The organism is Paludisphaera rhizosphaerae (genome assembly GCF_011065895.1).
Classification (GTDB): domain Bacteria; phylum Planctomycetota; class Planctomycetia; order Isosphaerales; family Isosphaeraceae; genus Paludisphaera; species Paludisphaera rhizosphaerae.
The window spans coordinates 1-56,382 of sequence record NZ_JAALCR010000033.1 but is presented as its reverse complement, the minus strand read 5'-3'; the positions used below and the strand labels follow the sequence as shown (position 1 = coordinate 56,382).

Genomic DNA, 56,382 nt, shown 5'->3' with positions numbered 1-56,382 from the left:
ACGATGAAAGACCTTACCTGTCCTTCGGCGGTCTTCCCCATCTCCTGAAGTGCGGCCAGTTCCTTCTCATCAATGCCGCAAAGCAGGGTCGCCGAGAACGACGCGATCAACGCGTCGGCCTCGACCTTCGCGGCCAGATACAGCCTGCGACCCTCCACCTTTCTATGGAGGTCGCGGCTTCCGGCCAGGACGAGTTGTACGATGCTGCAGCGGCCTTCCGCCTCGGATCTGGCGCGTTCGAGGCGCGTGATCGTCTCTCGCGTGCCCAGCGCGATGGGGCTGAGGCCCCCGAAGAACGTCGAGAGGAACGGAGTCCGGACGCTGAAGTATCCGCCCAGGACGAAGGCGACGGCGAACCCTAGGAGGATTTTCAGCCCGCCGGATCTCGCTGACTCCGACTCAGGCATCGCGGTGCCCCTTCGACCCATTCGCCCGGTTGCAGCGACCCTGGAGCCAAAGTCGGCTCGTCGGGAAGTTTACAACCAATTTCGTGCTAGGGCGTGAAATTCGGCGGTCCCATCCATGCGGCTCCCCGCCCTCTTGAGCGTCCTCGCCAGGAGTCGAACCTGGTCTACAGCCTTCGCAGGGCTGGGTGCGGATCCCTCACACTCCGAGGACGACGATGCCCCCACCAGGAGTCGAACCTGGTCCTCGGCCTTCGGAGGGCCGCGCGCATCCGGCACGCTCTGGGGGCTCCTAGGACGATTGTCCGTGTTCCTGAATTTGTTCCTGAATCCCCGTCGAGGGGGGTGATTTAGGAACAAAATCCGGGAATTCAGGAACATTGTCGATTTCTCATAATCTCCACAAGGACCTAAATAGTAACGACTTATGCGCCACGAACTCCACACAGAGAACGGCGGATTTGACCTTCGGAGGGTCGCGTGCGAATCCGGCACACCCCGAGGGCTCTGCCTGCTCTTGATCCAGCCGAGGCGGAAGGGGCGGGAGTCGAACCCGCAAGGCTCGTCGCTCGCCCGCCGTCCAAGCGGGTCCCGTCGCCGATCGGGTGGCCCTTCCGTCGTGTGATCGCTCTCCTCGACGTCCCGGCCGGGATTCGAACCCGGAACGCCTCGTTAGAAGCGAGGTGTGATCGTCCGTTTCACCACCAGGACCAATACAGCGGAAGGCGAGGGATTCGAACCCTCACGCCCATCTGAGCGCACTCTTTAGCAAAGAGGCCCGGCCAACCGTATCCGGCTGCCTTCCGTCGTTCCTCGAATCGAACCAGTGGACCGGCCGGGGAATCGAACCCCGATCTCCTGGGTGCAAACCAGGCGTCTTCCCGTTGGACCAGCCGCCCATCTCGGCGAAGGTCTCAATCCATGAGGAGCCTCGCCAGTCGTCCCGGAGGGAATCGAACCCCCGTTTCCTGTTTGTAAGACAGGAGTCGTAGCCGTTGGACCACGGGACGGTCGCTTGAAACGGAGTAGCACGGGTGGGAGTCGAACCCACAGGCACCAGATTCTCGACCTGGCGGCTTTGCCGGTTTGCCTACCGTGCCGTATCACGAACGAGCATTGCGGGCATGGGAGTCGAACCCATCGCTCCCGGCTTATGAGACCGGGGAGGACGCCGGTCCGCCCGCGAGTCCCAGGCCCCGGTGTCGATCCGGGAGGTCCGTCCTCATGAGGGACGGCCGGGCGCCGGCCGCGCCTGGGTCTTGCATGAAAGCTCTCCGATACACCGAACCGATCAAGCCAGCGCCCCCGGCGGGATTTGAACCCGCGGCCTCCGCTTCGACAGAGCGGCGAGCACTCCGGGCTGCTCCACAAGGGCGTACTTCGCGATGGCTCAGGAGGGATTCGAACCCTCAGCATCTCTCGGTCTGAACGAGAGTGGTCTTCCAGTTGCCTACCGAGCCGTACGATCCGATCAGAGTCCGTCCCAACAGGGCTTCGGGGAGAGGGGGACAGTCCCATTTTGCTTCGCAAACTTCGCAAAATTGGGACAGTCCCCGGCCCTCGTGGGACGGACTCTCAGTTCCGGGGGCTGGAATCGAACCAACGCCTCCAGGTTCAGAGCCTGGCGTCGCGACCAGCCGCGACCGCCCCGGATTCGGGAAGAAGGATTCGAACCTCCATTGCCTGAGCCAAAATCAGGGGGCCTGCCGTTGGCCGATTCCCGAGAGCGCCCCGCGGGAGTCGAACCCGCCTGTCCGGCGTGGGAAGCCGGGGCCTGACCGCTCGGCCAGGGACGCAATCATCCAGCGGAAGGGGAGGGAGTCGAACCCCCAAGGCTCATCGCTCACCCGAGTTCGAGTCGGACGCCGTCGCCGGTCGGCTTGCCCTTCCGTATCGCTCGCTCAGCTCCAGGGGAGGGATTTGAACCCCCACGCCCGAGGGCGCTCCATTAACAGTGGAGTGCGGCTACCGTTTCGCCACCCTGGATCTGCATATTTCGTTCGCGACGATCTGAGGAAAGGAGAGCGCCCAGCGGGAGTCGAACCCGCGCGTCCGCCATGGCAAGACGGTAGGCTTCCGTTACATCATGGGCGCGTCTTTCGGTCGATCGATCGTGACATCATTCGTTCATTCGTTCGCCGACGCCGGGTTGTCAAAGAGCCGAGAGCACCGGGCGGGAGTCGAACCCGCTCCTCCGCCTTACGAGGGCGGCGTCCGTCCGGTCGGACCCCCAGTGCGTTTCGTTTTCGCCGAGTGGGACCAGAGGGGCTCGAACCCTCACCCGCCTGGTTAAGAGCCAGGGATGCTGCCGCTAGCACTTTGGTCCCGTCGTTTCGATCGGCCCGGGAGGACTCGAACCTCCCCCTCCCGGTTATCGGCCGGGGGCTCCGCCTCGGAGCTGCGGGCCGGACTTGCTTCGTCATGGGGCCGGAGGGATTTGAACCCCCACCTCCCGGCTTAAAAGGCCGATGTGCGACCGTTACACCACGACCCCGTTTCGGCCGAATTGCGGGAGTCGGCGTTTCCAGCGGTCGCGGTCGCGGCGTTGAGTCATGCTCATCCTCCGTTCATCAAGATTTCATCCAGTCGGGACGGTCGGATTTGAACCGACGCTCTCCTGCTCCCAAGAGGGTCTATCTGTACACGTACAACGGTATAAGCCATTGAAATCAAACACCTTGCGTATTCACTGCCATAACGAAAACACGCGGTATTCTCGTGATTCGGTCGAGTATCGAGTGTTCAACCAGTAGACTACCGACGCTGTTTCGAGGTTCGTGCCGCGCATGAAAAAACCCCGCTGGCGAAGCGGGGTTGGTGGCGTCGGAAGCGGGATGCCCCATCGATTCCGTCAGCCTTCTCGATGACCTCGCTGGCGGCTCTTGAATCAACTCCAGTCGAGCCGGGTTGCCATGTCGATGGACGCCTGAGCCTTCGACGCCTCACGCTCTTGTTTCGTCGCGATCTTCTCGACGGCGACGGCCGTACGCCGCGTGTTGTTGGCGACGTCGTTCTTACCGCCGCCGTAGCGTAGGCGTGTCTCAGCCGACGCGGCTTCGGCCGATCCACGGCGATAGGCCGCGCTGAACATCGGGGAGTTGGACAGGGGGTTGGTCAGCCCGATCGCGCCGCCCATGCCCGCGTTGATGAGGTTGTTCGCCCCCATCGCCATGGCACCCATACCGCCGATCGCTCCCAGGCCTCCCATACCCATCTGGCCAGGGAATCCAGTGGCGAGTTGAGCCATGCCCATGCCCAGCGGCATCGGCTGCATCTTCGTCATGATGCGCTGCGGCAGCATCGGAATCAGGATCGGCTTGCTCGCGAGGGCCTGGCGAGTTCGCTCGGCTTCAGCCCGAATCTCGTCGAACGAATTCTTGATCCGCTCCGAGAAGGCCGGTCCGATCAGTGCCTCTCCAAGCTTGCCGGATTGTTCGTCGGATAGTCGATCGAGATCCTCGCCGAACACCTTCAAGAAATCGCCGACTCCGAACTTGTTGAGGAAGCCGCCGTCAGCCAGCGTTCTGTCGTTCTCACCAATGATCCAGCCCAGCAATCCGGCCCCCTTGCCGATTCCCCATGTCGTCTTCGCCTGCATGTCCTTGACCATGACGCCGACGCCTTCGATCGAGTCGCCGACGAGGCCGACTGATTCGGCTAACGCCCCCATACCCGTCGTCGCCACCCCCAGATTCGCCGTCAGGCCGGTCAACCACGTCGTCGCTGAAGCCTCATTGTCCTTCCACAGCTTGTCGACGGTCATCAAGCCCGTTGACAGGTCTCCCAGGAAATTCCCCAGAGCCGGAGCGAACGTCTCGCCAATAGTGACGGACAGATTTTCCCAGGCCCCGCCCAGCGACTCGAATTGGGCCGCAGCCCCCGTCGCCTCGCGAGCCGCCGTGCCCATTGCGAACTTGGTCTTGTCGACGAAGATGGCGTATCGCGCTAGAACCTTCTCCTGAGCCGTCAACTCGTGACCCAGGCCCCCGAGCCCCATCTCGAGGCCCTTGGCCTTCACCGTAGCCTCGTCGAAGACGATGCCGAACGCCTTCAGCGGCTCCTGTTCTCCAGACAGCCCCGACAGGAATTTATCCTTGCTCAATTCGAACGATGTATCCTTGAGACGCGCCATGTCCATGGCGATCTTCGTCAGGCCCTCGGTCATATCCTTGACGTCGCCACCCTTGAACCCCGCCCCCTGGAAGATGCTCCCGATTTGGTTCTGAGCATCCAGCATCGAGTTCACGCCGACGTTGAAGCTCTTCGCCATGTCGCTGGCGAACATCTGCATCTTGCCGGCCTCGTCGCCGAAGACGATGCTGAGCGAATTGATCGCCTCTTGCGCGTGAGCCGCTTGCTTCGCTGCGTCGAACAGGAACGTTCCAACCTTCAGCGCGCCGAATCCAACGGCGAGTCCCCTGAGCGTCGACCCCAGGCCAACCACGTTTCCCTGGAACCCTTTGACCTCAGCGCCCGCCTCGCCGAGCCCCCGGGCGAACCCGGACGCGTCTAGCACCATACCGACGTTGATATTGCCGATCGTCGCCATCAGCCACCCCCTTGCACTTGATCCACCTCAGTTCAGGACCGAACTCACACCCGCCAGTCGAGCGACTCCAGCTCGATCCGTTTTGCCGGAGGCATCGCCTGAAGCGTCCGACAGACCGTCGACGGAGAGATCCCAAGAACCTGGCCGATGGCTCGATAGGTGAGGCCCTGGTTCGTCATGCGGACCAACAGCGAGAGCCTCGCGTTCTCGATCCGCTCCGGCGTCCATTTCGCTGCCTGGTTCATACGGCACCGCCTTTCATCGCTGCCCGACGCTCGCGCCGAGTCCCCGCCCTCTTGTGATTGGTTCGTACTTCCGACGTCGGATCCTTCGCAGCCGCATGCCGTGGCACCGTCCTGCGGCTGATCTTTAGCTCCGGCCTGTCGTCGAGCCCCGACGCATGGCAGACCATGCAGCAGACTCGCCACCCAGAAGCTATCGGCCCATGGTGAGGACACGTGCTCTGAGGCGTGAACGAGTCGATCGGGAACAACGGCTCCGCATCCGGAACCCACTGTCGGACGTCGCCCAGGTCCACGCCCCGGGCGCGAGCGGCGGCAACGCCCCGCTTCACACGGTCGATGGTCACGCCAGCGGCGTCGGCGACGTCCGCGAGCGTCATGCCGTACTTGAAGACGTCCCGAACCCACCCACGTTCCTCAGACGGGCTCACGCCGTCGTCGACAGCGGCCGGCTCCGGCCTCGTGAGCCGCAGCCGGGTCGGGGCCGGAGCCCTGGTCTCGACCTGGCTCGCACGCTCGACGGCCGCACGGCAGAACGCCAGCGTCACGCCCACGGCCCTCGCCGCCTTCGCAAACGACTGGTGCCGCTGGTAGGCGTTCAGGCACCGGACGTCCAGAGCCGCAGTCGATGCGGCGTGTCGATTCTCGATCGCTTCCAGGCCCATGGCGCGTTGCTCCGCGATGTCAACGGGACTCGAAACGCCGTGGATCGACGACCGCCGTGCGAGGCGTCTCGGCCGATCGCAGCGTCCTGGCACCCAGCCATTCGGCGAGGCGTTCAGAGCAGTCGTCGCAGAGCGTCGACGACGCCAAGAGGCGTGGATCGCGGCCGATGACGCTCACGACGCATCCGCTCTCGCGTTCGACGATGCACGAGCCGCAGCGGCCGCAGACCGGCCGACGTCGGATAACGGTTGGGGTCATCGTCCACCCCCCAACGCCCGACGCTTGGAATCCCACGCGCGAGCCTCCAGAGCCTTCAGACGCTTGCCAGCGTCTGCCATCCACGCCTGGAACTCGGGACTGGATTTCTTGAACGGCCGCTTCGGGTCGAACCTGGACCCGGCCTTGCCCCCTGCCTGGCTCGTCGCCAGCCAGCGGCGGGCTTCTTCCAGGCTCAGGATTCCGCCGCGAACGCCGATCGACGTTCCCTCGTAAGCCGGGTAAGTCACGATCGAGACGTCGAATAGGTCTGCGTCCCTGATCGAGTCTTCGACGATCGTGCGACCGCCTTCATCGCGGACAACCCTATCCCAACCGCCCTTGCGCGGCAGGAACGCGAACGACATTTGAGAGACGTCGCCGCGATTCAGGCTCACGGCGATGTCCCTTCCCGCCTGCGTGTCGGGAGGATCGATCTCCACGGCGAGCCCGCGAAGATCCTCACGGAGCCGGAGAGTTCCCGCCTTCGTGCGGCCGAGCACGAGCGTTGGGTTGTGGTCGATGAGCGCTCGAACGTCCTGTTTCGCCGCCAACGCGTTGCGGAACGCCCCCGGTCGGATGACCTCGCGTTGGACGATCCGATCGTCCTCCGACAGCGTCGTCCATTCGTTGAAGACGACCGCGTATCCTCGGAACGCCTGACGTCCGCCGGCGCCGCTCCGAAGCGCCAGAGTCCCTCCGCAAACCCGCCGATATTGATCCACGTCCCTCGTCCTCCCACCCGACGCCCCGGATTCCGAGCCCAGACGCTGGCGGTCGTCAGACCGTAGCGACGTCTTTGAAGACTGCGAATGACTCCAGGTGCCGGAACGTGATCTTCACGTCCAGGAACGCCGATATCCGCGCCCCGCCGTTGGCGGCGACGCTGTAGGTGTCGACGATCATCCTGATGGAGGGACTGAGGTTGACGACGACGTCTGCCCAATTCCCGTAGACGAGGCCGCTGAGCCCCGTTCCCGAGCCCTTGGCGTAGCCGCTTGGAACGCTCGTGGTCGCGATTGCGGGTCTGCCAACGATGCGGTCAGAGTCCGACCACAGCCACGCGCCGGAGTTCCCGGTGGAAGCGTCCGTGTTCCGAAGCTTCTCCTCCACCGCCGGATTCGTCACCCAGCCCATCCGCGCCGCAACCGGGGCGTCGCCGTTGGCCGCGTGCACCGTCCTCATCGCCTCAACAGCCTTCGCCCGGGTCAAGGCTCCGCCGTTTGGCCCGATCGCCACGGTGGGGACGGCACCCAGGTTGAACAGGCCAGTCGGCTCCAGACCGCCAGCGCCTACCAGCGACGCCCGATCGACCTCGACGGCCAGAGCCTCAGCCAACTCGCCGACGAAGTAGCTGACGAGATCGTCGTCCATCGCCTGCCACGCCAGACGCGAGATGTTCACGCGAGCGCCGACAGTCTGCAACGCCTTGGCGCTGGGGTCGCTGGCGAACTCAATGTCACTGTCGGGAATGGTTCCGCCGTCGCCGACCCAAGCCGCCGTGGCTCCGCTCGTCTTCTTCGGAATGGCCGTGGGCTGACCGCCGCCGTACAAGCTGACGAACCGAGCGCCCATCGCCCCGAGAACGGATTTCGATCGGAGCACGTCCGTGAACTCGGCCGGCGGCGCGACGACCAGGGGAATCGCCGAGTCGAAAGACGTCGCGTCCAGGTTGCGACGGCTCACCTGCATCATGCTGATCGGCACGCTGAAGCCGCCGCGCCGTCGCCTCGCTTCGCCCGTCGTCTCGTCGATCGCCCTGGCGACGTCGCCCTCGAATCCCGGGGGATCAACCCCAACGGCGAATTCGGCAGCCCGAAACGCCCTCGCGAACGAGTAGGTTCGCGGTGTGTACTCGATCGCCTTGCCGCTGGCCATTCGCAGAACCGCCATGCTCGCCCCCTTTCGCCTCACCTGGAACGCGTCGTCCTCGCCCCGCCCCCGCCCTTAGCTCACAGCGCCTGCCGGCAGTTCCGCGAACTCAACGCAGCCGGCGATGACCATGTCGACGGCAATGTCAGCCCGAATAACCTTGGTCTCGCCGGCCGTGATCTCTTGATTGACCCCCAACCGCGCCGTCCTCAGGCCGCGAACCGCCGTCTCGTATTCAAGCCGGCCGTCGTCGTCGGAGGTGGTCTCGGCGACGTCGCCGACGTCACACCACCGCCGAAGGATGGTCCCAGCCTCCTTCACGCGACAGCGGAGAAAAGGCCGAGCGACGCCGAACCTCGCCAGCTTGTGGCCAAGCTCTTCGTTGACGACCACGATGTTTCCATCTGATACCGGCTGACCGTCAGGAAGAACGTAATCCCGGAGCATCTTGACCTGCATCGCTCAACTCCCGTTGTCTCGTGAAAGCGTCTAGACGTCGGCAGATGCCGTTTCATATCTCGTATATAATATCCATCCGTACACCGACTGTCTAGTAGATATGCGCTTGGCGTTGCGTTGCACGAATCAGCGCGCGTGGAATCGCCGATTATTCAGCGGAACGGGAGGATCGGGAGCGAGCGGAGTCAGACCAGCCCCCGCGCCTCAGCGGCCCTGATGCGGTCGCCAGCGGTCGACTTGGGCAATCCGAAGAACTGGCCGACGACCCGCAACGGCACGCCCTGGCGGTGCATGGCAACCATTGCGACGTCCCTGGCGCGTTCGACCGACTCGCGGTCGAACTTCATGAGGCCGTACGTCGCCACGCCTTCGCCGTCTCGGTCGATGAACATCGCTGCGTTCTCCAGGGAGGTTGGAGCGTCAATCACACGTAGGCTCTCGACTTGGCAAATTTGCCGAATCGAGAGCCGGTCGCTTTTTGGGCGGGAACCAATGGTGCAATTGGTCTCGCGTCGCAATTAGGGGTGCCAATACGACGCAAAAACATGGTCGCCGTGAGTGTGGCGGTCTGGAGTCGTTTGCCCCAAACATATTTTGCTCGCGATCGCGGCTTGTGGTTTTCGCCATGGGGTCGCCTTCCCCGTCCCGCCGCTGGCTCGCCTCACTTGGGTTGCCCTGCAAGGCCCCTGGCATCCGCTCTATCGCGTCGTCGTCGCTCGACGTCGGGAGCATCGTCACAGGGTCGCTCGGCCTGCCACGTAAGCACGTGCCATCTCACCGGCCATGGCTTTCACCTCACGCGCGAGCCACTCCACGTAGCCTGAGTCTCGCTCGAACACCTGGGCGAGGCTGTAGCCCTTCCACTTGCCGAACGGCAGTTCGTACAACTCGGCAGCGGCCAACGCCGCCAGCGAGGGGATAGCGGCCTTCCCGCGTGCGTTGGGCTTCCGTCGCCCGGCTCGACGCTTCCGCTTGGCCCGCGACTTCACGAGGCAACCGATATCGGACACGGTGATTCCTCCGAGGGAACGGCCGCATCCGTCGGCCTGGGATCAAGCAACTCCAGCAGCCCGGTCAACTCGAACTCACACGTCTTGCCTGAACTGTCGCCGGTCGCAACCTGAACCGCCGCTTCCCAACGTTCAGCCGGCTTCCCAGGTCGCGTGATGTATCTACGCTTCAGACGCTCCATCTGGTTCGGATTCAGCACGACACTGTGCCGGTCGCGGATGATGTTCCGAAGCTGACCGTTGGTGGCCTTCAGCCGGTCGCCTTCGCTCCTCCCGCGCTCATAGGTGAAGTGGACTCCCAACGCCTCGAGGAACCAACGATCGTTCTCGGACCGGAGGGGATGTAACTCCTTAGGTATTGGCTTCTCTCCCCCCATACCTATAGGAGTTACATTGGGTGTTGAACTGACGATCTGAGCCAGCGCAGGCGTCAGTTCAACCGCCCTGATTGCGGCCTCGTGGTCGACGCCGGCGCTGGCTAAGCGGATATTCCCAGCCTTGACCATGGACTCGATCGTCTGGCCGATCATCCCTGGAGCTTCGCGCGGGTCCGTGCCAATGGTTCCCCCGACGTAGAAGTGAAGCCACCAGCGTTCAAGGGCCGCTGCCACGACGTCGAGCCGGTAGTTCTGGCCGATCAGGAACGCCGTCGCCCTCAGCATCCTCGCGTTCCTGCTATGGAGCCGCTGCACGGGGAATCGGTCGATGACCTTGGCCGCAAGCGCGTCGACGTCCTCGCACGGCCGGTCATGAGTCGGCATCGCCGGCGGTCGCACAAGATCTGATGTCACCGCCTCCCGATCGTGGATCCGGTCCAGCAGCCATCCGGGAGCGAGAGCGATGGCGACGTCGCCCGGGTGGTAGACCCAACGATAGGCGTTGCCGGTCTCTGGGTGGATGCTAGGGGCGACGACGATGATCGAGCCGTCGCCCCGGATGTCGACGCCAGTCTCAACGCCCACGCGCGGAGCGATCTTCTGTGTGGTCCGGAACAAGTAGTGCCAGCCGCCTCCGCCCGTCGCCGCCGTCGCCGTGCACGGAACCTTCCGGCCGTGAACGAGCCGCCCCCAGGACTCAACACCTTCGTCGCCGTCCAGGTCCACGGCGAAGACTCCGCCCCCCATCAGCAGCGCGACGTTCCGATACGGTCCATTCTCGAACCAGTGCCGGACCATCCGCTCGTCATCCGTCGCCCGATGCTGCCACCCCGCGATCGCCGGTTCCTTCGCCCTCGGATGGCATGGAACAACCCGGAACCCGGCGCGTGCATACTCGATCGCCGCATCCAGCGCGATCCGAGTCGAGTGGCACTTGTCATCGCACTCGCCGTTTGATATCATGAGCATGTCTCGCGTGTGAACGACGACGGGACGCCCCAAGGATCTCCGCCCCCGTCAGGCCTTGCCCGGGTCTGACGGGGGCTTTTTCATGCGCTGATCAGCGCGCCAAGTATCCCCGGCCTTTGCACAGGCCGCACTCGCCGACGATGGGCACCGTCCCCTTGCCATCGCATCCGCCCTTGTCCGTGGGCGGGCACTTCCGCCAGCGGTCGGGAGGCTCAACCCTAAGCAGCCGCTCGATGCCGTAGCCGACGACGCCACGGAACGAGCCCTTGTAATAAGCCTTCGCCGCCTTGCCGTAGAACGCCTTGAGCGACCCCCGCATCTTTTGCTCGAAGGCCCGGAAGAACAGCGCGTCCATCCGGAACCGCGTCAGCGAGACGCCCGTGAGAACCGACGCCAGCGGCAGACGTGCAATCCATTCGTCGTCGGTCAGGTCGTCGACCTTCGCCGCTTCCTCAGCCTGTTCCTCGCGAACGGCCTGGATGACGTCTCCGGCTTCGTCGCCGGGATCTTCGACGGTGACGGCGACGCCGGCCGGGATCACACCAGCCGCTCTCGCACGCTCAACGCCTTCGTCATACTTGCGTTCGCCGTTGACGGTGACGAGTCCGGAATCAGCCGGAGCCGGAGCCGGCTTGGATTTCTTCGGCTTGGCAAGGCCAAGATCCTCTCTGGCCTTTTGAAGTGTCACCTCACCTCGCTTGACTTGCTCGAACGTCTCCGGCGATGCTTCCGCCACCTTCTCGGCCGCATGAATGTATCCGGCGGAAACATTCAATGCTTTTGCTACCTCACCGCGCGCGTCGCTTGTCGAGTTGTCAACATTGACAACTCGACAAGCCTTCGGAATCCTCCCCTCCCGATTTAGGTTCGCGATGCTATTGCCCTGATACTCCTCGTTCCTTCGCCGCTTAACCTCTACCGCCAATGCCGCGCGCTGGCTCTTGGTCAAGTCGCGACGCACGAGATTCTCAGCCAGCACGTAATCGAGCGGTGTGCCGTACTCGCCGTTCCAGTCGCGGACTTTGAACTCCACGCCAACCTCGCGATAGGCGCGGTAAGCGTGGCGTCCGTCGAGTATCTTCCCCTCATGGAGCACGACCGTTCGCGTCGGCCCATGCTTACGGACGCTCTCCACAAGCATCGCGAACGCTTCGCCGTCCATCGGCGGAAACATCGTGCAGAGTTCGTGGAACTCCAGGTCGGAGCCATCCCACGGCCGAGACTCTCCCGGCTTCCTCGCATCCACGAACGCCGCAGGGTCTTCGCTGCCCAGAACTCGCACGGAATACACCCCCCGTAAACGAAACGAGGCCGCAGGTCTCCCAACGGCCTCGTGCCCGGAATCCAGGTTCACCCAGCGGATCGACTCACGCCCCGGACGCCGTCGCCGGATGTCCAAGGGCCTCAGCCAGCATCGCAGCCGACTTCGCCTCACGCCGCTCGGCCGGAGTCGGGCCGACGCCCTTGGCGGCATCGCCCCTCCGCAGCATCTCCGCGATGTCCGGCCGCTGCCGCCACGCGTCCAGGTCGGACCTGCGGACGTACAACCGGTGGCTCCTCCGCGTCGCCGGAAGCCCGTGCCAGTTGATGTACTGAGCCACCATGTAAGTCGCGCGGTTGATGACGGCACCGACCTCCGCCGTCGTCAGCAAGTCGTTCGGATTCTCGTCCATCGCAAGCCCTCCCTCGTAAGCAAGCCAACACCTGGACGCATGACCATCGATGTTAACACGTCATCCCCGGTTTGTCCCGATGATCAGACCCGCAGTCCTTCATCCCTCGATTGGGAAAAAATTCCCAATCGAGGATTTGCGAAGTTCACGCAGTCTCCACCCGAATCGTCGCGAGCCTGCCGTCCTCAAACGCGATCTCCAGTTCACTGGCGTCGCGTCCTGGGTAAGCGAGCAACGGCGTGGTCGTGTCGATGACGATGCGGAGTAGCTCCAGCAGCTCGGCCGGGGTCTCCGGGGTCCGGAATCCGGCGATGACGTGAGAACGGAACGGGGTCGCTCTCGACTCGGCAAATTTGCCGAATCGAGGATTCGGCTCCTTACCCTCGCTCGCGAGCCCCGGGATACCGTTCAACGGCACCCCTGCGAGGATTGCCTTGCCGATCTTCAACGCCGCCCGCTCCAGCCTCCGCTTGTTCGCCTCACTGAGGCCGCGATCGTTACGCACGGCTGGCCCCCTTCCCTCGCCCGGCAGCGGCCGTCTTGCCGAAACCGATGACGCGGTCCAGGTCCACGACGTGGACGTCAACGCCACTTTCAAGACCGTCTGCGGGGTCGTACACCACGAGAAGGCCGCAGACCTCGGCCGCGATCGCCGCCTCCGGAATGTCGTCGTGCGAGTAGCCGTGAACCTGCATCAACGCGTAGGCCAGAAGCTGGCCGATGCAGTCGCGATTCCGCACGGCCTCCGCCTTCTCTTCCTCGGTCTCGCCCAACGGTATCATCGGAGCCGCCGTGCCCGGCCGGAACCGCTTCAGACACTCCCGGTACTCACCCGCCGCCGCACGAAGAACCAGACTCCCAGGACGCATGGCGATGGGCTTATCCACGTGCCACCCCCTTCTCCGCGTCCGCGTCGCTGATCGTCCAACGGCTCTGGTCCGTCCAGCACGGCCATGCGGCCGGATCATCGTCGTCGATGCGCTCGACGGCGATATCCTCCGGAGCCAACCCCCCGACGTCGTCGGACGGAGTCACGACCACACGCCAGCCGTCGACGTCGACGACGTGCTCATCATCGAACCGCTTCCACGCGGGACGGCCCGCAGCAATCCGGCACGCCACCCGCAACGCATCGCCAACGCCCGTGTACTGAACCGGCGAGGGGCAGCTTTCACCCTGAATCTCCTCGACCGCCTCCGTCAGGCGCCCAGCCTCGACGAACGCCTCCACGAACTGGCGAAGCGCCAGCGGCGAGAAACTGATGGCATCGGCTGCGGCCTTTCCCGAGATGGCGGTTTCACCATCTCGGGAGTCAGCTTTTGTCGAGGAGTTGAAAACAACTCCTCGACAAACCGCCGCAGAGCGAGCGGTGTCACTTTTGACACCGGCGTCGGCGTCGGCCATCGTTTTGTCAAAATTGACAAAACGGGCGGCAGCCTCAGAGCGCGCGGGGGCTTTGCCCTCGATCGAGGGATGACGTAGCATCTCCATGGGGAATCTCCTGGTGCTATCAGGGGGCTTTCCAAGGGCCGGGAGGGTGTTGGCCGCACCTTCTCGGCCCGTTGTCTTGATCAACATGGGGTTGCTCTTCTACATCCCCATGTTGCAGCGACACTATCACCAGGTACATACCGAGGTCAATACCCAGGTATGTATTTTTGACGCACCGAGAGGGTTGCCAAGTATCACCCCTGGTTGTACCGTGGAGAGACCTGGATTACACTGGCGTCCGCGTTTAGGACCACGGAGACCGCCATGAGGACAACGCTGGTGGCCAAGCGGAAAGCCAAGGCAGAGTCTATCGGGCCGGCGAGACGGCCGGTCGCCCTCACGATCAAGGGAAACCTTGAGTGGCGTGGGTGGGTCGACCGAGGGGCTGTGTTCTGCCGAACGGACACCTCGAAGCTTGTTGACGCCGCCCTTGTTGAGTATCTGAGGTCGCGAGGGTTTGCCGAGGAACCGCCGCCGCGATAGCCGCCGCTACCTTTTGGCATTTTTGCCAAAAGGTCGTCTGAAGCCGACGACGGGACGTGAGGAGGCATAGGTGATGCGTACTGAGGATCTTTACGAGGCGATCCACGCCAGTCCGTTTCAGCCGTTCAGCGTCATTCTCCCTAGCGGGGAGTGGATCCATCTGCACCATCCCGAGTTCGCTGCCCTGCCCAAGGGCAAGCGTTCGGTGACGATCTATCCCCGCGAAAGGGGCGGCGTGCGTGTCCTGGACGTCGCGATGCTGGCTGGCATCGAATACGACGAGCCCGCCGCCGCCGGCCAGGTCCGCGAGCAATCGGCGGAGGACTGAGCCATGACCGCCGAGACGATCCGATCCGCCTTGAAGATGGACCCATTCCGGCCGTTCGCGATCAACACGATGGACGGCAGGTCGACCCGCGTCGACCGCCCGGAGATGTTGACCTGTCCCGGCGTCGACGTCGTGCGAGTGGATCTAGGCGATGGGCATACTCAGACGATCGCCCTCGACTCGATCGTATCGCTGTCGTTCCGGGCTCCTCGACGTTGAGTCTTCTCCCCCGCTGAACTGGCGCGCGCCTCTGGCGTCATCCGCGATAGCCCCTGCCACCTTCGGTGTCCGCAGCGAGATGCAGTGAGTCCCGAATCACATCCCCACGTCTTCACACGGCCCCCCTGATTGGAGGAACCCGGAATGTCGACAGGATCACCCTCGCCTTTGAAACCCGACGACCAGACTAGCGGTGAACTCCTCTCGAAGATGTCGGCGGAATCACCATCCATCGACCCGAGCGTCGCGGTCGCACTTAGCGCCGTTGTCGTACAACTGATCGACGCAGGCATCAGCGCCATCAATACTTACATCAGCGCCGAGAAAACCGCCTTCAGGTCGCTCGTGATCACGATAACGAACCATCTCGACAAGGTCGTTTACATTAATTCATGTGAACTCAACAATGTTTTTGCAACGAAGATACCGCCGTTGATCCATCCCGGGGATGCCGATACCGTCGTGGTGATGTGGGAAGACACGAAGAAAGGGAGCATCGTTACACTGAATTTCGCCACCCCGAAGCCAGACATGCTAATGGCGGTGTTCAAAGTCACCTATACGCTCGTAGACACGTCAGAGGGGTGGAAAACCCAGATCGCGGGAGGCAGCCACAAAGTCCAAGATCGGCGTCCGGGAGCCCTCAACATGGAAGACGTCGCCTATCTCTCTGACAAATCGCTTTACGTTCTGACTACTGGCATTACGCATAAAGAAGGCATCATGCATATTGTGATCCGATGACTACGGCTGGGCTTGCGCTCTCCGTAGATTGCGACGATCGCCGACGCCAAGAAGACCAACCCATCGTCTAGCGAGAAGACAGGGGGGGCCCATAGAACGGGCCCCCTTCGCAGCCAAGGATATGGCGAATCAACGCACCCTCTCACCCCATCCGCTGCATCGCGGCGACGGCCTTGGCTTCATCGACCTCGGCGTAGATTTCCGTGATCGCTGGCGAACTGTGGCCGAGGATCACTTGCGCGACGTCGATGCCTAGCTCGCGGCGGATCTTCGTCGCGGCGCTGTGACGAAGCTGGTTCGGCGACCACATGCCCACGAGCTTCGCCTTGTCTCCATCCTTCTCGCGACGCAAGGCGTTCTCCGTGTCGACGGCTCGACGGATCGCCAGTCGATAGACCTCAGTCATGTAATAGCCGCCCAGAGCCACCATGCGGCCAGCGGACGAACGATCGACCTGGGAAGGTTGAACCCGTCCGCCTCTCGCCTCCGCCATCATCGCGAGGCGTTCGAGTTCTGCATGCCGAGGACTGAACAGGTACGCGTAGCCGTTGGATCTCAGCCACGGCCGTAACACCGCCTGCGCCTTCGGCCCGATGTAGATCGTCCGACGCTTACCGTGATGCTCGGTCTTGTGATGCTCCGGCGTATACGTCCACACGGCTCCCGTGGCGTCGACGTCACACGTCCGCATGATGCAGACTTCGCCGGGCCTGGCACCTGTGAGCCGCTGAAGATCGATCATCGCCCGTACCTGGCGACTGACATGAGGCAGCACGGCGTCGACGTCGACGTCAGCCACAGGCCGCACGGGGTCGCCCTCTCGCGTCCCGGGCTCACCTCGCCTGAGCCCTTCCAGCGACCGCAACGCCTCCCAGGTCGACGATGGCACCAACTGTCGAGAGACGCCCCAGCGGAACATCCTGACGATCGCTCGAACCCGGCGGTTAACCTGACTCCGCACGTGGCCGTTGGCGCGGATCCGTTCGCGCACGACCTCCAACGCCAGCGGCCCGAACTCGGCCGCTGGCGTGTCGCCGTAAAGATCGAACAGCGGCCGGAGCGCCGATTTGATGAGCTCCGGCTCGTTCGACTCGTAACGGCCGCTGATGTGTTCGAGGTATCGCCGCATCAGCGAGAAGATTGGGAGAACGTCGCCATCCGGCAGACGCCGGCCGTTGGCCAGCCATTCGGAGACGAGCCGGTCGTAAGCTCGCTTGCTCTCCGGCGTGCCGTGTTTCCCGAGGTAGTGGTCTCGCCGATCGATGGTCACGATGGCCTGACCAGAGGCCCGATGCAAGCGATAGGATGGGGGCTTTGCGGACATGGCGTATCTCCGGAATTCGGTAGTCTACCGCATTCCATCATTGTACACGCCTGACCACCATTCACGCAAGTCCAATTGCTTCAATCTGTTACCAGTCGGGACGGTCGGATTTGAACCGACGCTCTCCTGCTCCCAAGGCAGGCGGATTCCCAGGCTTTCCCACGTCCCGTTACGATCATTCATCCGACAGCACGACCGGCAGGATTCGAACCCGCGAGACGGCGGTTTTGGAGACCGCCCGCGCCCCCAGTCGCTCCGGTCGTATGGCGCAAACCCCGACTCCGAGCAGCCCGTGAGGGAGTCGAACCCTCCTCGCCGCCTTGAAAGGGCGGCGTCCTGCCGATAGACGAACGGGCCAAGCGTGCGCGGTCCTTCGACGCCCACCCTTCGCGAGGGCGCCTTCGTATCGATGGGTCGGGTGGCGCTCGAATCCACGTCTCCGCGGCTTCAACGCGGCGCTACACTGTCTCAGCTACCGACCCGTGGGAAGCATGAAATGCAAGAGGCCCGGCGTCTGCGACGGCCGGGCCTCGATCGGCTCCAGAGTTGGAGGGTCGATCGATGCTCAGCGTCGCGAGAGGGGCAGGCCGAGGCGCGGGCTCGCCCATTTCGCGTTCGCGACGGGCGACCGGCGTAGGCCCTGGCCGAAATTCCTCGTTTGTTGCGAACGCTGCGAGTCCATGACTCGGCTCCGTTGGGGACGATCTCGTCGTGCCGCCCAGGCTGCCCGCCCGGCTCTCGGCCCGTCGCTCTCGTCCGCGAACACCCAGGAAGACGCATGACCTCCGGAGGATGTTCGCGCAAAACGAGAGAAACCTCCGAGAGCGACTGCGGGGGCGTTCGCCACGCCCTATGATTAGAATATCCTGGCGGACGACGCCCGTTCGGTCGACAGAACCCGCGAGGGATGATGATGCGCAAGTGGTGGTACGCGGCGGTGGGATGGACGATTCTGATCGCGGCGCTCTGCTGGACGCCTCGCGGCGTCGTCAACAAGGTGGGGGACGAAACCCGGCTTTTCGAGATCCCGAACTTCGACAAGCTGGTCCACGCCGGTCTGTTCGTGGTGTTCGCCTTCCTCTGGCTGAAGGCCGCACCATCGCCCAAGCGATTCCTGCCGATCATCCTCGGCGGGCTCGCGCTGACTGTCGTTACGGAACTGGGCCAGCTCACGGCGTTCGTCAATCGAGACGCCCGGCTGGACGACGGCCTCTTCGATATGCTGGGCGTCTTTCTCGGCGGCTGGATCTACAAGCAGTGGGTTCGAATCGAAGAACGGCGGTCGCCGCAGGTCGCGACCACCGCCGTCAGCGAAGTCTGAGGCCGAAGAACGGCGTCGGTCAGTTCTGGACCGCCACGCCCGTCGGCGCGACCTGCGCGCCGGCCACCGCCGGCTCGACGACGGGCCGAGTGTTGGCCGCCACCGCCGCCTCATGGCAGAGTCGCGAGATCGGGGCCGGGTAAAGCCCGAAAAGCAGCGACAGCACGGCGCAGGCACCGGTCGCCACGGCGACGGGCCAGCCCCCCCCCAGCGAGAGCGGCTCGCGAGATTCCCCGAAGAACATCAGGACGACGATCCTCAGGTAGTAGTAGGCTCCGACCGCCGCGTTAAGCATGCCGATGACCGCCAGGGCCTGCATCGGCCGGGCGTCGTCGCCGGTGCTGGCGGAAAGTGCCGCGGCGAAGATCTGGAACTTGCCCCAGAACCCGGCGAAGAACGGGAACCCGAGGAGGCTGAGAAGGCAGATCGTCATCCCAAGGGCGACCACGGGACGGGTCCATCCCAGACCGGACAGTTCGTCGATCGTCGTGATCGGCCGGCCGTCGGCCTTTCGCAGTGCCAGGATCACGCCGAAGGCCCCCAACGTCATCAACGCGTAGGCCGCCAGGTAGAAGAGAATGCCCTCGACGCCGTTGTACATGGCGGACGCACGCGCCCCGCCGGCGAAGGCCGCCGTGATCCCCACCATCAGGTAGCCGGCGTGGGCGATCGAGGAGTAGGCCAGCAGTCGCTTGAGGTCGGTCTGGAGCAAGGCGACGGCGTTCCCCAGGGTCATCGTGGCGGCGGCGATGATCCAGCAGAGCAAGACGGTCTTGTGAACCAACTCGTCTTCCATCCCCTTGAAGGCGAGGACCGAAGTCAAAGCCCGGATCATCGCCAGAAAGCCGACCGCCTTGGGGATCCACGACAGCAAAGCCGCGATCACGATAGGCGAGCCCTGGTACACGTCTGGGGCGTAGAAGTGAAGCGGGACGGCCGCGACCCGGAAGCTCAGGCCGGCGATCATGAACACCACGGCGACCAGGCCGACCCACAGGTGAGGGACGTACGGCAGGTCGGTCAGCACGGCGAGGGCCTTCAGGTTCGTCGTACCGGTCAGCCCGTAGAGAAAGGTCATCCCGTAGAGCAGTAGTCCCGAGGCGAAGATGCTCAGGAAGAAGTACTTCGTCGCCGCTTCCTGGGTCGACGCCGTCCGCCGCGAGAGGTAGAGCAGCAGGTAAGTCGGGATGCTGACCAGTTCGAGGCCGACGAACAGCAGAATCAGGTCGTTCGAGACCCCGACGAGCATCGCGCCGGCCTGGATCATCAGGAGCGACCCGAAGAATTCGGCCGAGCGGTCCTCAGGGGGTTCGCGGTGAGCCAGGCCGAGCAGCACGAAGCCGGTGAGAATGACGAACAGGCGAACGTAAAACGACATGGCGTCGTTCACGACCGAGCCGACGAACGGGTCGGGATGGACGTCGCTGGAGGCGAACAGGGCGAGCAGGCTGACAACCAGCCCGGCCGCGGCCGCGCCGCACCAGCCGTTCCGCGAGACGCGGACGAAGGGTGCGGCCGTCATCATCGCCATGGCCACGAGCAGCAGAAGGATCTCGGGCGACAGGACCTGGAGCGTCTGCTTGACCGTCTCGTAGGCGAGTTCGGGGGTCATCTCCGGCTTTCCGTGTTAGCGTGTGCGTCGGGCGTTCGTGTCTTGCCGCGTCGGTACGAAGTTTGGAGTCAGCGGGCCTCGGACGCCGTCATGGAGACGGCCTCGCCGCGAGTGGCGACTGGGGGAGCCGCGGCGACCTTCGCCGCCGTGAGCGCCTCGGAACGCCCGATCCGATCCACGACCTCGACCGCCGGACGAATCCGGGAGAAGAAGGGCTCGGGGAAGAGGCCGATGTAGAGGATCAGGGCCATGAGCGGGGCCAGTCCGGCGATCTCGTACCAGGCGATCGGCGGGACCTCGGCGTGGCCGTGGCCGTGATCGTCGTGACCGCCGGGCTCGACGAGCGGTCCGAAGATGACCCGACGGATCATCAGGAGCAGGTAGAAGGCGCCCAGAACCATGCCGGTCGTCGCCAGGGCGGCCGTCTTCCAACTCACCGCGAACATCCCCGAGAGAATCGGGAACTCGCCGACGAATCCATTCAGCCCCGGCAGCGCCGCAGCGCCCATCGAGGAGAAGATGAAGAAGAAGGCCAGCAGCGGGAACTTCTCCCACATCCCGCCCAACTGGCCCATCTCTCGGGTGTGATAGCGGTCGTAGAGGATGCCCACGCAGGCGAACAGGGCACCGGTCGTCAGGCCGTGGTTGACCATCTGGATGACCGACCCGTTCAGGCCGGTGTCGTTCATCGCCAGCATGCCCAGCACGATGAAGCCCATGTGGCTGACCGAGCTATAGGCCACCAACCGCTTCATGTCGCTCTGGGCCAGGGCGGCGAGGGCCCCGTAGATGATCCCCGCCACGCAGAGCGTCGCCAGCAGCGGGAAGAGGGCCTGCGCCCCGAGGGGAGTCATGGCCATGTTGAATCGCAGGAGGCCGTAGCTGCCGACCTTCAGCAGCACGCCGGCCAGGACGATCGAGCCCGCCGTCGGCGCCTCGACGTGGGCCAGCGGGAGCCACGTGTGGAACGGGAAGAGCGGCACCTTGATTGCGAACCCGGCCAGCAGCAGCAGGAAGATGGCGACCTGCGGGCTCGCCCAGGAGTCCGTCTTGTACCATTCGTCCCACTGAAGAGCGGCCAGCCCCTGGGTCAGCTCGGGGATCGAGAAGGTGAGCCGATGCTCCGGCGTGTACTGCATGTGGACGACGACCAGGGCGATGACCCCCAGCAGGGTCAGCAGGCTGCCGGCCAGCGTGTACAGGAAGAAGTAGACCGAGGCCCGGTGCCGATCCGGTCCGCCCCAGAGCCCGATGATGAAGAACAACGGGATCAGGGTGAACTCGAAGAAGATGTAGAAGAGGACCACGTCCAGCGAGGCGAAGAGCCCCAGCAGGCCCGTTTCCAGCGACAGCAGGAAGGCGTAGTACAACGGGGACCGATCCTTGATCGACTCCCACGAAGCGAAGACGCCGGTGATCATCAGCAGGCCGGTCAGCACGAACAGCCAGATCGAGATCCCGTCCAGGCCCAGGGCGAACCGGACGTCGGGTCGACCGATCCACGACCAGCCGTAAGGGCCGGCGTCGGGACCGGCGGCGAACTGCGGCGTCGTCACCGACGACTCGAAGCCCGCAAGGAGCGCCAAACAGGCCGCGAAGGTCGCGACGGTGAAGCCGAGCGCGATCTTGCGGGCCGCCCCCTGGTCAAGCCCGGGCGTCAGCACCAGCGCCAGCGCGCCGAGCAGAGGGAGGAACACGGTGACCGCCAACAGTATCGCCATCGAAACCATCCTCAGAAAGCCTTCGCCGCTTGTTCGTCGCCTTCGCGTGCAGTCCGTGGATCTCAGGTGAAGAGCAGCACCCAGAGCAGCAGAACGATGCTCAGCGCCGAGGCTGCTGCGTAGAACTGGATCAGGCCGTTCTGATACTTCGAGAGGACCTCGCGGGCCGCCGTTCGCGGCAGCTTGGCCACTCCCTGGACGATCCCGTCGACCAGCTTGACGTCCAGCATCCGCGAGATCGCCGCCAGAGCCGTCACCGCCTTGAGCACGGTCGCCTGGTAGATCTCGTCGATGTAGAACTTGCCGAGCGACGCCTTGTAGAGAGGCTTGATCGTGGTCGCGATCCGAGACGGGAGCGGGCTGGGCTCGGCGTACATGCCATAAGCCATGGCAATGCCCGCCAGCGCCGCGAGCGTGCTGATGATCGCCGTTCCCCAACTGAAGGCGTGCTCGCCGCCGCCGAGCCCCTCAAAGCCGAGCGTGTGGTGCAAGTGCCCCTCGAACCAACCGGTCGGGCCGAAGGCCATGCCGACGAGGACCGCGCACCCGGCGAGGATCATCAGGGGGTAGGTCATGATCGGCGGCGACTCGACGCCGATCTCGTGACCGCCGTGACCGTGGGCCTCGCCATGGCCGTGACCATGATCGTCATGACCATGACCATGACCGTGGGCGGCGTGGGCGTCGACAAGCTCCAGGGCCTCCGGATCGTCCGGGCTGGGGAGCTTCTCGGGGCCCCAGAAGGTCATGAAGAACGCCCGGAAGGTGTAGAAGGCCGTCATGAACGCCGTGAAGATGGCGATCCAGTAAATCACCTTGTAGACCCAGCCGTATTCAAAGTGGATCTCATGGGCGGCGTGCGGGGCGGATTCCAGAGCCAGCAGGATCTCGTCCTTGCTGAAGAACCCGGCCGTCGGCACGATGCCCGCGAGAGCCAGTCCACCGACGGCGAAGGTCGCGCAGGTGATCGGAAGCCGATGCCGCAGACCGCGGAATCGTCGCATGTCGATCACGTCGCCCATCGCGTGCATCACGCTGCCGGATGCGAGGAACAGCAGGGCCTTGAAGAAGGCGTGAGTGAAGAGGTGGAACATCGCGGCGACCACCGCAAGCTTGGCCACCGAGCCGACGCCGGCCCCCAAAGCCATGAACATGTAACCGAGCTGGCTGACCGTCGAGTAGGCCATCACCCGCTTGAGGTCGTTCTGCGTCAGGGCGATCAGGGCCGCCAGCAGGGCCGTCGCACAGCCTGTGATGGAGATGAGCAGTTGCACCTCCGGGGCCAGGGCGACCAGCGGGGTTGACCGGGCGATCAGGTAGACGCCGGCCGTGACCATCGTCGCGGCGTGGATGAGGGCCGAGACGGGCGTCGGGCCTTCCATCGCGTCCGGCAGCCAGACATAGAGCGGGATCTGGGCCGACTTGGCGGTCGCCGCCCAGAAGAGGAGGAGCGGGATGCCGATCCTGGCCGCGTCCGAGAGGCCGTGCAGCGTCGACTCAGCCAGCACGTTCTGATAGCTCAGGTCATGATTCGGGACGATCGTCCAGAGCCAGAAGATCGCCAGTGCGAAGCCGACGTCGCCGACCCGGTTGATCATGAAGGCCTTCATCGCCGCCGCGGAGGCCGAGGGCTTCGCGTGCCAGAAGCCGATGAGGAGGTAGCTGCAGACGCCCACGCCTTCCCAGAAGGCATAGGTCAGCAGGTAATTGTTCGAGAGGACCAGCCCGGTCATCGAGAAGACGAACATGCCGATCAACGCGAAGAACCGCGGGTACGACGGGTCGCCGTGCATGTAGCCGGAGGCGAAGACGATCACCAGGGTCGAGACGAACGTGACCATGGAGAGCATCAGCGTCGTCAGGCCGTCGACGCGGAACTCCAGCGGCACCGAGAGGGAGCCGGCCTGGATCCACTTGGAGACCAGCACGGTCTTCTCCGCGTCGGCCGAGACCCAGGCGCCCAGCGAGACCAGGAACGCCAGGCCCACGCCCAGCGCGACCGGAATGAAGGGGTCGATCTTGAACCGACGCGCGCCGAACCCCGCGATCAAGCCGCCTAGCAGCGGCAAGAACGGGATCAGCCAGATGTTCGACACGAAGAAACCCACGACGCGGCTCCTCTTCTTCCTCTAGGTTCTCGCTTCGCCCGCTCTCAGCTGCGGCGCTCGGTCCAGGGCTTCATCGGGTGGGCCGGCTCGACGCCGGCGGGGGTCAGGTGAGGGTACGACTCGGGACCGGCGACGGGCTCCAGCGGAGCGGCCTCGGCGGCTTCCTCGGCCAGGTCGGACGGCTCCAGGCCGGGCTCGCGAACGTCCTGCCAGAGGGTCACGTCGAGCGACGACCGCCGGTTGTACAGGATCACGATCAGGGCCATGGCGATCGAGGCCTCGCAGGCCGCCACGGTCAGGATCACGATCGTGAAGATCTGGCCCGTCCAGTTGCCGTGGTAGCGGCCGAAGGCCACCAGCGACAGGGCTACGCCCTGAAGCATCATTTCGGCCGACAGGAACATCACGATCATGTTCCGCCGGGAGATGAACCCCAGCATCCCCAGCGCGAAGAGCGCCGCGCCCACCAGGAGGTAGTTGGTCAGGAGCTGGCTTGTGAACAGGTCGATCATGGCTTCGTCCGTCTGGTTCCTGGGGCTGGGGTCAGGCCTCGGTCGGAGCGTCGACCGGCCGCAGGGGCTTGGGATTGGCGATCAGGACGGCGGCGATCAGCGCGGCGAACAGAATCGCGCCGGCCATTTCGACCGTCAGCAGGTGGTCGGCGTAGAGCGCCTCGCCCAGGCCGGCGACGTTGGGCTTGGGCTTCTGGTGATCGCCGTCGAAGAAGAGCGAGGAGGTCGGCCTGAGGGCCCGCTCCAGGACCAGTTTGGTCTCAATCGGCCCCTTGCCTCGGTAATACTCGGCCAGTTCGCGACCGCGGCGGAGGCGGTCCTCAAGCGGATCGTTGGCGCCGGCGGTCGGGGGACGATGAGAACCCGGCACCACGGCCAGGCAGTACATCAGGCTCCAGAGCAGCAGGAAGGAAGTGAACACCGCCCGACCGGGCGTCTTCGCCGCGCGGTCGTAGACGGCCTTGCCTTCCATCTGGGCCAGCATGATCACGAACAGGAACGTGACGATGATCGCTCCGGCGTAAACGATGACCGTACCCGCCGCGAGGAACTGGGCGTCGATCAGCAGGAACAGGCCGGCCGTCGACACGATCACGCCCGTGAACCAGAGGGCGCTGTAGACCGGGTTGCGGCTGGTCACCGTCATCACGGCCGTCCCGATCGCTCCGGCGGCGAACAGGTAGAAGCACGCGCCGGTGATCATCATGCCGAGCGACGAGAAGTCCGCCGGCGCGGGGTTCGGCGAGACGTCTGGGGGCGTCAGGAGCAACAGGAAGCCGATCAGGCCCAGCCCGGCCAGGACGCCGCCCAGGATGTAGTTGTTCCGCGACTTGACGTCGCCGCGGCTGTGCGGCAGCAGAATGTACGTCCCGGTTGCTCCGAGGACGACTCCGATCGTCGCGAGAATCATGGAACCGTTCATGGGACTTCGTCGCCTGGTCTAGTGGTCGATCGGTCGATCAGACTGCGGGTCGGGTCAGCTGACCGGGGATTCGAGCGCCTGGGTCGGCCCCGTTCCGGCCGGCGGCGGCGTGGTGAACTTCATCGGCTCGGCGTCGCGGGTCACGTCGAAGACGGAAAGGAGCTTCGTCTTGTCGAAGATCATCTCCTCGCGAGACAGGCCGGTGAGGTCGTACAGGCCGGTCAGCTCGATGGCTTCGACGGGGCAGGCTTCCTCGCACATCCCGCAGTAGATGCAGCGGAGTTCGTCGATGACGAAGCTCTCCGGGTACTTCTCGCGGTCGGGCCAGGATTCCGGGGCCGTCGCGCCGACGATGTCGATGCAGTGCGCCGGGCAGGCCGTGGCGCAGAGCATGCAGGCGACGCACTTGGGCCGCCCTTCCTCGTCCTTGTTCAGACGGTGGACGCCTCGGTAGACCGGGCTGGGGACGTGCTGCACCTCGGGGTACTGCACGGTGATGGCCGTGTCTTTGATCAGGACGTCCAGGATGTGCTTGCCGGTCACCAGCAGGCCGGCCGCCACCTGCGGCAGGAAGAACCGGTCGGCCAGCGACAACCGGGGCGGTTCGATCTTCTTCAGCTTGGGGTCGTCGAGTCGCACGTTCAGCTCCAGTACGTCCGGACCAGTTGCACGATCGCGGCCGTCGCCACCAGGTTGATCAGGGCCAGCGGGATCATCGACTTCCAGGCCAGGTCCATCAGTTGGTCGTAGCGGAAGCGGGGGAGCGTCCAGCGGATCCACATGATGAAGATGATCGCGATCATCACCTTGATGGTGATCACCGCCACTTTGAGGATCGTCCAGTACCACGCCGTCTGCTCTGGGTAGGTCAGGTACGGGAAATCCCACCCACCGAAGAAGAGGATCACGGTGATGAAGCTAACCGTGATCACGTGGAGATATTCGCCGAGGAAGAACATACCGAACTTCATCGCCGAGTATTCGGTGTGGAACCCGCCGACGAGCTCTTGTTCGGACTCCGGCAAGTCGAAAGGCAGGCGGTTCGTTTCGGCGAACGCACTCGTGAAGAACAGAATGAATCCGAGGGGCTGGGCAAGGACGCCCCAGCAGGGGATGCCGTAGAACTTCTGGGTCTGCCAGTTGATGATCTTGCTCAGGTCGAGCGAGCCGGCGATCAGGACCATGCCCAGGATCGACAGCCCCAGGGGGATCTCATAGCTGATGAGCTGGGCGCTCGACCGCAGGCCGCCGATGAACGAGTACTTGTTGTTCGACGCCCAGCCGGCCAGGATCACGCCATAGACCGCCAGACTGCCGACGGCCAGCACGTAGAGAATGCCGATGTCGACGTTGGGGGCGAGCTGAAAGTCGATGATCTGCTCCGGCCCGGTCGGCCCGAACGGCACGACGGCGAAGCCGATCATCGCCGTCACGATGGCGATCCAGGGGGCCAGCAGGTAGAGCGGCTTGGTGACGTACTTCGGGATCACGTCTTCTTTAAGCAGCATCTTGGCGCCGTCCGCCAGAGGCTGGATGAGGGCGAACGGGACGCCGAGCGTCCGACCGCAGCGGTTCGGGCCGATCCGGTCCTGGGCCCAGGCGGCGATCTTCCGCTCGACCAGGATCAGGTAGGCCACCGTCCCCTGCGTGATTCCGACAATGACCAGGATCTTGATGAGGATCCCGATCAACACCCAGATCGTCATATCGCCTTCCTCGCCGCTTCGTCCCGAGCCGTATGGTGATCGATCACGTCCGCCCTGCTCCGCCTCTTCTCAATCAGCGCGACTTCGCAGCGCCCATCGGCGTGAACCAGGCGTCGACGAACGGCGGTTGGCCGTTCTCCGGGGCCGCCTCGCCGCCGAGTACGACGCCGTACTTGGGGACGACGCCCCCCTTCACCGCCGCGAACGCCGGGATCGCCTCGGCCACCTCGGCGAGCACCTCGCCCGACCGGACCGGGCCCGGCCGATCGAGCAGGACGCCGAACAGGTCGAGGTCCGGCAGCGAGCCGTCGCGAGGAGGCAGGGAAGCCCCCGCGTACTGGAGCCGGTTGTCGCAGTTGACGTAGGACCCGGCCTTCTCGGCGTAAGTTCCGCCGGCCAGCACGACGTCAGCCTTGTGAGCCAGGGCCGAGACCCGCGAATCCTGCACGACGATGAAGCCGACCTTCTCCCGGATCATCGCGGCCGTGGCCTCGTCGATCCAGTCCTCGGGATAGCCGCCCGTCACGTACAGGGCGCCCACCTCGCCGGCCTCGATCTTCTTGAGCAGATCGGCGTAGTCGACGACTGAGCCCTGGGAGTTCTCGACGACGGCCCGAACGCCCCGGGCGTTGGGGGCCTTCTCGGCGTGGATGGTGAACGGCCGGGGGACCAGGAACGTGGTGTCGCCCGAACGGCCCTTGGTCTTGTCGGGGGCGAACGTCCGATCCTCGCCCTTGACGGGAACGGGACCGAGAGCCAGGACCGAGCTGGTGGTCACGTCCTTGAGGTAGCGAGCCATGAGGTACGCTTCTTCGACCGTCAGGAACGGCGAGAGGACGCCGGCGACCGCCTTGCCGTCGACGACCGCGTTCCGCAGGCCCCGGACGACGCGGCGGAGAGCCTCGTCGATGGGCGTCTGAACGTGGTCGCCGCTTTTGTCGAGGACGAACATGCCGGGGATGACGTCGTCAGGAGCTGCGCCGGCCTTGTAGCCGTACCGGCTGTTGTCGCAGATCCAGTAGTCGTTAACGTGGGGATTGTTCCGGGGCTTGACCCGCCAGACCTTCCCCTTGTTCTCCTCGACGCTGATGTTGCAGCCGCCGGAGCAGCCGGTGCAGATCGAGTCGTGCTTGCTGAGGAACCAAACGCGCTGCTTGTGAAGGAAGTCCTTGTCCAGCAGGGCGCCGACCGGGCAGAGGTCGACGACGTTGCCAGCCAGCGGGTTGTCGTCGAGGGTGACGCCCGGGAAGGTGGCGATCTCGGCGTGGTTGCCGCGACGCATGACCTGAAGTTCGGCCGTCTGGGTGATCTCGCGGGTGAACCGGACGCAGCGGGTGCACATGATGCACCGGTCCTGGTTCAACTGGATCAGGTCGGAGACGTCCTTCTTGGGGTTGACGATCCGCTCCTCGACGAAGCGGTGGTTCGCCTGCCCGTGGGCGTAGCTGTAGTCCTGCAGGCCGCACTCGCCCGCCTGGTCGCAGACGGGGCAGTCGAGCGGGTGGTTGATCAGGAGGAGTTCCATGATCATCCGCTGATGCTCTTGGACCTTGTCGCTGTTCGTGACGAGGACCGTCCCGTCCTTGGCCGGCGTCTGGCAGCCGGGGACGAGCTTGGGCAGCATCTTGATCTCGCCGGTCTTCGGGTCCTTCTGGCCGACCTCGACCTCGCACATCCGGCAGTTGGCGACGACGGAGAGGGCCGGGTGCCAGCAGTAGTACGGGATTTCGACCCCGACCCGCTTCGCCATCTGGATGGCGTTGAGCTTCTCCCCTTCGGGGATCTCGTGTTCCTCGCCGTTGATGATGATGGTGGCCATCGTTCGTTCGGGTCCAGGGGGCTCGTGTGCGTTCGTAGGGAAGGCTCGCGGCAGTGGCTGCGGCCGTCGATCAGGCGGAGGGCCGCCCGGGTGAGTGGAGGGCTGCGGCCGGCGGCGGAGCCGTCGGCGCTGCGATCGCGTTCCCGATGGTCACCAGGTCGACCTTGCGGCCGGCGGCGATGTCAAGCTGCAAGGGCGTGGGGCCTGCGCCGGGGGTCTGGTGGGTCCGGATGTACTCTTCCAGCTCGCCGCGGAACTTGGCCACGGCGTTCTTGATCGGCCAGGCGGCACCATCGGCGAGGCCGCAGATCGTGGTCCCCGGGATGATTCCCAGGTTGTTCGCCAGGTGGAGCATCACGTCGAGGTCTTCGATCCGCCCGCCGCCGTTCTTGATGCGGTGGATCGTCTTGTTCATCCAGCCGGTCCCCTCACGACAGGGGGTGCACTGGCCGCAGCTCTCGTGGGCGAAGAAGCGGGCCGTGTTGACCAGATAGTCGATGATCGGCGTGTGGTCGTCGATGACCGTGACGGCCGCAGTCCCGAGTCCCAGGCAGCCCGGCTTGCGGAGGCTCTCGAAGTCGAGCGGAACGTCCAACTCGTCGGCCGACAGCAGACCCATGCTGATGCCGCCGGGGACGGCTGCCTTGGCCTTGCGGCCCTTCCAGACGCCGCCGGCGTGGTCGTCGATCAACTGGCGGGTGGTCACGCCCAGCGGCAGCTCGACGCAGACCTGCTTCTCGACGTGGCCGGAGACCGTGTACAGCTTGGGCCCGTAGCTCTTGGGCGTGCCGATCGACTTGAACCAGTTCGCCCCCCGCTCGATGATGTGCGGGACGCAGCAGAGGGTCTCAATGTTGTTGACGACCGTCGGCTTGCGGAAGGCGCCCTCGATGGCCGGGAACGGCGGCTTGATCCGAGGCCAGCCTCGCTTGCCTTCGAGGCTTTCGATCAGCCCGGTCTCCTCGCCGCAGATGTAGGCGCCCGCCCCGCGGTGCAGCCAAACGTCCAGGTTGAAGCCGGTGCCGTAGATGTTCTTGCCGAGGTGCCCCGCCGCGCGGGCCTCCTCGATCGCCTGCTCCATGATCTTGTAGGCGTTGATGTACTCGAACCGGAGGTAGACGTAGGCCGTCGACGCCCGGGTGGCGAAGCAGGAGATGAGGATCCCCTCCAGGAACATGTGCGGGTCGCGTTCCAGGAGGTAGCGGTTGTTGAACGTCGCCGGCTCGCTCTCGTCGCCGTTGACGCACATCAGGGTCTCTTTGCGGTCCTTCGGCAGGAAGGTCCACTTGAGGCCGCAGGGGAAGCCCGCGCCGCCTCGGCCCCGAAGCTCGGAGTCCTTGACGACGTTGACGACGGCGTCGGGGTCCATCGTCGTGAGCGCCTTGCGCGCCGACTGGTAGCCCCCGCGCGACTCGTAGACCTTGAGCGTACGGGCGTCGGGGACGTTCCAGTTGCGGGTCAAAACGGGTTCGAACGTGGCCACGGTCGTCGGTTCTCCAGGGTCTTCGGCGGTCGGACGGTCGTTTGCGGGCGGCGCCGGCCGCGTCAGATATGCGGGGCCTCGTCCTTGCGGCCCTTCTTCAACTCGTCGAGCATGGCGTCGACCCCCGCCTCGTCGAGCGGTCCGTAGACCCGGCCGTCGTCGGCCAGGGCGGCGGGGGCGTGGTCGCAAATCCCCAGGCACTCGGCGAACTCGACGGTGATCTTGCCGTCGGGCGTCGTCTCGCCGGGGTGGATCGAAAGCCGCTTGCAGGCGTGCTCCAGCAGTTCGTCGCCGCCGCGGAGCATGCACGAGATCGACCGGCAGACCCACACCCGGACGTCGCCGATGGGGGCCTGAGGGAAGAACCCGTAGAAGCTCATCGTGTCGTGGACTTCCGCCGGCGAGATCTCCAGTAGTTCGGCGATCTCGGCCATGGCCTGGATCGGCACGCAACGGAGGTGCTCATGAACCATGTGCAGCGCCGGCAGGGTCACGGCCCGCTTGCTCGGGTACCGCGGGAAGAGGGCGCAAATCTTCTCCTTCAGCGGCTCCGTGAGGATCGCGATCTTCTGCGGCGGGCGGGACGGGGCTTCGGCTGGCATCGGTCGGGTGTCCCTCGCGGTCAACGGTCGAGCTCGGCGGCGATGATGCTCAGGCTACCGAGCACAGCCACGATATCGGCGAGCATGTGGTTCTTGATGATGTGCGGGAAGACCGAGAAGTGGATGAACGAGGGGGGCCGGGTGCGGACCCGCCAGCCGAACTCGGTCCCGTCGGCCACCAGGTAATAACCCAGCTCGCCGTTGGGGCCCTCGACGGCCGCATACACCTCGTCCACGGGCGACTCGAACCCGCGGTTGGGCATGACCAGCTCGAAGTGCTGGATCAGGCCTTCCATGCTGTTGTAGGTCGTCGCCTTGTCGGGGATGTTCAGCTTCTCGGCGATCGGCAGGTTCACCGGCCCGCTCGGCAGCTTGGCCATCGCCTGCTCGATGATCCGGACGCTCTGCTTCATCTCCTCCATGCGGACCATGAAGCGAGCCCAGCAGTCCCCTTCCTCGCAGTAGGGAACCTCGAAGTCGAACTCGGGGTACGCCAGGTAGGGGGCGTCTTTCCGCAGGTCGACGTGAACGCCGCTGGCCCGGGCCACGGGGCCCGTGCAGGACATCCCGATCGCGTCGGCCTTGCTGAGCTTGCCGACCCCCCGCATCCGGTCCAGGAAGATCCGGTTGCGGAAGAGGAGCTTGCTCATGTCCGAGTAGACCTTCACAAACGAGGTCAGCACTCGCTTGATCCTGTCCAGGACGCGATCGTTGAAGTCGTAGAGCACGCCGCCGACCCGCGTGTAGCCGGGATGGAAGCGATAGCCCGACATCTCCTCGTAGACGTCGTAGATCTGCTCGCGGAGGTTGAACGCGTAGAGGAACGCGGTGAACGCCCCCAGGTCGAGCGCCGCGGCCCCCGTGCAGAGGAGGTGGTCGGAGATCCGACCCAGCTCGCCGATGATGACCCGGATGTACTGACACCGGGGGGTCAGTTCGACGCCCAGCAGTTTTTCGACCGTGTGATGCCAGGCCACCTCGTTCATCGGTGGGCTGATGTAGTTCTTACGGTCGACGATCGTGACGTACTGGTTGTAGTTCAGGTGCTCGCCGAGCTTCTCGAAGCCCGAGTGCAGGTAGCCAATGTGCGGCGTCGCCTTGACGATCCGCTCGCCGTCCAGCTCCAGGATCAGGCGCAGCGTGGTGTGCGTGGCCGGATGCTGGGGGCCGAAGTTCAGGGTCCAGGTGGCCTGCTTGGCCTCGCTGTCCAGTTCGGGCTCGTCGAGCAGGTTGACCGGCATAACGTCTCTCTCGGGCCTCGCGTGAATGGGGACGGTCGTCGTTCCGGGGGCGGAAACGGATCAGGACTCTTCGCGGGTCAGCCGGGGGAAGTTGTGGCGTTCGCCGCGGCCTCGCAACGGGTAGTCCTTCCGGAGAGGGAAGGCGACGAACTCGTCGGGCATCAGGATCCGGCGGAGGTCGGGGTGCCCCTCGAACCGGATGCCGTACATGTCGAAAACCTCGCGCTCCATCCAGTCGCATCCCGGCCAGAGGCCGTAGACCGAAGGGAGGGTCGGATCGGGATCGTCCACGCCCGCCTTGACGACGACGAATCCCATCGTGTCCAGGTTGCGGAGAACGTAGTGGACCTCGAACCGAGGGCCCTTGCGGGCGCCGGGATACTTCAGGTAGTCGGCTCCGCCCAGCTCGGAAAGAAAGGCGCAGCCGCACTTTTCCTTGAGCGCGGTGAGCACTTCGATCAGCCGATCGGGGGCCACGAAGATCCGGATGTTGTCGCGGAAGCGGGTCACGCAGGGAGCGGCGTCGGCGATCGCTGCGTTGAGCTGAGTGAGGATCGCCTCACTCGCGGCGGAAGGCACGGCGGGTTCGGTCGTGGGAGCGGCGCTCATCGGGTCTCCTCGAGTCCGAGCTGCGACGGTCCGCCGGGGATGCGGTAGCCGTAGCGGTCCTCGTCCCCGCGCTCGTCGGCGATGCCGGTTCCGGGGGCGGCCTCGCGCTGAGCGAGGACGTACTTCTCACGGGCGCGAAGCTCGGGCAGCCCTTCGTTGCCGAAGGTCGTGCCCCCCTTCTGCACCTTGGCCTGAATGTCCATCACGGCCCGGAGGATCTGCTCAGGCCGCGGGGGGCAGCCGGGGATGTAAACGTCCACCGGGATGAACCGGTCGATCCCCTGCACCACCGCGTAGGTGTCGAAGATGCCGCCGGTGCTGGCGCAGGCGCCCATGCTGATGCACCACTTGGGCTCAGGCATCTGGAGCCAGATCCGCTGGAGCACGGGCATCATTTTCATCGATACCCGGCCGGCGACGATCATCAGGTCGCACTGGCGGGGGCTGAACCGCATGACCTCGGCCCCGAAGCGGGCCAGGTCGAATCGGCTGGCGCCGACGGCCATCAGCTCGATCCCGCAGCAGGCGGTCGCGAAGGGCATCGGCCAAAGGCTGTGCTTGCGGCACCAGCTCACGACCGAGTCCATCGTCGTCAGAAAGACGTTTTCGGGAACTTCAGGCTGATCGGCGGGGGTGACGACCAGTTCCGACCCCGATCGCGAGGTGTTCAACGCCATTCGAAGACCCCCTTCTTCCAGGCGTAGGCGAAAGCCGCCGCGAGGATGACCACGAAGACCATGATCTCCCAGAAGACCATTCCTCGGAAGATCGGCGGCACGCCCGCGAGGGCCGGCGTCGCGCCCGGAGGCGTCACTGCCGCAGCCACGGCCGGGTCGGCGCTCCACTGAGCGACGGCCCAGGGATAGAGGTACAGCAATTCGACGTCGAAAAGCAGGAAGGCGATCGCGACCAGGTAGAACCGGACGTCGAACCGCTGGCGGGCGTCGCCGATGGGGTCCATGCCCGACTCGTAGGGCATCTGCTTGATCGTCGTCTTCTTGGACGGTCCCAGCAACGCACTCAGGGCGAGCATGCTCACCCCGGTGAAGACGGCGATCGCCAGGAACAGGAAGATCGGCGTGAAATTGGTGGTCATCGTCTCAGGACGGTCCCTACGCGAGAGTCGGAGCGGACGACCTTGTGAAGGGTTTCACAAAGTCCCGCCCGAAAAAAGACGCGATTCATTCGCGGGGCGACTTCGCCGGGAGGCACGTCGCCGACTGGTTCGCCGTCGGGCAAGGTCGAACGGAGTGGACAAGGGTTCGACCGGGGTCGCCTGCGGCGATCCGCATTATGAACGCGTCTCAAGAACGGCCCAATTGTAAGGCCAGAATCTTCACCGTCAACGGGCTAGAGATTTCCGAGGCCGTGCGCGACCTCACGGAAGCGGCGGCGGCGGCGGGGCGGACGAGCCTCCCGAGCGGGTGGCGCGTTCGAGAACCTCCGACGGAGTCGCGCCGATCGGCTCGTCGCCGGGGGCGATCGGCTTGGGGCGTCGCGCGCCAGGGCGAGAGGAGAAGGATCCGCGTCCCACGGAGTCCGGAGGAGGCGGAGCGAGGTCCTCTCGCGCACCGGCGCTCGGCCCTCGCTGGACGGAATCCGGAGGCGGCGGGGCGTGATCGGCGTCGCGGTCGGCGGCTCGGCGGGCGGCGCCGGTCCCGCCCAGCGAGGGAGTGGTGTCCGACGACCGCCGTCGTGCGTTCCTGGAGTTGGGGCTGGCGGCAAGGTCTCGCGACGTTTCGCTCTGGGCCTTGTTGTACTCGCGGAGCAGTTGCGCCCTCTTGCGAGGGTCCTTCTCGCGGAGGTAGCGGAAATAGAGGTCGGCCGCCTGGGCTCGCTGAGTCTCGTAGTCGGAGTTCTTGTCGGTCTTGGCGTTGGGTCGGTAGATCCGACCGTACTCCGTGTCGTAGCGGCGGTTGACCTGGTCATGGCGGTTGCCGACGCCGATGCCGTTCAACTCGTTCACGACGCTGCGGAACTGATTGGCGTTGCGGATCCCGGCGCGATTGATCGAGGGATTGCCGACGCCGTCCAGAGCGCCCGGGGCGACGCCGAAGACGTAGGGATCGTACTGAGAGTTGTACGGGCGGAACGGATCCGGGCCGTAGCCCTGAGCGTGGGCCTCGCCGACGAGAACCGAGGCTGCCAGGAATGCGAGGATCGGCCGGACGCTAGGGCGTCGGGCGACGCGGTCGCGCGAGCAGGACGGGATCATGACGGGCCTCTCCACCGATCGGAACGCCGGGGACGGGCAGACGACGTCGACGCGACGTCAAATCGTATTGTACGCCCCGGAGCCCCCCCGCGAGAAGGCCCCGCACGCGCGCCGAGTCGGCCCGACCCGTCGTGGATCATCGGCGCGCGGCGTGCCAGCGCGTGAGCGCATGAACTCCCCGCGACCCTCGCAACGGCAGGTTCAGCCGGTCGCGGCGACTCAGACGATCAGCACGAGGTTGTCACGGTGAACGATCTCGTCGTAGTTCGACGGACCGAGCAAGGTCCGCGCTTCGAGCGTGTGCCGCCCCCGGACGACGCGGGCGTCCTCGGCGCCGTAATTGGACAGGCCGCGGGCGAACTCGCGGCCCTCGGGGTCGACGACGGAGACGACGTCCCCCTTCTCGAAGTCCCCTTCGACCTCGACGACGCCGATGGCCAGCAGGCTCTTCGACCCGGTCTCCAGCGCCTTGCGAGCGCCGGCGTCCACCACCAGCCGGCCGCGAGGGCGGGCCGTCAGTCCGATCCATCGCTTGCGGGCGCGGTGGTTGTTGCCGTGAGCGAGGAAGAGCGTCCCCACCTCCTCGCCGGCGAGGATCCGCGTCAACGGATCGGGCCGCGTCCCGGAGGCGATCACGACCGAGCCCCCGGCCTGCGTGACCAGCCGCGCGGAGGCCAGCTTGCTCTGCATGCCGCCGGTTCCCAGCGCGCTCTTGCCGCCGCAAGCCAGTGAGAGCACCTCGTCGTCGATCTTCTGAACGCACGAGACGACCTCCGCCGGTCCGGGCTTGGCCGGATCGGTCAGGTAAAGGCCGTCGACCACGCTCAGGATCACCAGGAGCTGCGCCTGGAGGAGGTTGGCCACCATCGCGGCGAGCCGGTCGTTGTCGCCGAACTTGATCTCGTCGACGCTGATCGTGTCGTTCTCGTTGATGATCGGGACCGCGCCCCACTCGAAGAGAGCGTGGAGCGTGTTCCGCATGTTCAGATAGCGGCCCCGGCCGTCAAAGTCCTCATGCGTCAGGAGAAGCTGAGCGGCGTTACGCCCTCGCTTGCGCATACCTTCATCATAACATCGCATCAAGTGCGACTGGCCGATGGCGGCGGCGGCCTGAAGCTGACGGAGGTTGTCCGGCCTCCCCTTGAGCCCGAGGCGGCCGATCCCCGCGCCGACGGCTCCCGAGCTGACCAGGGCGACCTTCCGGCCGGAGTCCATCACTCGGCAGAGTTGTTCGGCCAGGTGGTCGATGCGGTCCATGTCGAGCCGGCCGTCGCGGCCGGCCAGGACGCTGGTCCCCACCTTGACGACCCAGGTCTGCGACGAAACGACCACCTCGTCGCGGACGAGGTCGCGGGTCGCGACGTGCGGGCGCGAAGGATCCCCGACGATGCGCGTGGTCCAGGGCCGGGCGCGGACGCCGGCGTCGGTCTTCGTCTTCAAGGCAAGGCCCTCTCTCCGGGCCCTCGGCGATCGTCGCCGGCCCGCGACCGCGGCCTCTCGATGGGCTGGGAGGAGTCGTCCGTTTCCCCTCGTCGTGCTGCCCGATTTCCCCACGACCCGTTCCGTGAAGGTTGTATGAGACCGCGGTCCCCATTATAATCAAGAGACGGCGACGGCCTAGACGAATACATCCGGTCTAGGTTTCGTGCGATCCGTCACTCCTTGATCGATCCCGACTCAGTCGCCGGTCTTCCCTCCAGGCCGGACAGAGGAAATCCCACCCTATGGGCGAGCTTCACCACGAGTGCGGCGTAGCGGCGGTGTTCCATGCTCCGGGGGCCGCCGTCTCGCCGATGGCGCCGATTCCAGGCGACGCCAACAGCGTGGCGCGTCTTGTACCAAGAATGCTGCTGGATATGCAGAACCGCGGCCAGCTCGCCGCGGGGATGGCCAGCTATCGAGCCGACCGCAACGCGCTCATCAAGGTCCATAAGGAACTGGGGACCGTGGCCGAGGCCTTCCGCCTCAACCACAAGTCCGAGTTCGAGACGATCATGCAAGGGGTCGACGGCACGGTCGCCATCGGCCACGTCCGCTACGCCACCTGCGGCGGCGACGACCGCTACAATGCGCAGCCCTTCGAACGCGACCACGGCCGCCGGACCAAATGGTTCGCTTTCGCCTTCAATGGCCAGCTCGCCAACTACAAACAGCTCAAAGAAGAGCTGCTCTCCAAGGGCGACTACCACCTTAAGCGCGATACCGACACCGAAATCATCATGCACGCGCTGTCCTACGAGCTGCAAACGGAGGACGTCGACCCCGACTGGGTCGGCATCTTCCGCCGGCTCTCGGAGTGGTTCGACGGCGCATACAACATTGTTCTGGTCACAGCCCACGGCGAGTTGATCGTCGCCCGCGACCCGCTGGGCTTCCGGCCGCTCTGCATCGCCGAAAGCGGCCCGCTGTTCGCCGTCGCCAGCGAGAGCGTCCCCCTGGCCAACCTCGGCTTCCAGAAGATCCGCTCGCTGGAGCCCGGGACGATCGCCATCGCCAACGCCGAGGGCGTCCGGATCGAGCGCTACGCCCCCTCGCCCAAGCAGGCTCACTGCTTCTTCGAGTGGATCTACTTCGCCAACGTCGCCAGCACGCTCGACGACCGCTCGGTCTACCTCAGCCGAGCCGGGCTGGGCAAGGAACTGGCCCGGATGGAGACGGTGCCGCTGGACGAAGGGACCATCGTCGTCCCCGTCCCCGACACAGCCAAGGCCGCGGCGGATGCCATGGCCTTCTCGCTGGGCGTCCCCTCGGTCGAGGGCCTGATGCGCAACCGCTACGTCGGCCGAACCTTCATCGAAGGCACCGCCGACCGCGCCGCCAAGGCCCGCCTCAAGTACACACCCCTGCCCGAGGTTCTGGCCGGCAAGCGGGTCCTGCTCGTCGAGGACAGCATCGTCCGGTCGACGACCATGCGGGCCCTCGTCCGCGAGATCCGCGACCGCGGCCGCGCCCGCGAAATCCACCTTCGCGTCGCCTGCCCGCCGATCGTCGCCCCGTGCTATTACGGGATCGACATGTCCACCCGCGATGAGTTGTTCGCAACCCGGTTCGCCGAGATGGACGGCGAGCGCATCCTGCTCACCGAGGAAGCGCAGGACCAGATGGCCCGCGAGCTCGGCGCCGACAGTCTGCGCTACCTCCCCGTCGACGCCATCGCCCGCTCCGTCAGCCTGGCCCCCGACCGCCTCTGCCGGGCCTGCATCACCGGCCAGTACCCGACCGATACCGGCCGCGACCTCTACCAGATCGAGTGCAACCCCGAAGCCGCCGGCGCCAACGAACGCAGGCGGGCCTACGAGACGGCCGTCACGGCTTCCTGAAGCCGATAGCTCGACCGATATACCGGACGACCTTCGATGCGGTACTTCCGCTCGAAGTTCGTCAGGTAGTCGTGATCGTGCTCGGGATCGCCCAGCGCGGGCGGGTCGATCTCGGTGAAGCGGGTGTCGGCTCCGACGAGTTCACGGATCACGCCGAAGTATTCCTCGACGTCGGTGGCGACGTGCAGTTCGCCGCCGGGCGTCAGGGCTTTGGCGATCGAATCGACGAGCTTCTCGTTGAACACCCGGCGCTTGCGGTGGCGCTTCTTCCACCAGGGGTCGGGGAAGTAGACGTGGACCTCGCGCAGGCTGCCGGGGACGACGCGTTTGGCCATCAGGTGGCCGGCGTCTCCCGGCCAGAGCCGGACGTTCGACAGCCCCGCCTTCACGACTCGCTCCGCGGCGAGCCGGGCGTACTTCTTGGCGATCTCGATCCCGAAGAACCGGTGATCGGGACGGGCCTGCGCGGCGTTGGCCAGGAACAGGCCCTTGCCCGAGCCGATCTCCAGGACGACCGGCCCGTCGTCGCCGAAGAGGGCGTTCCAGCTCAGGGGGTCGTCGCCGGGGAAGGCCGCGGGGTCGAGGAAGACGGAGGAAACGTCGAGGTCGGCGCGGGGGCGTGTCATGGGGGTCGGGATCGCGGTCAGTTGGGTTAATCTTGCTGCGAAAGGTTGACCCCGATCATCCGGCCGTGGAAAACCATGTTGCCGTCGACGAAGCCCTGGACGTTGAAGATGGTCTGTCGACGATGGAGCCGCGTCGCATGGCCGACCAGCACAAGCCGGTCGCCCGGTTTCACCTGGCCGCGAAAGCGCACGTCTTCCATTCCGCCGAAGCCGACGAACCCCTCCTGGATCAGGTGGGTCGAAACGCAGTAGCAGCTTGCGAGCTGCGCCGCGGCCTCGCACATGAGAACGCCGGGGAGGAGCGGATAGCCGGGCATGTGGCCGCGGACCCAGAACTCGTCGGCCTCAACGTCCTTGTAGCCGATGATCAGCTTGTTCTCCTGATCGATCGAGACGATCGCCGTGAGCTGCTCCATCTCGAAGCGCTGAGGGTTGACCTGGCGGATCTGCTCAAGGTCGAGGAGGACCTTCGACGTATCAATCGTGGCAGGGTCCACCAGAGGCGCGGGAGGCATGCGCGGCAGTCCTTTCTCGACTCTCATTCTGACGTTCAGCGCGGCGTCGCCCCCCCGGCTGGGGGCCCGCGCGAGATCGCCGGCCGGTTGGAGGTCCATTGGGAGGCCCCTCCAAACCCCTCTGGCGTGATCGACCGTGGGCGTAGCGGTGGTCGGGAACCGTTCCGCTGCTATCATGACTCGCAGCGGACGGTTCGACAAGAGGTATCACCACCCACCGAGACGTCCTCAGCAGGCCGATCGGGGAGACCGCGAAGGATGGCGAACGTGGCCGGGCGCGTGCTGGGGACGATGATCGTTTACGGCTATCCGAAGCTCAGCCTCGACGCGGAGCTGGACCTGGCCGAGTGGATCGGCGCCGAGGTTCTGGAAATCCTCCCCCGTTGGAAAGAACTCCCCGATCCTCGGCTGTTGCGCCAGGCCGTCGCCGATCGCGGTCTCACCATCCACAGCGCCCACGGCTGCTGGGGAGGCGAGTCGATCCTCGCCCCGCGCGTCGACATGGGCTCGACGACCCAGGCCGTCCATGAAGCATCGGTCGACGACCTCCGCCGCTGCGTCGACTGGCTGGCGGAAGCTGGCGGAACGGTGCTGGTCGTCCACCCCGGCGGGTTTTCCGACCGCGCCGAATTCGACGCCCGCCGCGACGCCCTGGCCCAGGCTCTGTCCACTCTGGCCGACCACGCGGAGGGGACGGGAATCATCGTCGCCGTCGAAAACATGCCTCCCGGAGTCAACCCCGGCAGCCGCATGGCCGACCTGGCCGAACTCGTCCAGGAGTTGAATCGGAACGAGTTGGGCCTGACTCTCGACGTCGCCCACGCCCATATTGCGGCCGACGCCGCCTCGGAAACGCTCGCCGCCGGGCGGCTGCTGGCCTCAACGCACGTCCACGACAACGACGGCCGCCACGACTCCCACCATCCCCCCGGCCAGGGGACGATCGACTGGCCCTCCTGGTTCGCCGCCCTGGACGCGATCGGCTACACGGGGCCGATCGTCCTTGAATGCATCAAGAAGATCCGTGAGGACCGTTCCCGCTATCGTCGGGAGGTCCTCGCACCGTTCCTCGGTCCGTCTTCGCGATAAATTGGACGGATCGTAAGGGTCATTCGCGACAAGCCCTGAAACGCCTGTCGGATCGACGGATCAGGGGACGACCCAACGGGGGGCTCACGCCGATAAGAAGGTCTCGCAGGACCTGCGCGATGAGGTCGTCCCGAGGATACGGGCCGCACCTCGGCGGGGAGGATCTCTTCCGAAGGAGTCGGAGCATGACGCCGAAACTCAACCGCCGTCGGGCGCTGGAGACGGCGGCCGTCGCGGCGGGCGCCGCAGCGGCCGTGGCCGCCCAGGAACCCGTGGCGGCGGGCCCTGTGGAGTTAGGCCGTTACGCCCATCGCGACGGCGTCCGAGGCCGGATGACGGGCGCCCAGGCCGCCGCCGCCGCCATCCGCTGCGAGTGCACTCCGTGCGTCTTCGGCATCCCGGGGGCGCAGAACAATGAGTTCTGGGACGCCCTGAAGGCGTACGAAGTCCCCTACATGCTCGTCGCCCACGAGTTCTCGGCCAGCGTCATGGCCGACGCCTCGTCGCGAGCCACGGGCCGCACGGGGGTCTTCTCCGTCGTCCCCGGTCCCGGCCTCACCAACTGCCTGACCGGACTGGGCGAGGCGCTTTACGACAGCGTCCCCCTCGTCGCGGTCATCACCGACATCGACCGCTCGGCCGGAGCGCCGATCGGCCAGGTCCACGGCCTGGCCAATGAGGCTCTGCTGCGACCGGTCGTGAAAGCGACGTTCGTCGTCCGGCATCAGGCGGAGATCCCGGGAACCCTCTTCCACGCCTTCCGCCTGGCCCGTTCCGGAGAGCCGGGGCCGGTGGGGGTCGTCATCCCTTACCCCTTCTTCACCGAGGTCTGGGACTACGACCAGCCGCCGCCGCCGCCGATGCCCGTCCCGTTCGACGAGGGGGCCTATCAGCAGGTGGTCTGCCACCTTCGCGACCGGTCGAAGCGGATCGGGATCTATGCGGGGGCGGGCTGCATCGAGGCCGCGCCGTCGCTGGCGGCCGTCGCGGAGATGCTCCAGGCGCCGGTCGCCACCTCGGTCAGCGGCAAGGGGGTCATCCCCGACGGCCACCCCCTGGCCGTCGGCTGGGGATACGGCAAGCAAGGGACCCGCGCCGCGGAGAAGGCGTTCAAGGACGTCGACCTGGTGCTGGCTGTCGGCGTCCGTTACAGCGAGGTCTCCACGGCCAATTACGCGGTGCCGGAGATCCCCGTCGTCCACGTCGACATCAACCCGGACAACCTCGGCAAGAACGTCACAACGAGCCATTGCCTCGTCTCGGACTCTCGGGTCTTTCTCGATCGTCTGCTCGGCGAGGCCGGGACGCTGCGCCGCCCCCCCGATCCGGCGCTTTGGGGGCGAATTCAGAACCTCCGGAACGTCGACCGCTGCCTGGCGCGGACCCAGCAGATTAATGAGGCCGTCGACCCGATGTACTTCCTCAGCCAGCTCCGCTGCTCGCTGGGGCCGGAGGAGTTGATCTTCGTTGACGTCACGGCGTCCACGCACTGGGCGTCGGAGACGGTCGAGGTTCAGGGCGTGCGGCGATACTTCACCCCCAGCGACAACCAGAGCATGGGCTGGGCGATCCCAGCGGCGATCGGCGCCCAGCGCGTTCGGCCTGACCGCCAGGTCGTCTGCGTGACGGGGGACGGCTGCTTCCTGATGTCGGCGATGGAGATGTCGTCGGCCGCCCGACTGGGGCTGCCGGTCAAGTTCTTCGTCCTCGACGACGGTGCCTACCACTACATGCAGATGCTCCAGGAGCCGGTCTATCGCCGCACGACGGCCACCGAGATCGCCCGGATCGACTACGCGGCCTTCGCCGCCGCCGTGGGGGTCGGTTACAACCAGATCGCCTGCAACGCCGACGTGCCCGCCGGCCTCCAGCGGACGTTCGGCCTCGCCGGCCCGATCCTGACGCATGTGATCGTCAGCTACGAAGGCCGTGAGCTGCGATGGCTCAACGCCTTGCGGCGTAAGTACATCGGCGACATGACCAATCGCGAGCGGATCCGGCTGGCGGCGCGGGTCGGGGTTCGAGCGGTCACGCCCCGGGACGACAGCGATTGACCAGCCCGGTTGATCTTCCGCGTCCCGCGGGTTCGTCGTAAGATCCCCCCCGGTCGGGCCCGAGCGGGCGGATGGACTTCGCCCCGGATTCGACCACGGAGACGGATGGCTCGTGAACATGGACGTCCGCAGCGAACCGACGACCGAGGCCGTTGAAACCTTTCCCGCGGCCCCTGCTTCGCGTCCGTCCCGCGTCTGGCGGCGACGGTTCATCGAAGATCGGACGGAACTCACTCGATTCTGGCCGGTCGTCCAGAACATGGTCCAGACGGAGCTGCGGGTCCGCTATCAGCGCTCGGTCATGGGCTTCCTTTGGACGCTCATCAACCCGCTGCTGATGATGGCGGTCCTCTCCGTCGTGTTCTCGACCTTGATGCCCGTCGACTCCAGCGCCGGCGGCAGTTACACCCTGTATCTGCTGGCCGGGATGATCCCCTGGGGGATCATGGCCGGATCGGTCACCGAGTCCGCCGTCTGCATTATCCAGAACGAAGGACTCATCAAGAAGATCTACATCCCCAAGCTGGTCTTTCCGCTGGTCCGGGTGTTGATCAACCTGACGACGGGGATCTTCTCGCTCACCGCCCTGTTCCTGATCCTGATTCCGCTGGGCGCAAGGCCCTCGCCGGCGATGCTGTTCCTGCCGGTCGCGATCACCCTCATTTGCGCTTTCACGCTGGGACTCAGCCTGCTGGTGGCGACGGCCAACACGTTCTTCCGTGATTGCGGCCACCTGGTGGGGGTGTTCATTCAGGCCTGGTACTTCGCCACCCCGATCATCTACCCGGTCACTCGGTTCGAGAATCGCCAGTGGCTGTTCAAGCTCAACCCGGCCTACTATTTCATTGAGATTTTCCACGACGTTCTGTGCTACGGGCGTTGGCCGCAGCTCAGCATGGTGCTGGCCGCCGCCGCGCTCGCGTGCGTCAGTCTGGGGATCGGCTATGCCGCCTTCAAGTCCAACGAAGACAAAATGGTTTTCCGACTCTGAGGGCCGTGAATTGCGCAGGGACTCCGGGGACGACGCTTCGGCCGAACCGCTCGTCGAGCTTCGCGACGTCTCGCTGCGGTTCGTGAACTACTCGGACAGGATGTACACGCTCAAGCGAGCGGCCCTGGACCTGATCCTCCGCCGCGAGCGGATCGTGCCCAACTCCGCGTTCTGGGCGCTCCAGGGGATCAACCTGCGGATCCGCCACGGCGAGCGCATCGGCATCGTCGGCTCCAACGGCGCCGGCAAGAGCACGTTGCTCCGGATGCTGGCGAGGATCTACCCGCCGACCTCGGGGACGGTCGAGGTTCGCGGCCGGGTCGCGCCCTTGATCGAGATGGGCGCCGGGTTCAACTGGGAACTCACCGGGCACGACAACATCCTGCTCAACGGGGCGATGCTCGGCTTCACTCGGCAGCAGATGCTCGCGAAGATCGACGGCATTCACGAATTCACCGGTCTGCGCGAGTTCGCCGACAAGCCGCTGAAGTACTATTCCAGCGGCATGACCGCACGGCTGGCGTTCGCCGTGGCGACGGAGATCGATCCCGAGATCCTCCTCGTCGACGAGACGCTCGGCGTCGGCGACGCCGTCTTCCGCTCCAAGGCCAAGGAGCGGATCCGCGACCTGATGGGTCGGTCCCACGCCGTCGTCCTGGTCTCCCACGACCTGGGGACGGTCCGCGACCTCTGCGACCGCGCCGTCTGGCTCCAGAGAGGCCAGATCGTCGCGGACGGCCCGGTCCATGAGATCGTCAAGGCTTACGCCGAGTCCATGAAGACCGCGCCGGCCCCCCTCCCTCCGGACGCCGTGCCGGCCGGGGTCAGCGGCTGAGCGAGATCGACGCCCGGAACCGATTCAGGGCGTAGACGAAGCAGCCCGCGCCGATGAGGGCGACCATCAGGAAGTTCGGCCAGACGGCCTCAATCCCTGCGCCCCGGTAGATGATCGCCTGCGAGAAGCTGACGAAGTGCCGCGACGGCAGGAAGAACGTCAGCTTCTGCAGCGCGGGCGGCTGGCTCTCGATGGGGGTCTGTCCCCCCGACAGCAACTGGAGCACGATCAGCAGCAGGATGATCAGGAGCGCGAACTGGGCCATCGTGCGCGCGATGGTCCCCAGGAAAACGCCCAGCGCCGTCGCGAAGAAGAGGTAGAGCACGACCCCCGTCATGAACAGCCAGGGCGAGCCCGCCACGGGCACCTGGAGGATCAACCGGACGATCAGGATCAGCGAGGCCGTCACCGCAACCAGAATCACCAGGGCGTTGGCCCAGATCTTGGCCATGGCGATCTCGAAGGCCGTCAGCGGCATCACCAGCAGGTGTTCGATCGTCCCGTGCTCGCGTTCTCGGATCAGAGCCGCGCCGGTGAGGACCGTCGTCAACAGCGTGATCTGGTTGATCAGGGCGACGATGCTGTTGAACCAGGAGGTGTCGCCGTTGGGGTTGAATTCCCGCCGAGTCACCAATCGGACGGGATAGCGGAAGTTCGGGTCGGAACGGCTCAGGAACTCGCTCACCTGATCGGTGATGATGTTCTGGATATAGCCGGCGCCGATGCTCGCCTGGAGCATCGCCGTGGCGTCGATGTTCACCATGATCTCCGCCGACCGCCCCGCGCGAAGGCGCTGCTCATACTGCGGCGGGATATCGACGACGAACATCAGCCGGCCGGAGTCCATGGCGTCGTCGACCTCGTCCGCCCTGATGAGCACCGGCTTCTTGAACCGAGGCGGGTAGAAGGCCTCGACGATCTTGCCCGAAAGGCTCGAGCCGTCCTCGTCGACGAAGCCGATCGAGGCGTTGTTGATCTCGGACGAGGTCCCCGTCGCCTGGGTGTAGATCGCCGACGTGAAGGCGTAGACGACGAACAGCACCATCACGGTGTCGCTGCGAAGGCTGCGAAGCTCCTTCACGCCCAGCCAGAAGATGTTGACGAGCGATTCCACGGCGCTTCAAACCTCCTGGGGCCGCAGCAGCGCCACGGCTGTGAACAAGAGGATCGGCACGAAGACCGCGAGGATCGCCGCATCCTGCATGAGCAAGCGCGAGCCGAGGGCCTTGGTGAAGGCCCCGACGCTGGCGTGCATGTAATAGGTCGTCGGCCAGAGCGTCCCCGCCACCCGCGCTCCGCCGATCAAGGTCGACACCGGCTGGAGCATTCCCGAGAACTGCGTGGTCGGGACCATCGTCACGATCGTTGTGACGAAGACCGCGGCAACCTGCGACCCGGTGATCCCCGAGATCAAGAGCCCCAAAGACGTCGTCGCCGTGACGTAGAAGAGAGCGCAGATGAAGAGCATCAGCGCGTTCCCCTTGATCGGCACCTTGAAGACGAACAGGGCCACCAGCGTCAGCAACACGAAGTTGATCATCCCGATCGCGATGTACGGCAGTTGCTTGCCGACCAGAAAGTCTATCCGCGTGGCCGGCGAGACGTAGAAGTTGACGATCGAGCCCAGCTCCTTCTCACGCGCGACGCTGACGGCCATGAGGATGGCGGGGATCAGGATCATGAGGATCGGCGGCACGCTGGGGACAATGGCGTAGACGCTCTCGAACGAGGGGTTGTAGCGGAACCGAGGCTGAATGGTGGAGGAGACGGCCGTCGTCTTGCCGGCGAACTGAGACTGGAAGACCTCCTCCATGTGCGTCATGTAAACGCCCTGGGCGTACTGCTGGATCGTCTCGGCTCGGAACGGACTGGCGCCATCGATCGCCGCGTGAACTTCGGGCGACTGGCCTTTGAGCACCTCGCGGCCGAAGTTGGGCGGGATCTCCAAAATCAGCGAGACGTCGTTGGCCTTCAGCCGCTCCTCGCCGGACTCCGGCGACTGGATGGGCGGCCGTTCCAGGAACCAGCGTTTCGACGCGGGATAGGCGGCGTCGAGCGAGCGGCTCTCGGGGGACCGGTCCTGGTCGAAGGAGGCATAGCGGATGTTCTCGACGTCCGTCGTGATCCCATAGCCGAAGACGAGCATCAGCAGTACCGACCCCACGAACGCAAAGGCCAGGCGGACGGGGTCGCGGAGAATCTCCAACGTCTCGCGGCGGGCGAACGCGGAGATTCGACCAAGGCTGAAGTATTCGCCGCCGGCCTCGGTCGAAGCACGGGCCGAGGGCGACGACATCGCCGTCCGGAGCGCCTCGCGGGCCTTCTCGTCCTTTCCGGCCTCCGAGCCCGCGCCGATGGCGTCTTCGATGTAGCCGATGAAGGCCGTCTCCAGGTCTGGCGCCTTGCGGGCCTCGATGAGCGTCTGGGGGGCGTCGCAGGCGAGCACCCGGCCGGAGTGCATGAGCGAGATCCGGTCGCACCGGAGGGCCTCGTTCATGAAGTGGGTCGTCACGAAGATGGTGATCGCCTCGTTCCGCGACAGCTCGATGAGCAGCTCCCAGAACTCGTCGCGGGCCACCGGGTCGACGCCCGACGTGGGCTCGTCGAGGATCAGGATCTCCGGGTTGTGAATCACGGCGACCGCCAGCGAAAGCCTCTGGCGAAGGCCCAGGGGCAGCGCTTCGGCCCCGTGGTCGAGGTACTTCCGCAGGCCGAAACGATCGACGAGCTCGTCGATCCGGCCGGCCATCTTGTCGGGCGGGAGGTGGAACAATCGGGCGTGGAGCCAGAGGTTCTGATCGACGGTCAGCTCGCCGTAGAGCGAGAACGCCTGAGACATGTAGCCGACGCGTTTGCGGACCTCGACGCTCCCCGCCTCCACCTTCTCGCCGAACAGCAGCGCCTCGCCCGACGTCGCCGGCAGCAGACCGGTGAGCATCTTCATGGTGGTCGACTTGCCGCAGCCGTTCGAGCCCAGGAAGCCGAAGATCTCGCCCCGAGGGATCGTGAAGCTGACGTCGTCGACGGCCGTGAAATCGCCGAACTTCTTCGTCAAATGCTGCGCGACGATCGCCGGGCCCCCCTCGACGTCCTTCCGGGGCGGTATCACCAGCTTCTTGCGGTCGCCTCCGCGAGCCTCCTCGGGGAGCATGGCGACGAACGCCTCTTCCAGATCGGCGGAGTTGGTGCGTTTCAGAACGTCGGCGACGGTCCCCGACCCCAGGATCTTGCCGGCGTTCATGGCCATAAGCCAATCGAACTGCTGGGCCTCGTCCATGTAGGCGGTGGAGACCAGCACGCTCATGCCGGGGCGAGATTCGCGGATCGTGTCGATGAGCGTCCAGAACTGGCGACGCGAGAGCGGGTCGACGCCCGTCGTCGGCTCGTCGAGGATCAGCAGGTCAGGGTCATGAATCAGCGCCCCGCAGAGGCTCACCTTCTGCTTCATGCCGCCGGAGAGCTTGCCCGCCGGTCGATTCGGGAAAGGACCGAGGCCGGTCGCTTCCAGGAGTGCGGGGATGCGGACCTTGCGCTCGGCGGCCGAGAGACCGAACAGCCGGGCGAAGAAGTCGATGTTCTCGTAGACGCTCAGTTCGGGGTACAGGTTCTTGCCGAGCCCCTGGGGCATGTAGGCGATCCGCGTGCAGACGGCGCGACGATGCTTCTCGTCGGCGATGTCGCCGCCGAGGACCAGCACCTTCCCCCCCTGCACTTTCCGCGAGCCCGCGATCAGACCCATCAGCGTCGACTTGCCGACGCCGTCGGGCCCGATGAGCCCGATCATGCAGCCCGACGGGAACTCGGCCGTCACGCCGTCGAGCGCGTGCGAGGACCTGTCATAGGCGTGGACGACGGACTCGACCGTCGCGACGGGTGCTCCACCGGTCGCCATGCTCCGCCCCCTGCTCCGGGCCTCAGTTCGACGGTTTCGCGGCCGCCGCCGGCTGCGCTGGGGGTGTTTCGACCTTGGGCGTCGACACGGGCTCGCCCTTGGGCGCCTCGGCCGGGGCGGGCTTGGCGGCCTCGTCCTTCTTGGCGTCATCGTGGGGCTTCGCCGGTTCCGCGGCCTTCTCAGCCGGCTTCGCCGACGTCGGCGTCGGGGTCAGAGGCGGAAGGCGGACTTCGAGGTTCGCCGGCCAGGGTGTATTCGGGTCGATCCTCACATAGCCCACGCCCCGCACTCCGGTCTTGATCCGCTCGATTCGGGGAATCAGGATCTCATCGGGGACCTTGAGTTTGACCCGAAACATCAGCTTGTCACGTTCGGAGCGGGTCTCAACCTGCTTGGGCGTGAACTGGGCCTCGGGCGAGATGAACGTGACCTTCGCCGGCGCGGCGAAGTCCTTCATCACGTCGAGCTGGATCCGGGCCTCGGCGCCGATGTCGATTCGGGCGGCCTCCTGCGAGGGGAGGTAGATCTCCATGTAGACGTCGTCCAGATTGACGAGCGTCAGCACCTTGCCGCCGGCGCCGAGAACCTCGCGTTCCTCGGCCAGCCGGTAGAGGACGCGGCCCGTCACCGGCGAGACCAGCGTCGAGTCGACGATCTTGGCCTGGGTGTTCTGGACGTCGGCCGTCGCGGCCTCGATCGACCGCGTATTGGCGAGGAGTTGGGCCTTGATCGAGTCGAGCTGAGCCCTGGCCATGTCGAGCTTCGTCTGCGTCTGCTCCATCTCCTCGCGCGAGATGAAGCGGCGGCTGAACAGCTCGCGATCGCGGATGTACTGCTGGTCCTGGTAGCGGACGGCCGCCTCGCGAGTGACGACGTCGGCCTTGATCTTGGCCTCGGTCTCGTTCCCCTCGGCGATCTTGGCCTTGCCGCTGGCGAGTTGGGCGTCCAGCTCCGAGGTGTCGATCTGCGCGAGTACCTGACCAGGACGGACGAGATCCCCCTCGTGGACGAAGATCCGGATCACTCGCCCCGGATACTTGGCGGCGACGTCCACCTGGACCGATTCGATCCGCCCATTGCCGGACACAATGCCGGGGGGCAGCTTCGCCCGCTGGACCGAGTCGTAATACACCAATCCCGCGAGCAACGCGGCGGCCGCGACCGCCGCGATCGCGGCCCACTTCAAGATCTGCTTGAGCATGGACGTGCTTCCGCCCTCGGAATTCATGACGACGAGGCAACCAGCGTCGCCCGAATCGGCATCGATTTCAAGGCTCATCCCCTCGCAAAGCCGAACCGATTCCTCACCGCGCTTCGACGACGATATAGAACGCGTCCTTCGGCAACTTGAGCGTGAAGGTCCCGCCGGAGGCTTCCGTCGGGAGCGCCGGGCCCCGGTTCCCGTTGACGTCGAGTTGGGTCGCGGCCGCCAGCGCGGGGTTGGCGATCCGCAGCGTGGCGTCGGCGTCCTTGATCGCCCAGGGCATCTTGCCCGTGGAGACGATCTCCTTCCCCTGGATCAACCGCTTGCCGTCGTCCGCCAGGAACGTCGCCGCGCGGTCAGCCCAGCCGGTCGGCCTGGCAAGCGTCCCTACCTGGACGAGAACTCGCCGACTCTCCTTGATCGGCAGACCGTCCAGCGACGCCAGAACGATCGTCGCGTATTCGTCGCTCGATTCGATCGTCACGTCCTGGAATTTGATCGGCGAGACCGACTTCAGGAATCCGGAGGCCCCCTGCGCCTGGGGAGCGTCGATCTTGCAGACCCCCTTGCCGTAGGCCCAGGCGATCTCGCCGCTCGTTGACCGCACGACTCTCCTGTCGTGGTCGATCAGCTTCCCAAGGTCGGCCGCCTTCGTTTTCGAGGGGTCCGAGTCATAGACGACCTTCACCGGCCCGGCGAGGAACGCGAGCGGGTCGACCGAGCCCGCGACCGACGACCGCCGCGCGGCGTCCCCCTTGTCGCGGTTGGGATCGTAGCTCGGATCCTCGGAGATCAGCGGGACGGCTCGTCCCCAGAGCTGCGCGGGCGAGCGATGCTCGACCACCACCGGCTCACCCTGTTTGAGGTAGCCCCGACGGTAGATCAGGGCGGAGGCTGGGAACTGGCCCAGGACCATCGGCGTGGCGATCGCCCATTTCTGCCGCGAGGCCGCGTCCCACTCTGCGCGATCGGTGTTCGACCATTCCGTCTCGCTGGTTCCGAACCAGTAGAAGGCGTCCACCCCGGTCAGCGACTGCATCGCCGCCACGAGGAACGGCCCCTCCGACTGATACCCCAGCGGCGGCACCCAGTGGCTCTCCGTGACCATCATCGGATGGCCGGCGACCTGCTTGATGTTCAGCGGCAGAGCGCGGGGATCGACGAGCGCGGAAACGTCCACGAAGCGGTCCCCCTTGTCGATCCGCCAGCCGCGATCGGGGCCGATGTGGACGGGGCTGTAGTAGTTGTTGACGGCGATGACCTCGTTGGCCGTGTAACTCCAGCGCTCGACGTCGTTGAGCAGGGTCGTGTCGGCCGTCTTCCAGTTGCCGGCGTTGACGAGCTGATTGCAGCCAAGTTCCTCGCGGAGGTATTTCGCGGTCTCCTCGTTGAACTTGTGCATCGTCTCGGCGAAGAACTGAAGCTGATCGTCGAGCCGCTTCTTCTTGCCCCCCTGACGCGGCTGGGTCCACTCCCAGACGATGTGGATGCCGACGACCCCGCGGGCGAAGTCGTCCTCCTTCATCGAGTCGCCTCCCCAGGCCTTGGACGCCGCCGCAATCGAGCCGTACTTCTTCGCCAGCCACTGGCCAAACTGCTCGCCGAGGACCTGAAGCTGCCTCCCCTTCACGCTCTGCATGGTCCAGAACAGCATGCTGTCTTCGTTCTGAAGCTGGATGATCGCCAGCGCGGGGTCCTTGGCGAGCGGGATCCCCGTGTAGGGGTTGGGGGGCGTCAGCAAGGCCTTGAGCCAGGCGCGATAGCCCTCCTGAAACCTTGGGTTGAAGAACAGCAAGCCCTCGGCGCCTTGGTTCTCCGGCCAGCCTTCGATCCCCCAACTCGTCGGGATGTGCTTGAGGGCTGAGGCCCAGTAGGGGCTGAGGGTCGTATAAATCCCCTCCTTCTTCATCGCCGCCACAAGCTTCCAGGCCTCTTCGATCGTCTTCGGATCGGCGTCGGTGAGCTTGGCGTCCTTCGCCTTGGGTTCAAGGGCCCCGTGGAGCCGAACCATGTTCACGCCCCGCTTGGCGAGGAAGCGAGCGTGGTGAGCCAGATCCTCGGCCGACCGATCGCGCTGAACGTACGTGGTCACGGCCCAGAACCGCACGGGCTTGCCGTCGCCCAGGACGAACGACTCGCCGTCTGGGGCCAGCTTCACGAAGCCGCTCTCGCCGGCGACCTTCTCATTCAGCCCTCGGAGGTCGAGCACGGCGTCGGCTCGGAACGTGTCGCGCTCGGGGAGAAACGGCCACATCCCGGGCTCGACCGTGGGAGCCGCGACCTTGCCCGGCCGGGCCGTCCCGTTGGGCGAGAATGGCTCGGTCGTCAGGACGAAGGCGTCCATCGCGCCGTGGTGGTGGTTCTCGCTGCTCATCTTGAAGGCGATTGAGACGACGCCCTTCTTCAGATCCAGTTCGCCGGCCTTCTTCCAGCCGATGAACCTCAGATCCGGCTTGCCGTCACCCGCCACGTTCACCGAGTCGAGCACGTCCGTCGCCAGGTCGATCGGCGTCCAGGCCCCCTTATCGACCCGATACGACAGCTTCGCCTGCACCGGGTTGGCCCGGACCCAGAACGCATACCGACCCGCCGCCGGAACCTGGATGGAATACTCCAGCTCCCCGTCCTTGTCATCCGACCAGTTCGAGATCCAATCCCCTCCCGAAAGTTGGTCCTTCTTGACCTGGTCATACCACCAGGGATGCCGGCTCACCGTCGCCCGTTCGGGCTTCTCCGCTTCCACCCAGATCGTCTGCCCGTGGACGTCCGCCCTCAGGAACAGCCAGCTCAGCCCAAGTAGACCGACACCGACGGTCAGACGCGTCGCGTTCATCGAAACAGCCTCCGAGAGAGGATCGAAGAGCCGGAGCGCGAACGCCCCTCCTATTGAATCTCTAGCTTACTCTCGACGCCTCGAGGTCCCAGGGCCCGCCGATCTCGGCTCCAGGAATTCGCAGCCGTCAGAAGTATGGAGAATGGATTGCCGCGGAATCACGTCCGTCGTTTCCCGCCAGGCCTTTGGACCTCTGGAGATCCAGCAGGATCCGACCCGATTTGACGAATTCCGACACAACCGTCATCAACAGGAGGCCAGTGGATTCGACAGCAGGCCGCAAGGCCGCGTGAAGGCGTTCGGAAGAAATCATCATGATTCCCATTACTGAACTGCTTCGTTCGCGCGGTTCGCGCCAGATAAGCGATTAGTTCAGAGATCCGGATGTTCTCGTTTTTTGGGGGGTACCGAGTGTTGATAGCCGCGAGGACTCGAATAGAAATCTAAAACCAACCTCGCCGCATTATCAAGTTTTTATCTTGATGTTTCGCCCACGAACGTGTCTAAATACACTCCGATTTCGCACAAAGCCGACAAGAGTTCGATCACGTCGGCCGAGGCAAGGACGGCCAACTTTGATTCGGGCGAGCGATTTGCCAAAAGGCACAAAATACAAACCATCAAATCAACACGTTTTTATCATCGTTATCTATTTATTCACATCCTATCGATCGTGCGACATGGTCAGCTCCAGCTTCTGCAAATCAGTTGATCCTAAGACGCGAGAGGCCGCGCCCCCTCTCTCTAATCGAAACGCGTGAGCGGCCGCGAGGAGGCTCTAGTGTGGCTCGCAGCGATCTGTCTTCAGGGTATCGCCCACGCCGTAAGCCCGGTCGACTCGATGATCTAGGTAGTCGCAGCAATTGATAGTTCGTCACACCTCTGATGAACGATCGACTGGCACGCATCAGCGATCGCTCCAGGGCTCCGTCTGACTCGGCGAGATGGCCTGACATCATGGCTTCGAGTTCATCGAGATCTCTGGAGGGCGAGGCGTGGCTCCGAGAAGACGTCGTCGCCCTGATTCCGTCAAACCGCCGAGCCTGCTTCGGGTCCGTCACGCGTCGGCACGCATTGATTACCGTGTCCCTCCGGCCGCGTTCTCGCCGAAAGGTCTGCCGCGCCGGGGTATTCACCTCCCCACGACCAACGAGCATGAACATGAAATACGACCGATTCGCGCCCCCTGCGTTTCTCGACGACTTCACGACTCAGGCGCAGCTCGACGCCTGGCATGACGCAGTCGCGAGCTACTTCGAAGAAGGTATCGCCTTCAACCAAGGCTTCGACGGCGTGACGAGCCAGTTCTATGACCCAACCAAAACGGAGACCACCGAGCCGTTCGAGGAGCCCGTCATCGACTGGCCGGGATTCCCCAAGTTGGTCCGCTCTCAATTTCCTACGGCCGTCCAGGCGTGGAAGGCCGTCGACACAGCACCCAACGGCCGCCTGCTCGAAGACGAGTATCTCGAGTGGCACGTCATCCGCGACCCGGCGGGCAAGATCACCCGGGTGAGCTTCACGTGTGAGACGACCCAGTATTTCGCCTTCCTCGCGACAACGGATCCCGCCAGACTGCTGGAGGTCTATAAGGATCTGGTCGACCCTGCCCACAAGGACGAAGTCGCCCTATCGGATCTGGTCGTAGGTGGCGCTTATCGTCCACGAAACAAGTGGAACACGACCCACGGCGCTGTGCACTTGATCCAACCGAACAACAACCTGTACGCCGAGGTGCAGATCGCCGCTCAGGCGTGCATCCTTCGCAAGCGCGACGACGGCACGCCGATCACGGAGAGCAACGAACTGATCCGCTGCTCCGGCTATGGCGAGCCGGGGCGGTCCAGCGACCCGAAGATCGGCGCGATCGTCAACGACAAGGCCCGTCAGGGGGCCGCCATCTCTCTACGCAATCCGGTCGCCCTGTACATGACGAATTGGAAGAATGCGGGAGGCTGGAAGAAGCCAGACGGCTCGCCTGTGGGAAATTACTGGAGGCTGGTCAGGGGTAAGCCGGCGGCTTCGCCTACCGATTCCGCCATGGGCCTGCACTTGGTCTACGAGGTGCCGCCCGCCGAGGGGTTCGTTGTGGGAGATATCCGCGTCGGCAACCGAACCATCGAATACGTCGGCGAGATCGCCGAGCAGATCAGCGTCGGCCTGTACGCCCTCGTCTCTGGCGAAGGGACATTCGCCAACCCCTCGTTCGAGTGCGGTCTGTTCCCGGCCGTCTTCGGGCCGGCGATGGCAGCCGCGCCCACCGTCGAACAAGCCGACACGGGCAAAGTCCTTCGCGGAGCCAAGGTGCCTGACTACGACTGATCGTCGACGACCGAACTCCTCGGCCTCATCCAGGAACTTAACGGCATGGACATTCAGGAAGAGACGCTCGAGGCCGAGGAGATCCAGGGCAATATCCTGGGGGGCTTCAACAAGGACTTCCAGGCGTTTCTATTTCTGCGACTGCCTGCCACCCCCCCCGGAGTGGCGTCAGTCCGACCCTGGCTCCGGCAGCTTGCTCCTCAGGTCAGCACTCTGGCGGAGGTTGCCCACTTCAACGGGCTCTATAAGTCGATGCGCCGTAGGCTCGGCTTCGAGCCTAAGGGCCTGGTTGCTACGTGGATGAACTTGGCGTTCTCGGCGGCTGCCCTGCGGTCCTTGACGAGCCCGGCGGAGGTCGAGCAGTTCGCCGACCAGCACTTCAAGGATGGGCTGCAAACCCGATCCGGCGACCTCGGGGATCCGACCGACGCAGCCGCCGAGGGGCACCCAGACCGCTGGGTCGTCGGCGGGCCCGGCCTCGAAGCCGATATGCTGATCATCGTCGCCAGTGATAGCCCAGACCTACTCGCCAGCCGCCTTGATGAGTTGAAGTCGACAATGCCGTCCTCGATCGAGATCCTCTGGGAGCAACCGGGGCAGACGCTCGAGTCCCCCCTGGTCGGTCACGAGCACTTCGGATTCAACGACGGCGTGTCACAGCCAGGGATTCGGGGGTTGCTCCAGACAATCCCTCCCGTGCCTCTCACGCCTCGGTTGATCGATCCCCAGCAATCACCTCAGCCGGATCCCAGGCAGCCGGAATACGCCGCTCCAGGCCGGCCGCTCATCTGGCCCGGCCAGTTCGTGTTCGGATACCGTCGCCAGAGCATCGACGATCCGCGTAAGCCGCCAGCTGCGCTCGTTCCCGACCCCACCAATCCACCCGCCGACCCGTTCGCCCTCGCGGACGCCTGCCCCGCCTGGGCGCGAAACGGTTCGTTCCTGGTACTAAGGCGACTGCGGCAGGACGTCCCGGCCTTCCGGGCGTTCGTGAGGGCGGCGGCAGCGACTCTGGCTGGAACGCCGGGGTTCAGCGGGATGACGGCGACTCGATTCGCATCCATGTGCGTCGGCCGATGGCCGAGCGGCTCTCCGATCATGAGGTCCCCGACCACCGAGAATCTCGCACTCGCCGCCGACCCGCACGCAGACAACTACTTCCAGTTCGTCAGGGATTCGCCTCCTCCACTGGTCCTGTCGCCCGACTTGGGATACGCGGGCGATACCTTCCCGCTCTCCCGGCTCGACGACAAGGGCGTTATTTGCCCATTCTCAGCGCACATCCGTAAAGTGAACCCCCGGGACACGATCACCGAGCAAGGCAGCTTCGTCGACACGCTCACTCGACTTGTGCTGCGGCGTGGCATCCCGTACGGACCGGCTTATCCCGGAGATCTGGATAGGGACGATCCGTCGCCTCACCCGGAACTCGCGGCCGTGGACCGGGGACTCATCTTCGTTTGCTATCAGACATCGATTGAAGAACAGTTCGCGTTTCTCCAAACCTCCTGGGCCAACGACACCAAGCATCCGAACGGCCAGGGGGGACACGACCCGATCATCGGCCAGGACCGGTCGGCGGGCGGGGCCCGTTTCCTCCGGGTGCGTGCCGCAGACCAGCCTAGCCAGACGGTAAGCGTCCCGACCGACTGGGTTATCCCAACCGGCGGCGGCTACTTCTTCTCGCCGTCGATATCAACGCTTGTTAATGTGCTAGGAGCGGTTTCGTAGAGTCTACGGCGGGCGCGACGATTAGAGCGATTTT

Annotated in this window: 51 protein-coding genes and 24 tRNA genes; 12 read left to right on the top strand and 63 right to left on the bottom strand. The window is 65.1% G+C overall.

All coding sequences use genetic code 11. From position 1 onward, the window contains the following. From G5C50_RS27785 to G5C50_RS27610, 36 genes are all read right to left on the bottom strand, one after another. The coding region (locus G5C50_RS27785; RefSeq protein ID WP_165074281.1) for a hypothetical protein at positions 1-407 on the bottom strand (407 nt) is incomplete at its 3' end. Between the two features lie 216 nt (positions 408-623). Further along, positions 624-694, bottom strand: a tRNA-Arg gene (locus G5C50_RS27780). Positions 695-936: 242 nt separating this feature from the next. After that, a tRNA-Ser gene (locus G5C50_RS27775) sits at positions 937-1,020 on the bottom strand. A gap of 22 nt (positions 1,021-1,042) precedes the next feature. Beyond that, positions 1,043-1,115 (bottom strand) — tRNA-Arg (locus G5C50_RS27770). A gap of 8 nt (positions 1,116-1,123) precedes the next feature. Next, positions 1,124-1,209, bottom strand: a tRNA-Ser gene (locus tag G5C50_RS27765). Between the two features lie 22 nt (positions 1,210-1,231). Next, positions 1,232-1,303 (bottom strand) — tRNA-Ala (locus tag G5C50_RS27760). Positions 1,304-1,342: 39 nt separating this feature from the next. Next, positions 1,343-1,414, bottom strand: a tRNA-Val gene (locus G5C50_RS27755). 16 nt (positions 1,415-1,430) lie between these two features. Next, a tRNA-Leu gene (locus G5C50_RS27750) sits at positions 1,431-1,504 on the bottom strand. Between the two features lie 16 nt (positions 1,505-1,520). Beyond that, positions 1,521-1,589, bottom strand: a tRNA-OTHER gene (locus G5C50_RS27745). Positions 1,590-1,704: 115 nt separating this feature from the next. Further along, positions 1,705-1,779 (bottom strand) — tRNA-Asp (locus G5C50_RS27740). An 11-nt stretch (positions 1,780-1,790) separates the two neighbouring features. Continuing rightward, positions 1,791-1,864: transfer RNA gene (locus tag G5C50_RS27735), tRNA-Leu, on the bottom strand. A gap of 119 nt (positions 1,865-1,983) precedes the next feature. Next, a tRNA-Gln gene (locus tag G5C50_RS27730) sits at positions 1,984-2,057 on the bottom strand. Then, positions 2,058-2,128: transfer RNA gene (locus tag G5C50_RS27725), tRNA-Gln, on the bottom strand. It lies immediately after the preceding tRNA gene. A gap of 1 nt (position 2,129) precedes the next feature. After that, positions 2,130-2,200, bottom strand: a tRNA-Gly gene (locus G5C50_RS27720). Between the two features lie 10 nt (positions 2,201-2,210). Continuing rightward, positions 2,211-2,294: transfer RNA gene (locus G5C50_RS27715), tRNA-Ser, on the bottom strand. A 15-nt stretch (positions 2,295-2,309) separates the two neighbouring features. Beyond that, a tRNA-Asn gene (locus tag G5C50_RS27710) sits at positions 2,310-2,390 on the bottom strand. Between the two features lie 37 nt (positions 2,391-2,427). After that, a tRNA-Gly gene (locus G5C50_RS27705) sits at positions 2,428-2,498 on the bottom strand. Between the two features lie 71 nt (positions 2,499-2,569). Further along, a tRNA-Thr gene (locus G5C50_RS27700) sits at positions 2,570-2,641 on the bottom strand. 17 nt (positions 2,642-2,658) lie between these two features. Continuing rightward, positions 2,659-2,731: transfer RNA gene (locus G5C50_RS27695), tRNA-Lys, on the bottom strand. Between the two features lie 10 nt (positions 2,732-2,741). After that, positions 2,742-2,812, bottom strand: a tRNA-Ile gene (locus G5C50_RS27690). Positions 2,813-2,826: 14 nt separating this feature from the next. After that, positions 2,827-2,898: transfer RNA gene (locus G5C50_RS27685), tRNA-Lys, on the bottom strand. A gap of 393 nt (positions 2,899-3,291) precedes the next feature. Further along, entirely contained in the window at positions 3,292-4,953 is a 1,662-nt protein-coding gene (locus tag G5C50_RS27680; protein ID WP_165074279.1) for a phage tail tape measure protein, read from the bottom strand. Positions 4,954-4,997: 44 nt separating this feature from the next. Further along, positions 4,998-5,198: a helix-turn-helix domain-containing protein gene (locus G5C50_RS27675; protein ID WP_165074277.1), complete on the bottom strand. Its 201-nt coding sequence runs from the start codon at positions 5,196-5,198 to the stop codon at positions 4,998-5,000. Then, positions 5,195-5,860 carry a hypothetical protein gene (locus tag G5C50_RS27670; RefSeq protein WP_165074275.1) on the bottom strand — a complete coding sequence of 222 codons (666 nt, stop codon included), beginning with the start codon at positions 5,858-5,860 and terminating at the stop codon, positions 5,195-5,197. Before G5C50_RS27670 ends, G5C50_RS27675 begins: the two co-directional genes overlap by 4 nt. Positions 5,861-5,879: 19 nt before the next feature. Beyond that, positions 5,880-6,119: a hypothetical protein gene (locus G5C50_RS27665; protein ID WP_165074273.1), complete on the bottom strand. Its 240-nt coding sequence runs from the start codon at positions 6,117-6,119 to the stop codon at positions 5,880-5,882. Continuing rightward, positions 6,116-6,841 (bottom strand): HK97 family phage prohead protease, encoded by a 726-nt coding sequence (locus tag G5C50_RS27660; protein ID WP_165074271.1) that lies wholly within the window; start codon positions 6,839-6,841, stop codon positions 6,116-6,118. Before G5C50_RS27660 ends, G5C50_RS27665 begins: the two co-directional genes overlap by 4 nt. Before the next feature lie 55 nt (positions 6,842-6,896). Then, positions 6,897-8,009, bottom strand: a complete 1,113-nt coding sequence (locus tag G5C50_RS27655; RefSeq protein WP_165074269.1) for a phage major capsid protein — start codon at positions 8,007-8,009, stop codon at positions 6,897-6,899. Between the two features lie 54 nt (positions 8,010-8,063). After that, positions 8,064-8,447 (bottom strand): hypothetical protein, encoded by a 384-nt coding sequence (locus G5C50_RS27650; protein ID WP_165074267.1) that lies wholly within the window; start codon positions 8,445-8,447, stop codon positions 8,064-8,066. 185 nt (positions 8,448-8,632) lie between these two features. Next, complete coding sequence (locus tag G5C50_RS27645; protein WP_165074265.1) at positions 8,633-8,839, bottom strand: hypothetical protein; 207 nt, start codon at positions 8,837-8,839, stop codon at positions 8,633-8,635. A 342-nt stretch (positions 8,840-9,181) separates the two neighbouring features. Then, positions 9,182-9,457, bottom strand: coding sequence for an exodeoxyribonuclease X C-terminal domain-containing protein (locus G5C50_RS27640; RefSeq protein WP_165074263.1), 276 nt, complete (start codon positions 9,455-9,457; stop codon positions 9,182-9,184). Beyond that, positions 9,433-10,797 (bottom strand): bifunctional DNA primase/polymerase, encoded by a 1,365-nt coding sequence (locus G5C50_RS27635; protein ID WP_165074261.1) that lies wholly within the window; start codon positions 10,795-10,797, stop codon positions 9,433-9,435. Before G5C50_RS27635 ends, G5C50_RS27640 begins: the two co-directional genes overlap by 25 nt. Before the next feature lie 97 nt (positions 10,798-10,894). Then, positions 10,895-12,085 (bottom strand): ParB/RepB/Spo0J family partition protein, encoded by a 1,191-nt coding sequence (locus G5C50_RS27630; RefSeq protein ID WP_165074259.1) that lies wholly within the window; start codon positions 12,083-12,085, stop codon positions 10,895-10,897. Positions 12,086-12,170: 85 nt separating this feature from the next. After that, positions 12,171-12,476: a helix-turn-helix domain-containing protein gene (locus tag G5C50_RS27625; RefSeq protein WP_165074257.1), complete on the bottom strand. Its 306-nt coding sequence runs from the start codon at positions 12,474-12,476 to the stop codon at positions 12,171-12,173. A gap of 145 nt (positions 12,477-12,621) precedes the next feature. Further along, positions 12,622-12,981 carry a hypothetical protein gene (locus G5C50_RS27620; protein ID WP_165074255.1) on the bottom strand — a complete coding sequence of 120 codons (360 nt, stop codon included), beginning with the start codon at positions 12,979-12,981 and terminating at the stop codon, positions 12,622-12,624. Next, the gene (locus G5C50_RS27615; protein ID WP_165074253.1) at positions 12,974-13,363 is read right to left on the bottom strand and encodes a hypothetical protein; all 390 of its coding nucleotides are present in this window, start codon (positions 13,361-13,363) and stop codon (positions 12,974-12,976) included. The genes G5C50_RS27620 and G5C50_RS27615 overlap by 8 nt, the downstream gene beginning before the upstream one ends. Then, positions 13,356-13,967, bottom strand: coding sequence for a hypothetical protein (locus tag G5C50_RS27610; protein ID WP_165074251.1), 612 nt, complete (start codon positions 13,965-13,967; stop codon positions 13,356-13,358). Before G5C50_RS27610 ends, G5C50_RS27615 begins: the two co-directional genes overlap by 8 nt. A 264-nt stretch (positions 13,968-14,231) precedes the next feature. On the opposite strand from G5C50_RS27610, the gene G5C50_RS27605 reads away from it, so the two are divergent. The 4 genes from G5C50_RS27605 (at position 14,232) to G5C50_RS27590 (ending at position 15,741) form a co-directional block, all read left to right on the top strand. Next, positions 14,232-14,450 (top strand): hypothetical protein, encoded by a 219-nt coding sequence (locus G5C50_RS27605; RefSeq protein ID WP_165074249.1) that lies wholly within the window; start codon positions 14,232-14,234, stop codon positions 14,448-14,450. A gap of 73 nt (positions 14,451-14,523) precedes the next feature. Next, positions 14,524-14,778: a hypothetical protein gene (locus G5C50_RS27600; protein ID WP_165074247.1), complete on the top strand. Its 255-nt coding sequence runs from the start codon at positions 14,524-14,526 to the stop codon at positions 14,776-14,778. A 3-nt stretch (positions 14,779-14,781) separates the two neighbouring features. Continuing rightward, positions 14,782-14,997: a hypothetical protein gene (locus tag G5C50_RS27595; RefSeq protein WP_165074245.1), complete on the top strand. Its 216-nt coding sequence runs from the start codon at positions 14,782-14,784 to the stop codon at positions 14,995-14,997. A 144-nt stretch (positions 14,998-15,141) separates the two neighbouring features. Further along, positions 15,142-15,741, top strand: a complete 600-nt coding sequence (locus tag G5C50_RS27590) for a hypothetical protein (protein ID WP_165074243.1) — start codon at positions 15,142-15,144, stop codon at positions 15,739-15,741. A 142-nt stretch (positions 15,742-15,883) separates the two neighbouring features. On the opposite strand, the gene G5C50_RS27585 is transcribed toward G5C50_RS27590, so the two are convergent. The 5 genes from G5C50_RS27585 to G5C50_RS27565 all read right to left on the bottom strand — a co-directional run bounded on the left by G5C50_RS27585 (position 15,884) and on the right by G5C50_RS27565 (position 17,547). Beyond that, a complete protein-coding gene (locus G5C50_RS27585; RefSeq protein WP_165074241.1) occupies positions 15,884-17,065 on the bottom strand; it encodes a tyrosine-type recombinase/integrase in 1,182 nt (393 codons plus the stop codon). Between the two features lie 95 nt (positions 17,066-17,160). Next, a tRNA-Pro gene (locus G5C50_RS27580) sits at positions 17,161-17,234 on the bottom strand. 21 nt (positions 17,235-17,255) lie between these two features. After that, positions 17,256-17,328: transfer RNA gene (locus G5C50_RS27575), tRNA-Trp, on the bottom strand. Between the two features lie 23 nt (positions 17,329-17,351). After that, a tRNA-Glu gene (locus G5C50_RS27570) sits at positions 17,352-17,422 on the bottom strand. A gap of 53 nt (positions 17,423-17,475) precedes the next feature. Beyond that, positions 17,476-17,547, bottom strand: a tRNA-Phe gene (locus G5C50_RS27565). Between the two features lie 425 nt (positions 17,548-17,972). On the opposite strand from G5C50_RS27565, the gene G5C50_RS27560 reads away from it, so the two are divergent. Further along, entirely contained in the window at positions 17,973-18,386 is a 414-nt protein-coding gene (locus G5C50_RS27560; RefSeq protein WP_165074239.1) for a VanZ family protein, read from the top strand. A gap of 19 nt (positions 18,387-18,405) precedes the next feature. Here the strand turns inward: G5C50_RS27560 and G5C50_RS27555 are convergent, their stop codons facing one another. The 16 genes from G5C50_RS27555 to proB form a co-directional block, all read right to left on the bottom strand. Then, entirely contained in the window at positions 18,406-19,998 is a 1,593-nt protein-coding gene (locus tag G5C50_RS27555; protein WP_165074237.1) for an NADH-quinone oxidoreductase subunit N, read from the bottom strand. A gap of 68 nt (positions 19,999-20,066) precedes the next feature. Beyond that, a complete protein-coding gene (locus G5C50_RS27550) occupies positions 20,067-21,719 on the bottom strand; it encodes a complex I subunit 4 family protein (protein WP_165074235.1) in 1,653 nt (550 codons plus the stop codon). 62 nt (positions 21,720-21,781) lie between these two features. Continuing rightward, positions 21,782-23,827 carry an NADH-quinone oxidoreductase subunit L gene (gene nuoL, locus G5C50_RS27545; protein WP_165074233.1) on the bottom strand — a complete coding sequence of 682 codons (2,046 nt, stop codon included), beginning with the start codon at positions 23,825-23,827 and terminating at the stop codon, positions 21,782-21,784. 44 nt (positions 23,828-23,871) lie between these two features. Continuing rightward, positions 23,872-24,339, bottom strand: a complete 468-nt coding sequence (gene nuoK, locus G5C50_RS27540; RefSeq protein ID WP_165074231.1) for an NADH-quinone oxidoreductase subunit NuoK — start codon at positions 24,337-24,339, stop codon at positions 23,872-23,874. 31 nt (positions 24,340-24,370) lie between these two features. After that, positions 24,371-25,261, bottom strand: a complete 891-nt coding sequence (locus G5C50_RS27535) for an NADH-quinone oxidoreductase subunit J family protein (protein WP_165074229.1) — start codon at positions 25,259-25,261, stop codon at positions 24,371-24,373. A gap of 54 nt (positions 25,262-25,315) precedes the next feature. Next, positions 25,316-25,900, bottom strand: coding sequence for a NuoI/complex I 23 kDa subunit family protein (locus G5C50_RS27530; RefSeq protein WP_165074227.1), 585 nt, complete (start codon positions 25,898-25,900; stop codon positions 25,316-25,318). Positions 25,901-25,902: 2 nt separating this feature from the next. After that, complete coding sequence (gene nuoH, locus G5C50_RS27525; RefSeq protein WP_165074225.1) at positions 25,903-26,967, bottom strand: NADH-quinone oxidoreductase subunit NuoH; 1,065 nt, start codon at positions 26,965-26,967, stop codon at positions 25,903-25,905. A 73-nt stretch (positions 26,968-27,040) separates the two neighbouring features. Continuing rightward, positions 27,041-28,786, bottom strand: coding sequence for a molybdopterin-dependent oxidoreductase (locus G5C50_RS27520; protein WP_165074223.1), 1,746 nt, complete (start codon positions 28,784-28,786; stop codon positions 27,041-27,043). A 70-nt stretch (positions 28,787-28,856) separates the two neighbouring features. After that, on the bottom strand, positions 28,857-30,269 hold the full coding sequence (gene nuoF, locus G5C50_RS27515) for an NADH-quinone oxidoreductase subunit NuoF (protein WP_165074221.1): 1,413 nt from the start codon (positions 30,267-30,269) through the stop codon (positions 28,857-28,859). A gap of 62 nt (positions 30,270-30,331) precedes the next feature. Continuing rightward, entirely contained in the window at positions 30,332-30,871 is a 540-nt protein-coding gene (locus G5C50_RS27510; RefSeq protein ID WP_165074219.1) for an NADH-quinone oxidoreductase subunit NuoE family protein, read from the bottom strand. Positions 30,872-30,891: 20 nt separating this feature from the next. Beyond that, complete coding sequence (gene nuoD, locus G5C50_RS27505) at positions 30,892-32,112, bottom strand: NADH dehydrogenase (quinone) subunit D (protein ID WP_165074217.1); 1,221 nt, start codon at positions 32,110-32,112, stop codon at positions 30,892-30,894. A 60-nt stretch (positions 32,113-32,172) separates the two neighbouring features. Continuing rightward, entirely contained in the window at positions 32,173-32,721 is a 549-nt protein-coding gene (locus tag G5C50_RS27500) for an NADH-quinone oxidoreductase subunit C (protein ID WP_165074215.1), read from the bottom strand. Continuing rightward, complete coding sequence (locus G5C50_RS27495) at positions 32,718-33,398, bottom strand: NADH-quinone oxidoreductase subunit B (protein WP_165074213.1); 681 nt, start codon at positions 33,396-33,398, stop codon at positions 32,718-32,720. Before G5C50_RS27495 ends, G5C50_RS27500 begins: the two co-directional genes overlap by 4 nt. Further along, the gene (locus tag G5C50_RS27490; protein ID WP_165074211.1) at positions 33,389-33,817 is read right to left on the bottom strand and encodes an NADH-quinone oxidoreductase subunit A; all 429 of its coding nucleotides are present in this window, start codon (positions 33,815-33,817) and stop codon (positions 33,389-33,391) included. The genes G5C50_RS27495 and G5C50_RS27490 overlap by 10 nt, the downstream gene beginning before the upstream one ends. 282 nt (positions 33,818-34,099) lie before the next feature. After that, positions 34,100-34,936, bottom strand: coding sequence for a hypothetical protein (locus tag G5C50_RS27485; protein WP_165074209.1), 837 nt, complete (start codon positions 34,934-34,936; stop codon positions 34,100-34,102). Positions 34,937-35,155: 219 nt separating this feature from the next. Continuing rightward, on the bottom strand, positions 35,156-36,325 hold the full coding sequence (gene proB / locus G5C50_RS27480; protein ID WP_165074287.1) for a glutamate 5-kinase: 1,170 nt from the start codon (positions 36,323-36,325) through the stop codon (positions 35,156-35,158). Positions 36,326-36,660: 335 nt separating this feature from the next. On the opposite strand from proB, the gene G5C50_RS27475 reads away from it, so the two are divergent. Further along, entirely contained in the window at positions 36,661-38,256 is a 1,596-nt protein-coding gene (locus tag G5C50_RS27475) for an amidophosphoribosyltransferase (protein WP_165074207.1), read from the top strand. Here the strand turns inward: G5C50_RS27475 and trmB are convergent. Next, positions 38,229-38,882: a tRNA (guanosine(46)-N7)-methyltransferase TrmB gene (trmB, locus tag G5C50_RS27470; protein WP_165074205.1), complete on the bottom strand. Its 654-nt coding sequence runs from the start codon at positions 38,880-38,882 to the stop codon at positions 38,229-38,231. The two genes, G5C50_RS27475 and trmB, sit on opposite strands and share 28 nt — an antisense overlap. Before the next feature lie 26 nt (positions 38,883-38,908). Beyond that, positions 38,909-39,496, bottom strand: coding sequence for a 3-hydroxyacyl-ACP dehydratase FabZ family protein (locus G5C50_RS27465; RefSeq protein ID WP_240907395.1), 588 nt, complete (start codon positions 39,494-39,496; stop codon positions 38,909-38,911). Between the two features lie 159 nt (positions 39,497-39,655). Between G5C50_RS27465 and G5C50_RS27460 the strand changes: the two genes are divergently transcribed. From G5C50_RS27460 to G5C50_RS27445, 4 genes are all read left to right on the top strand, one after another. After that, positions 39,656-40,486, top strand: coding sequence for a sugar phosphate isomerase/epimerase family protein (locus G5C50_RS27460; RefSeq protein ID WP_240907394.1), 831 nt, complete (start codon positions 39,656-39,658; stop codon positions 40,484-40,486). Between the two features lie 185 nt (positions 40,487-40,671). Then, on the top strand, positions 40,672-42,540 hold the full coding sequence (locus G5C50_RS27455; protein ID WP_165074202.1) for a thiamine pyrophosphate-binding protein: 1,869 nt from the start codon (positions 40,672-40,674) through the stop codon (positions 42,538-42,540). A gap of 118 nt (positions 42,541-42,658) precedes the next feature. Beyond that, complete coding sequence (locus G5C50_RS27450) at positions 42,659-43,531, top strand: ABC transporter permease (RefSeq protein ID WP_165074283.1); 873 nt, start codon at positions 42,659-42,661, stop codon at positions 43,529-43,531. A gap of 10 nt (positions 43,532-43,541) precedes the next feature. Next, positions 43,542-44,366, top strand: a complete 825-nt coding sequence (locus G5C50_RS27445; RefSeq protein ID WP_240907393.1) for an ABC transporter ATP-binding protein — start codon at positions 43,542-43,544, stop codon at positions 44,364-44,366. Here G5C50_RS27445 and G5C50_RS27440 read toward each other — a convergent pair. The 4 genes from G5C50_RS27440 to G5C50_RS27425 all read right to left on the bottom strand — a co-directional run bounded on the left by G5C50_RS27440 (position 44,356) and on the right by G5C50_RS27425 (position 52,295). Further along, positions 44,356-45,480, bottom strand: a complete 1,125-nt coding sequence (locus tag G5C50_RS27440; protein ID WP_165074198.1) for an ABC transporter permease — start codon at positions 45,478-45,480, stop codon at positions 44,356-44,358. The two genes, G5C50_RS27445 and G5C50_RS27440, sit on opposite strands and share 11 nt — an antisense overlap. A gap of 6 nt (positions 45,481-45,486) precedes the next feature. Next, positions 45,487-48,258 carry a ribosome-associated ATPase/putative transporter RbbA gene (gene rbbA, locus G5C50_RS27435; protein WP_165074196.1) on the bottom strand — a complete coding sequence of 924 codons (2,772 nt, stop codon included), beginning with the start codon at positions 48,256-48,258 and terminating at the stop codon, positions 45,487-45,489. A 22-nt stretch (positions 48,259-48,280) separates the two neighbouring features. Further along, positions 48,281-49,459, bottom strand: coding sequence for an HlyD family secretion protein (locus tag G5C50_RS27430; protein ID WP_165074194.1), 1,179 nt, complete (start codon positions 49,457-49,459; stop codon positions 48,281-48,283). A 103-nt stretch (positions 49,460-49,562) separates the two neighbouring features. Continuing rightward, the gene (locus G5C50_RS27425; RefSeq protein ID WP_165074192.1) at positions 49,563-52,295 is read right to left on the bottom strand and encodes a hypothetical protein; all 2,733 of its coding nucleotides are present in this window, start codon (positions 52,293-52,295) and stop codon (positions 49,563-49,565) included. Between the two features lie 1,161 nt (positions 52,296-53,456). On the opposite strand from G5C50_RS27425, the gene G5C50_RS27420 reads away from it, so the two are divergent. Continuing rightward, positions 53,457-54,617, top strand: coding sequence for a hypothetical protein (locus G5C50_RS27420; RefSeq protein WP_165074190.1), 1,161 nt, complete (start codon positions 53,457-53,459; stop codon positions 54,615-54,617). A gap of 45 nt (positions 54,618-54,662) precedes the next feature. Next, the gene (locus G5C50_RS27415; protein ID WP_165074188.1) at positions 54,663-56,348 is read left to right on the top strand and encodes a Dyp-type peroxidase; all 1,686 of its coding nucleotides are present in this window, start codon (positions 54,663-54,665) and stop codon (positions 56,346-56,348) included. Positions 56,349-56,382: the final 34 nt, after the last annotated feature.

Coding starts and splice junctions, on each gene's coding strand:
- G5C50_RS27500 (WP_165074215.1), bottom strand. CDS start 32,721: ATGAGCGCCGCTCCCACGACCGAACCCGCCGTGCCTTCCGCCGCGAGT.
- G5C50_RS27670 (WP_165074275.1), bottom strand. CDS start 5,860: ATGGGCCTGGAAGCGATCGAGAATCGACACGCCGCATCGACTGCGGCT.
- G5C50_RS27610 (WP_165074251.1), bottom strand. CDS start 13,967: ATGGAGATGCTACGTCATCCCTCGATCGAGGGCAAAGCCCCCGCGCGC.
- G5C50_RS27595 (WP_165074245.1), top strand. CDS start 14,782: ATGACCGCCGAGACGATCCGATCCGCCTTGAAGATGGACCCATTCCGG.
- G5C50_RS27485 (WP_165074209.1), bottom strand. CDS start 34,936: ATGATCCCGTCCTGCTCGCGCGACCGCGTCGCCCGACGCCCTAGCGTC.
- nuoD (WP_165074217.1), bottom strand. CDS start 32,112: ATGCCGGTCAACCTGCTCGACGAGCCCGAACTGGACAGCGAGGCCAAG.
- G5C50_RS27675 (WP_165074277.1), bottom strand. CDS start 5,198: ATGAACCAGGCAGCGAAATGGACGCCGGAGCGGATCGAGAACGCGAGG.
- G5C50_RS27425 (WP_165074192.1), bottom strand. CDS start 52,295: ATGAACGCGACGCGTCTGACCGTCGGTGTCGGTCTACTTGGGCTGAGC.
- G5C50_RS27600 (WP_165074247.1), top strand. CDS start 14,524: ATGCGTACTGAGGATCTTTACGAGGCGATCCACGCCAGTCCGTTTCAG.
- G5C50_RS27465 (WP_240907395.1), bottom strand. CDS start 39,496: ATGGACCTCCAACCGGCCGGCGATCTCGCGCGGGCCCCCAGCCGGGGG.
- G5C50_RS27490 (WP_165074211.1), bottom strand. CDS start 33,817: ATGACCACCAATTTCACGCCGATCTTCCTGTTCCTGGCGATCGCCGTC.
- G5C50_RS27585 (WP_165074241.1), bottom strand. CDS start 17,065: ATGTCCGCAAAGCCCCCATCCTATCGCTTGCATCGGGCCTCTGGTCAG.
- G5C50_RS27635 (WP_165074261.1), bottom strand. CDS start 10,797: ATGATATCAAACGGCGAGTGCGATGACAAGTGCCACTCGACTCGGATC.
- G5C50_RS27555 (WP_165074237.1), bottom strand. CDS start 19,998: ATGACCCCCGAACTCGCCTACGAGACGGTCAAGCAGACGCTCCAGGTC.
- G5C50_RS27535 (WP_165074229.1), bottom strand. CDS start 25,261: ATGAACGGTTCCATGATTCTCGCGACGATCGGAGTCGTCCTCGGAGCA.
- nuoK (WP_165074231.1), bottom strand. CDS start 24,339: ATGATCGACCTGTTCACAAGCCAGCTCCTGACCAACTACCTCCTGGTG.
- G5C50_RS27650 (WP_165074267.1), bottom strand. CDS start 8,447: ATGCAGGTCAAGATGCTCCGGGATTACGTTCTTCCTGACGGTCAGCCG.
- G5C50_RS27420 (WP_165074190.1), top strand. CDS start 53,457: ATGAAATACGACCGATTCGCGCCCCCTGCGTTTCTCGACGACTTCACG.
- G5C50_RS27605 (WP_165074249.1), top strand. CDS start 14,232: ATGAGGACAACGCTGGTGGCCAAGCGGAAAGCCAAGGCAGAGTCTATC.
- G5C50_RS27415 (WP_165074188.1), top strand. CDS start 54,663: ATGGACATTCAGGAAGAGACGCTCGAGGCCGAGGAGATCCAGGGCAAT.
- G5C50_RS27550 (WP_165074235.1), bottom strand. CDS start 21,719: ATGGCGATACTGTTGGCGGTCACCGTGTTCCTCCCTCTGCTCGGCGCG.
- G5C50_RS27520 (WP_165074223.1), bottom strand. CDS start 28,786: ATGGCCACCATCATCATCAACGGCGAGGAACACGAGATCCCCGAAGGG.
- G5C50_RS27430 (WP_165074194.1), bottom strand. CDS start 49,459: ATGCTCAAGCAGATCTTGAAGTGGGCCGCGATCGCGGCGGTCGCGGCC.
- G5C50_RS27665 (WP_165074273.1), bottom strand. CDS start 6,119: ATGACCCCAACCGTTATCCGACGTCGGCCGGTCTGCGGCCGCTGCGGC.
- G5C50_RS27455 (WP_165074202.1), top strand. CDS start 40,672: ATGACGCCGAAACTCAACCGCCGTCGGGCGCTGGAGACGGCGGCCGTC.
- G5C50_RS27475 (WP_165074207.1), top strand. CDS start 36,661: ATGGGCGAGCTTCACCACGAGTGCGGCGTAGCGGCGGTGTTCCATGCT.
- G5C50_RS27495 (WP_165074213.1), bottom strand. CDS start 33,398: ATGGCGTTGAACACCTCGCGATCGGGGTCGGAACTGGTCGTCACCCCC.
- G5C50_RS27510 (WP_165074219.1), bottom strand. CDS start 30,871: ATGCCAGCCGAAGCCCCGTCCCGCCCGCCGCAGAAGATCGCGATCCTC.
- G5C50_RS27645 (WP_165074265.1), bottom strand. CDS start 8,839: ATGTTCATCGACCGAGACGGCGAAGGCGTGGCGACGTACGGCCTCATG.
- trmB (WP_165074205.1), bottom strand. CDS start 38,882: ATGACACGCCCCCGCGCCGACCTCGACGTTTCCTCCGTCTTCCTCGAC.
- G5C50_RS27590 (WP_165074243.1), top strand. CDS start 15,142: ATGTCGACAGGATCACCCTCGCCTTTGAAACCCGACGACCAGACTAGC.
- G5C50_RS27560 (WP_165074239.1), top strand. CDS start 17,973: ATGATGATGCGCAAGTGGTGGTACGCGGCGGTGGGATGGACGATTCTG.
- G5C50_RS27625 (WP_165074257.1), bottom strand. CDS start 12,476: ATGGACGAGAATCCGAACGACTTGCTGACGACGGCGGAGGTCGGTGCC.
- rbbA (WP_165074196.1), bottom strand. CDS start 48,258: ATGGCGACCGGTGGAGCACCCGTCGCGACGGTCGAGTCCGTCGTCCAC.
- nuoH (WP_165074225.1), bottom strand. CDS start 26,967: ATGACGATCTGGGTGTTGATCGGGATCCTCATCAAGATCCTGGTCATT.
- G5C50_RS27450 (WP_165074283.1), top strand. CDS start 42,659: ATGGACGTCCGCAGCGAACCGACGACCGAGGCCGTTGAAACCTTTCCC.
- G5C50_RS27680 (WP_165074279.1), bottom strand. CDS start 4,953: ATGGCGACGATCGGCAATATCAACGTCGGTATGGTGCTAGACGCGTCC.
- G5C50_RS27655 (WP_165074269.1), bottom strand. CDS start 8,009: ATGGCGGTTCTGCGAATGGCCAGCGGCAAGGCGATCGAGTACACACCG.
- G5C50_RS27460 (WP_240907394.1), top strand. CDS start 39,656: ATGGCGAACGTGGCCGGGCGCGTGCTGGGGACGATGATCGTTTACGGC.